Genomic DNA, 57,671 nt, shown 5'->3' with positions numbered 1-57,671 from the left:
CGCCGCCTTCGCTCGTGGGGCCATTCCCGACATCCTCACAAAGGACTGCGGCGCCTTGGCCCGACCCGACGACGTTGAGGACTTGGCGCGCGCGATCGTGGAGGCCATCAGTCTTTCACGGTCGGCCTGTCGCGCCAGGGCGGAAGCGGCCTGCGACATGGGGCGCATGGTCGACGCCTACGAGCAGCTCTATGTCGAGCTTGTCGAGATGCACCACGCCTCGGCCGTGCGCGCCAATGACGCCGTTGAGGACCGCTTGATCGCATGACGTCGTCTTTGCGTTTTTGCGTTTGCGTGCCCGCCCGAAACGAAAAGCAGCGTCTTCCCGTCCTGCTGGCGGCGCTTGCGGCCCAGGATTATCGCGGGCCCATACCCGTCGCCGTCTGCATCAATAACTCCACCGATGGTTCGGTCGAGGTCGTGCAGGAGGCGGCTGACCGCTGGCGGGAGCGGCTGGACGTCCGCGTCGAGGTGGAATGGTTCGCGCCCCATCGCGCCCACGCCGGCGCCGCGCGGCGCGCGGCCATGGGCGCCGGTCTTGCGCGTTTGGGATCGGCGCCGGGCGGGGTTCTCATCTCGACGGACGCCGACGCCCGCCCGCCGCGGACCTGGTTATCGGCCAATCTCGCCGCCCTCTCCACGGGCGCGGACATGGTCGGCGGACGGCTGGTGATCGACGAGGCTGAAGACCTCCCGCGATCGATGGTCGCCTTGCAGCAGGTATGGGACGCCTATTGGGCCGCCGTCCGCGCCATCGAGGACGATCTTGACCCGTCGCCACACGATCCGTCGCCACGCCATGGCGACCATACCGGCGCTAGCCTCGCCATCACCGCCGAGGCCTATCGGCAAGCTGGTGGCGTGCCGGAGCTGCCGACGGGGGAGGATAGGGGGCTTGTGATCGCGGCCCAGGCCAAGGGCGCACGGCTTGTCCATCCCCTCTCGGTCTGGACGCGGGTCTCGCCCCGCCTTACGGGGCGCGCCGCCGGCGGCATGGCTGAGCACATGGCGCGCCTCTTCGTCCAGGCGCGCGACGGCGATCCGATCCTGGCGCCGGACTTCCGACACTGGCGGCGGAGGGCGGTCTGGCGACGCGCGCAACGCGCCCGCGCCGGCGGCGATCAGGGGTTGTCCCTTCTCGAGGCCCAGTTGGAGCCGATGCCGCTCGATCTGAATCTGCGGTCCTGGGCCGACTGCGCCGACCTAGGCCAGCGTCATGCAGGCGCCGCATGAGCGATTTGATCGGCTATTACGTGCATCATCAGGGCGACGGGCATCGCCAGCGGGCGCTCGAGATCGCATCCGCTGCGCCGGAGCGGTTCGTCCTGCTCGGCACCGGATTGACGGGGCGCACACCGGGCGTCGCCAGCGTCGATCTGGACGATGATCGACCTGATGCGGACGACGCCTTCTCGGGCCGAGACGATGCGCTGGCGAGACCTGACGCCCTCCATTATGCGCCCTATCACCACCCAGGCGTCCGGGCGCGGGCGGCCCGTTTCGCCGACTGGATCGCCCGAACGTCGCCGGCGCTGGTCGTGATCGATGTTTCGGTGGAGATGGCGATGTTGGCGAGGCTCTGCTCCACGCCCGTCGTCTATGTCCGGCTGTCGGGCGATCGGTCGGACCCCGCCCACCTCGACGCCTTTCGGGGCGCGGCGGCTCTGCTCGCGCCTTTCCACGAGACCCTGGACAGCCTCGCGCCGGACTGGGTTCGACAAAAGACGCATTATGTCGCGCCCCGTGACGCCTCCCGTCGCCGCCGAGGCTCAGGCGTTCTGGTCGTCCATGGCCGCGGAGGGCGGCCGCTGGACGGGGCGCGGCTGGTCGAGGCCGCCGCCATGACGCCCGACCGGCTCTGGACGGGCATCGGCCCCATCACCTCTCCGCCTGTCCTTCCGCCGAACCTCCAGCTTCGCGGCTGGATCGAAAGCGTGGCCGAGGAGATGGACAAGGTCGAGATCGTGGTGGGCGCGGCGGGCGATGGTCTGGTGAATGCGGTGATCGCGGCCGACAAGCCGTTCATCTGCCTGCCTGAGCCGCGCGCCTATGGCGAGCAGATGACCAAGGCCGCCGCCCTGGCGCGCGCCGGGGCGGCGGTCGTGCTCGACCACTGGCCGGAGGCGTCCCGATGGCCGGCGATCCTCGAGGGCAGTCTGGCCCTGCGCGCGTCCGACCGCCAGGCCGTCACTGGCGAGGGGTTGAAGGCGGCAGGCGAATGGCTGCTCGGCCTTGCATCGAAAATGCGAGGCCGCGCGTGAGCCACCTGACCAAGGCCGCCGGGAAGGCGCCGCTGATCGACCTTGAACGTCGGCTTGCCGATCTTGGCGCGCGTTACGACGCTTCGCCGCACTATCCCATCGAGAGCATGACCCTGCTCGCGCGTCAGGGCTGGGGCCGACGTTTCGCGCCGGTGGAAAGCGGCGGGACGGTCTACGACGGACCGGCCGGCAGGGCGCTCGCCCTGATGGACGCCTTACGATGCGTCGGGCGGGCCGATCTCAGCGTAGGGCGACTATTCGAAGGCCATGTGAACGCCCTGGCGCTGTTCGATTGGTATGGCGATACGCGCCAGAAGGCCTGGCTCGGCGCCGTTCTGGCTCAGGGCGGTTGGTTCGGCGTCTGGGCGACGGAGCCGCCGCCCGGCGTTCGTCTCATCGGCGATCGTCTGCACGGCGCCAAGATGTTCGCAACGGGCGCGGGCGGTTTGCGCCATGCCGTCGTCACCGCCCAACCCGAGCAGGGCGCTCGTCAACTGATCATCGTGCCGGCTGACGAGGCGGAGCGCGCCGACCTGAGCGGCTGGCGCGTGCGCGGCATGCGCGCGACGACCAGCGGGCGCTATGATCTGACAGGGTTGGAGATCGAGCCCGAACAGCGGCTGGGGCGTGCGGGCGATTATGATCGCGAGCCGCGCTTCACGGCCGGTGCATGGCGCTTCACGGCGGTGCAGCTGGGAGGAATCGAAGGCCTGGTCCTGGCTCTGCGCGAGGCCCTGTCCGAGGCTGCGCGGGGCGATCCGATCCAGCGCGCGCGGTTCGCCGATGCGGTCGTGGCCGCGCGAACGGCTTGGCTTTGGGTGCGCGAAGCCGCAATGCGGGCGGCGTCCGAAGCGCCGGACGCCGAGGATTTCGCACGCGCCACGCGGGGCGTCGTGGAACGCAGCGCCCTGGATGTCATGGAGTTGGCGGCGCGGGCGGTGGGGACGCGCAGCGCCTTCGACGGGGAGCGGATCGACAAGATCAGCCGTGATCTGAGCCTCTATCTGAGGCAGGCAGGACCGGACTATGCGAAGGACCAGGCGGGGCGGACCTGGCTGGACCGTGATCTCTGGGGCGAGGGCGACGCCCTATGGTGAGCGCAAAGACCGGTCGGTTGGCGACCCTGGCGCTGGAACGCTCGCCTTGGCGATCCGCGCGTTGGCTGGTCATCGCGCCGCACGCCGACGATGAGACGCTGGGCGCTGGCGCTCTGATCCATCAAGTCGCCGAGACTGGACGCCTGGCGGGGGTCGTGGTCCTCACCGACGGCGCTGGCTCGCACGATCACCCCGACGCGGCCTCGCGCGCACGGTTGGTCCGGCTTCGACGCCTGGAGGCGGGGCGCGCCGTCCGACGCCTGGCGGGGTCGGCGGCCGCGTCGCCGGTCTTTCTGGATTGGATGGACGCCCATCCTGCCCCGCCCGGCAGTCCGATGTTCGAGGCCGCTGCGCGTCGCCTCGCCACGCTGTGCCGTGATCGGCGCGTGGATGCGATCGCCGTCACAGGGCCGGACGACCCGCATTGTGATCATCAGGCGGCGGCCGGGCTCACGCGCCACGCGGCGGGGATGGCCCGTCGGCCTGTGGCGGTGTTCGACTATGCGGTATGGGGGGCGGCTTCGTCCGGGGCGAAGGTGCGGATCACGACGCGACCTTTGAGCGCCGGCCTCAGGGCCTATGCCTTGTCGGCCCATCAAAGCCAGCTGACGCCGAAGTTCGGCAGAGGGTTCCGCCTCGACCGGGCTGGGCGTCTGCGCGCCGCCTCCGACACCCTGTATCGGCGCGACGCCTATGGCTGAACGCTCGCTCCCCCCGGCCTATTTCGAGGATATCTTCGCCGGCGACGCCGATCCATGGGATCTGGCCTCCAGCCCCTATGAGGCGGCCAAGTTCGACCGCACGATCGCCGCGCTGTCTTCGCGGCGGGCCGCTTGCGCCCTGGAGGTGGGCTGCGCGGGCGGCGTCCTGACTGAACGGCTCAGCGTGATCTGCGATCATCTGGTGGCGATCGATGTCAGCCCGACCGCGCTTTCGCGGGCGCGACAGCGTCTGTCGGAACGGCCGAATGTCCGGTTCGAGACCGCCGCCTTTCCCCGCGATTGCCCGGTTCTTGAAGGTCTGGATCTCGTCGTCCTGTCCGAGGTGGCCTACTACTGGAGCGACGCCGACCTCGACCTGGCGGCGCGCCGCATCGCCCAGGTCCTAGTTGGGGGCGGGCGCCTCCTTCTCGTCCACTGGACCGGCGACACGGACTATCCCCAAACCGCCGATGCGGCCGTCGAGCGGCTCTGGATTGGATTGTCTGACATGATGACGGTGGATGTCGCCGAGCGACATCCGAACTATCGGCTGGATCTCTGGAGCCGCCAATGACGACGCTGTCCGCCCTGACGCTCGTGCGCAACCGGCAGGCGCACCTGGACCGGCTGGTCGAGGGGCTGAGCCTGAGCGCGTCGCCGCCCGACGAACTGATCGTGATCGACATGAGCGACGCGCCCGTGACCCTGCCGCTGCTGGACTTCCCGGTCTCGGTCAAACGCCTGCCCGGCGGGGTCTTGCCCCTGGCCGCCGCGCGCAATCTCGCCGCCGCCTCGGCCGCAGGCGACGTCCTCCTGTTCCTGGATGTGGATTGCATCGTGTCGTCGGCGGTCTGCGGCCGGATGAAGGCCTTGCTCGCCGATCACGACGCCGTCGTCTGTCCGGAGGTGCTCTATCTTCCCGCCGACGCCATCCCGCCCGGGCCGCTCTCGACCACGGAGCTGAAGACGGCCGGGCGTCCCCACCCTGTGCGGCCTTTCCCGCAGGATGGCGAACGACTGGAGTGCAATCCCGGCCTGTTCTGGTCGCTGGCCTTCGCGCTCCGTCGCTCGACCTTTCATAGGATTGGCGGCTTCGACGAGGCCTATGTCGGCTACGGGGCCGAGGACACCGACCTGGGCTTTCGCATCGCGCGAGACGGCCTGCCGCTCCTCTTCGCCGGCGGCGCGCCGGTCTTCCACCAGCATCACGAGGGCTATGATCCGCCTCTGCAGCACTTCCAGGCCCTGATCGCCAACGCCAACCGCTTTCACGCTAAGTGGTCGATCTGGCCGATGGACGGCTGGCTACGCGCGATGGCGGAACGTGGCCTGATCGATTGGTCATCGGACCGATTGACGATCCGTCGCGCGCCTACCCCGCACGAGATCGCCGCCGCGCGCAAAGGTCCTGCGGATCCCTTCTGATGCGCCTCGGGCGCGCGCGGTCGCGATTGCTGGGACGGGCGTACGGAAGCGGGCGCAACCCCGGCCGATCCTTGGTGTTGAGCCAGGATGATCGCCTCACCCGACATCCCCGACATGACCGCCACGGGCCAACAGGTTCTGGTCGAGGGGCCAGTGCCTCGCCCCGACGATCGGAAGGATTGGAAGATGCCGGCGTCGGCCGTTGCAGCCGCACTGGCGCAAAGGGAGACGACGCCGTTGCAGCCTGTCGTCTTTGTCGCAACGAGCGAACGTCGTGCTGACGAGATCGCGGCCGCGCTCGCCGTCATGGTCGGTGACGCCGAAGTTCTGGTCCTGCCGCCTTGGGATTGCCTGCCCTATGACCGCGCAGCGCCCTCGCGTGAGAGCATGGGCCGGCGAATGGCGGTCTTGGCGGCCTTGGCCGAAACGGGCGACCGTCGGACCTTTCTGATCACCTCTCCGGACGCGGTGGCGCAACGCACCCCGCCGCGTGAACGGATCGACGCCCGCCTGCGTGTGAAGGCCGACGAGACGCTGGATCGCGCGGCGTTCGAGACCTTCCTGCGCGATGCGGGCTACGCGGCGGACGAGCGCGTGGATGAGCCCGGCGAATATGCGGTGCTGGGCGCGGTGATCGATGTCTTCCCGCCCGCCTCGGCCCAACCCTATCGCCTGACCCTCGATGAGGCGGACCGGATCATCGAGATCCACGCCTTCGATCCCGTGTCGCAGCGTCGAGAGGCGGAGACCGCGACGCTCTGTCTGACGCCAGCCTCCGAATGGGGGCCAGGCGCGGGTGCGCGCGACGACCACGACGATCCCGATGCGAGGGCGTCGCGGGACGGGGCGCGCGCGACGACGGTGTTCGATTTCCTCGCCGACCCGGCGATCCTGACCGACATCGGTCTGGATGATCGGTTCGCACGCCTAGGCGCGCAGGTGATCGAGGCCTATGACACCCGCCTGCGGTTCAGCGACGGCGCGCCGCCTCTCCAACCCGACCGTGTCTATTTGTCGGACGCCGAGATTGGTCGGGCCTTGAAAGGTGCGACGACCTTGGCCGTCGAGACCTTCGCGTCGGCGCCCGTCTTCGCCTTGGAGCGAGCGCCAGGGCGGGCGCTGAAACGCTTTATCGCCGACCGGTGTGACGCGGGCGATCGCGTGGTCCTGACGGGATTAGCGCACGAGCACCGAAGTCTCGCGCGGTTGCTTCGCCGCCAGGGCGTCGAGGCGCCCGTGGCCCTGGAGGACTGGGACGCGATCGCGTCGCTCGCGCCGGGGCGGATCGGCCTTGTTGTCGCTGACCTGGACACCGGCTTTCAACAGCGGGAAGCCGGTCTCGTCGTCGTGACCCCGTCGGACATCTTCGGCGGCCGGATCGCGCGCGGATCTTCCGGTTCCGTCGACGCTTTCGGGGACACTGAACTTCGGCTGGGCGATGTGGTCATTCATGAAGACCACGGCCTTGGCGTGCTGAAGGCGCTGGAATGCGTCACCGCCGACGGGATGGAGCGCGACGTCTTGCGCATCGAGTATCACGGCGGGGGCGCAGTCCTCGCGCCGATCGAGGAGTTCGGCAAGATTTGGCGTTACGGCTCGGAGCCGGACGCGGTGTCGCTGGATCGGCTGAACACCGAAGGCTGGCTCAAGCGTCGCGCCAAGGTTAGCGCCCAGATCGACGAGGCCGCGGCGGCCCTGTCCGCCCGGGCCGAGGCGCGCGCGGCCTTGAGGACGGAGCCCATCGCGCCGCCACGTCAAGCGCTCGCGCGCTTCGCCGCCGGCTTCGCCTTTCCCGAAACGCCAGATCAGGCGCAGGCGATCGAGGCGGTTCTGGCCGATCTCGGCTCGGGCAAGCCCATGAACCGGCTTGTCTGTGGCGACGTCGGTTTCGGCAAGACCGAAGTCGCCTTGCGCGCTGCGGCGGCCGTGGCCCTTGCCGGAAAGCAGGTCATGGTGGTCGCGCCGACGACGGTGCTGGCGCGTCAGCATTTCGAGGTCTTCAGGAAGCGTTTTAAGGACCAGGACATCCAGATCGGACATCTGTCGCGGGCTGCGGACGCTGCAGAGGCGAAGGCGGTCAAGACGGGGCTGGCGGACGGGTCCATGCGGATCGTGGTCGGCACCCAGGCCTTGGCGTCGGATGCGCTGGAGGTCCAGGAACTCGGGCTGGTCATCATCGACGAGGAGCACCGTTTCGGCGCCCAGATGAAGGCGGACCTGGCGCGAAAGGCGCCGCATCTGCTGTCGATGTCGGCCACGCCGATCCCGAGGACCCTGCAGGGCGCCCTGGTCGGAATCCAGGACGTCAGCCTTATCGCCAGCCCGCCCGCCCGCCGTCGCCCGATCCGAACCTTCATGACCCCGTTCGACGCGGGCGCGGTGCGCCTGTCGCTGATGCGGGAGAAGGCGCGCGGCGGACAGAGTTTCGTCGTCGTGCCGAGAATTGACGACATCGAACCCCTGGCGCAACGTCTGAGAACCCTGACGCCCGAACTATCGGTGGTGTCGGCGCACGGCGACCTGGGGGCCGCTGAAATCGACAATGTCATGAGCCGCTTCTCCGACGGGGAGGGGGACGTGCTTCTGGCGACGAACATCATCGAAACCGGCCTCGACGTGCCACGCGCCAATACGATGCTGATCTGGCGGCCGGACCGCTTCGGCCTGGCCCAGCTTCATCAGCTTCGTGGCCGTGTCGGACGAGGGCGGCGACAGGGTTTCACCTATCTGCTTTCGGATCCCGATGCGCCGATGGCGCCGACGACGGAAGCCCGTCTGCAGACCTTGGAAGCCCTCGATCGGTTAGGGGCCGGGTTTGCGATCAGCGGACGCGATCTGGACCTGCGCGGCGGCGGCGATCTGGTGGGCGAAGAACAGGCTGGACACGTCAGGCTGATCGGCTCGGCCCTCTATCAGTCTGTTCTGGCGCGCGCGCTCGCTGCGGCGAAAGGCGACCGCGGCCCCGATCAGGCGGCTCCCAGCCTGAACGTCGGCGCGACCGGGGGCTTCCCAGCGGACTACATCCCCGACGCGACCGTTCGCATCAATCTGTACGCCCGACTGGCGCGCGCAGGAACGGCCGAGGACGTCGACGCCTTGCGAGACGAGGCGGAGGATCGGTTCGGCCCGCTTCCAGACCCTGCGGAGGATCTGTTCGCCTCCCGCCGCCTCGCGGCGCTGGCCCGAGACGCCGGCGTCACCGAGATCGTGTCGGGTCCGAAGGCGACGGCGTTGCGGATTGCTGAAGCGCGCCGACGCGATATGGAGACGGCCTTTCCCGCGCGCGATGACCGGCGCTGGTCCGACGGCCGTCTCATCGTGGAGGCCGCCAACGACCGACCCCATGATGCGGTTTTCATTGAACGGCTTCTGACCGAACTCGCGGCGGCCTGAGGACCAGACGCCTTGCATCCGATTTTGACGTCCGAGGTCGGTTTTGTCGGGAGCCATTGCGACGCTGGCGCGCTGATCGACCGCACCCGATTGCGGTGGTCAGGAGAATGTCCATGAGCCCCAAAGGTCGGATCAAGGAAGCCGCGGGCTTTCTGAGAGAAGAACTGGACGAACAGGGCGACAGCGCCGAAGCGCAGCGCAAGGTCCCGGCAGGTCGCGATCTGCGAAATGAGGCTCGTATCGAGGACGGCAAGGCGCCGAAAACGAGCGAGCCAGGCGCCGGTCATCGCAAAAACTAACCGCACGAACCGCCCGCCGATCCACGGCGCGCGGTGTCGTGTCTTCGCTCTCGAAAAGCCGTCTCAATGCGCCCAGACCCTCGCACCACTATCGTATTCCTCCATTCGTTGGGTGCAAGCCGTCGCGAATGGGACGACGTCATCGGCCGGCTCTCCGATGAAATGCAGACGGTCGCGATGGATATTCCGGGGTTCGGCGACCGAGCAGCGGAAGGCTATTGCGATGTGCAGGTCGTGCTCGACGATCTTTGCCGCCGTCTGACCGATCTCGATCTCGCGCGCTGGGTCATCGTCGGCCACAGCATGGGCGGCAAGTTCGCGACCCTGATTGCGGCGCGCGCGCGCGACGGGGCGGCAGGTTTAAGCGGGCTGCTTGGCGTGGCGCTTGTCGCCGGTTCGCCGCCGTCCTCGGAGCCGATGGACGAGGATCGGCGCGCCGACATGCTGACTTGGTTCGACGATCCAACAGAACTGGAGGGCAGGGGGCGCCGGTTCATCGAGGCCAATACCGCCAAGGGCCTGCCGCAAAACGCCTTTCAACAGGCGCTCACAGATTTTCGCCGGACGTCGGCCGACGCCTGGCGGGGATGGCTGGCCTACGGATCGCGCGAGGATTGGTCCGCCCAGGCCGGCGTCATTCCTTTGCCTGCCCTCATCATCGCCGGCGCGGAGGACGGGGATCTGGGCGAGGCGGCGCAGCGCCGGTGCAATGCGCTGCATTTCGGTTGGCCCCAAGTGGTGGTCGTGCCGAAGGCGGCGCACCTGATCCCCCAGGAACAGCCGGAGCGTCTCGCCGACCTGATCCGAGACTTCACCGAGATGGCCGGCGCGACCGCGCAATCCGGCCCTGACCCTGATGGCCGTGGCCCTGCGCACGGCCGATCACTTCCTTGAACGTCAACAAACAGGAGAGTTTTAATGGACCTCGGGATCAAGGGGCGTGTCGCCCTGATTTCCGGCGCCGATTCCGGCATGGGCAAGGAGACGGCGCGGCTGCTGCTGGAAGCCGGCGTGCGGGTCGCGCTGACCGACAAGCCGGACGGGACGCTGGACGAGGCCGTCCGAGAGCTTTCCGCCTTGGGCGAGTGCATCGGCGTGACCGGCGACGTGACCAAGGCTGACGATGTCGAACGGCTTTGGGCGGAGGTCAGAGACCGCCTGGGCGATCCAGACATCTATGTGAACGCAGCAGGCGTGACGGGCGCGACCGGCGACTTCCTGGACGTTGATGACGCCGGTTGGCAGGAGACGCTCGACATCAATCTGATGGGCGCGGTGCGGATGTGCCGCCAGGCCATTCCGGCGATGCGTCGCGCGGGCTGGGGACGTATCGTCCTGTTCGCCTCGGAGGATGCGGTTCAGCCCTACGTCGATGAACTGGCCTATTGCGCCTCGAAGGCCGGCATTCTCAGCCTGGCGAAGGGGCTGTCTAAGGCCTACGGCTGCGACAATGTGCTGGTGAACACGGTCTCGCCCGCCTTCATCGCCACGCCGATGACCGACGCCATGATGGAGAAGCGCGCCAAGGAACGGGGCGAAACCTTCGAGGAGGCGATCAAGAGCTTCTTGAAGGAAGAACGCCCCGGCATGACGCTGGATCGCAGAGGCCGGCCGGAAGAGGTTGCGGCGGCCGTTGCGTTCCTGTGTTCGGAGCGGGCCAGCTTCATCAATGGCGCCGGCATTCGAGTGGATTCAGGCTCCGTCGCCACCGTCGCCAGCTAGACGCCGCAGAGACAGCGATTGGCGGCGGGGGCCCCGCCGCCAATGGTTTTTGTCAGGCGACGCCCTTGCCGCCGGTGACGCCGAACACTTCACCGGTGATGTAGCTGCCTTCCTGCGAGGCCAACAGCACATAGACGGGGGCGATCTCGACGGGCTGGCCGGGACGGCCCAGCGGCACCTGTTCGCCGAACTTCATCACCGCCTCCTGCGGCTGCCCGCCGGACGACTGCAGCGGCGTCCAGAACGGACCGGGTGCCACCACATTGGCCCGTACGCCCTTTTCGATCAGCTGGGCGGCGAGCGCCTTGGTGTAGGCGACGATCCCCGCCTTGGTCGTGGCGTAGTCCAGCAGGATGGCCGAGGGCTCATAGGCCTGGATCGAGGCGGTGGTTATGACCGAGGCGCCCGCCGGCAGGTGGGGCGCGGCCGCCTGGGCGATCCAGTGCATGGCGTAGAGGTTGGTCTTCAACGTCTTGTCGAAGTCCTCCGACGTCACCTGCGAGATATCTTCGCGGTATTGCTGACGCCCGGCGTTGATGACCAGAATGTCCAGACCGCCCAGCTCCGATACGGCCTGTTCGACCATTTTCCGGCACCAGGCTTCGTCGGTGATGTCGCCTGGCAGATCGATGGCTTTGCGGCCCTCGGCCTCGATCAGGGCGATCACCTCGGCGGCGTCCTTCTTCTCCGAGGGCAGATAGGACAGCGCGACGTCGGCGCCCTCACGGGCGTAGGCGATGGCCGCCGCCCGGCCGATGCCGCTGTCGGCCCCGGTGATCAGCGCCTTGCGGCCCTTCAGCTTGCCGGCGCCCTGATAGCTGGTTTCGCCGTGATCCGGCTTGGGGTCCATCTCCCGCGCCTCTCCGGGGACGGGCTGAGGCTGGCGGGGGAACGGCGGCTTCGGATATTGCTCGCGCGGGTCCTGCAGGGTCAGGCGATCAGTCATGGAACGTCTCCGTTTCGGGCTGGGGGGAAGAAGTCTGCGCCTGCCCGATGGCGGTCAGGGCGGTCAGATGGGCGAGGTGGCTGAGCCCCTGCGGCATGTTGCCGAGGTAGGCGCCGGTATGCGGGTCGATCATTTCGGTGAGCATGCCCCAACGACCGCCCAGGGCCTGGCGTAGGCCGTCGATGCGCGCCCGCGCCTTGTCCGGCTCGCCCAGGGTCGCCCAAGCTTCGGCGATCCAGAAGGAGCAGGCGATGAAACACCCTTCCTCGTCCTGCATGCCGGTGTAGCGATAGTGGAACACGCCGGCGCCGAGATGGCGGTCTAGCGCCTTAAGGGTCGCGCGAAGCCGGTCCGCGCCGTCGAAGCGGAACCGGACGGCCAGGGCGACGGCGGCGTCCAGCTTCTCGCTGCCGGGATACATGACGAAGGCCTGGAGCTTTTCGGACCAGCAGTGCGTCTCGACCCAGTCGAAGATCCGGTCGCGCTCCCGCCGCCAGCGGTCCCTGCAGGTCGTCGGCAGTTGTCCGCCGTCGGCCAGTTCGACCGCGCGGGCCAGGGCCTGCCAGCAGCTGATCTTGGACATGGTGTAGTGCTGGGTCTCTTCTAATTCCCACATGCCGGCGTCCGGCTGACGCCAGGCGTCCGCGCACTGGTCCGCCAGTTCGGACAACTGTTGGGCGCTGGCGCTGTCCAGAATGTTGCCGCAGCCGACGAAGCGGGACGCCGTCTCGAATATGTCGCCGAACACGCCGTGCTGAGCCTGATCGGCGGCCCGATTGCCCGTGACGACCGGACGCGAGCCCTGATACCCCGGCATGTCCCAGCCGGTCTCCGGCGGCACGAGTGCGCCGTCCAGGCTGTAGCAGACCTTGGCGCCATGGTTCTTCAGCTGCATCAGCAGCCAACTGAAGGCGGCCTTGGCCTCGGCCTGGGCGCCGGCCGCGAGGAAGGCCTCAATCGTGTAGCCCGCATCGCGCAGCCAGGCGTAGCGGTAGTCCCAGTTCTTGTCGCCGCCCAGACGCTCGGGCAGGGAGGTGGTGGCGGCCGCGGCGATGGCGCCCGACGGGGAATAGAGCAGCAGCTTCAACGCCAGGGCGCTGCGGACGAAGTCGTCGCGATACAGGCCGGGGCAGTTCAATCGCGCCGCCCAGTCCCGCCACTCCTGATCAGACAGATCTATGCGGGCGTCGATCTCTTCGATGGAGGGAACGACCAGCGGCTCGTCCCGTCCGGCGACGATGGCCACCGTGCGACGCTCGCCCGCGCCGACGACGATCGTTCCGACAATGCCCTCGTCGGACCAGTCGCACGAGATGCGTGGATCATGCACGAACAGACCAAGCACCCGCTCGACATGGAAGACCGTGTGTTCGCCGATCTTGGAGTGATAGGGATTGGCCGTATCGCCCCGCCGCCCCAGACGCATGTCCAGAGCGAACGTCACCTGACCTTCCAGGCCGTCGATGCGCCGGGCCAGTTCGCACCACGGCAACCGCCCGGCCGTGCCGCTGTTGAGGCTTTCGGTCAGGCGGGCGCGGCCGGCGGCCGTGGTGAATTCCGTTTCCAGCACATTGCTGTCAGACCGATAGCGGCGGGTCGCCGTGAAGGCTTGGGTGGGTGTGATGGAAAACCGCCCGCCGTCAGGATCGAGCAGGCGGTCGAACAGGGGCGGGGCGTCGATCGCCGGCACGCACCACCAATCGATGCCGCCGTCCAGGGCTGACAAGGCCACTGTGCGACCCTCGCCCAAGACGCCGTAATTCTCCAGGGCGGCGTATCCATCGGGCCGTAGCGAGTCTGAGGAACGCGCGGGATGGGGCGTGAAGGGCGTCGCGATCATCGCTTCGAAGACCCGATCGCAAAGCCCGTCGTCAGCGCAAGGCCCGTAAACACGCCGAGCGCCGCGATCTTTAGCGCAGCCGTCTGGCGACTGGATATGAAGCCGATCCACGGCATGATGACCCGTACGGCATCAGGGCCATCAATCGCCGCCGGTCCTTCTTCGGGTTGATCGAGATTGCCCAGGCGAGGAAGTTGGGGCCCGCCCTGCTGCGCGGCGACCATGTCTGCCGCCTTGTGGTCCGCCAGCGCCGGCGCCAGTCGTTGCGCAAGGGCCATCAGCCATGTCGAGCGGCCGACGTAGATCTTGCGGCTCGGGTTCTGCACCGCGGACCAGACCGCGTCCGCGCAGAGGCGGGGATCGAACAGGGGATCGGGGATGATCTGCGCCCGGTCCGTGCGATTACGCGACCACAGCGGCTGGGGCGTGTTGACCGCGGGCAGATAGACAGTGGTCAATGTGACGTTCGAGGAGGCGGCGATCAGTTCGGCCCGGATGGCCTCGGTAAATCCATCGACAGCCGCCTTGGCCCCGCAATAGGCAGCCTGCAGCGGGGCAGGGCGCAACGCCAGGCCTGACGAGATCTGGATTATCGCCCCGTGGTCCTTCGGCCGCATGGCCCGGAGCGCCGCCCGCGTTCCGTAGACCTGCGAAAGATAGGTCGTCTCGGCGACGCGGCGGTAATCAGCGTCGGTCAGATCCTCATCGCGCCCGATGACCGTGGACATGGCGTTGTTGACCCAGACGTCGATGCCGCCAAAGGCTTGCGTCACATCGCGGCCGACCTGCTCGACGAACTCTGGGTTGGAAACATCACCTGCAATGCCAGTGGCGCGGCCGTCCGAGCGTTTCAGCCGTTCGACGGCTTGCGACAGACGCTTGGCCTGTCTGGCGACGACGACGACCTGCCAGCCTGCTTCAGCGAACCGTTCCGCGATCGCCAGACCTATGCCGGCGCTGGCCCCTGTGACGACGATGACCGGCATCGCGATCCCTCTGATCTAACCGTGACTGAAGATTGCGGTCCGGGCCGCATGGGAGGGTCTGACAACGACACGCATCGGGGAAGGTTGCCGTGCGAAAAACCGGGGCCGTCCTGGACGATCCCGAGAACGATGTCGCTCTTGTTGCTGGGCAGGCCGAACATCCGGGATGCGTTCGAGGCCAAAGGCGCAACCGACATTCCATCATGAGAACCGCGGCCACTGTTCGAGCCTGAAGGCCGACGCCTTGCAGTTCGACCTCCAGCAGCGACAGAATGTTGAAGGCGGCGGCCGCCCAGCCGCGCCCCAGCCCTGATAGACCAAGGTCACGACGCATTGGCGCAGGCGTCGCCGGCCAAGACGCCATAGTTTTAGGGATGACTGATCCAGCGTACTGGCGGCCCGCAAGCGACGCCCGCCCTCCCTGGGCCGATCACCCTGACCGGCGTCAAGGGGATGAAGCATAGCTGGAAATGTGCGGCGCGCCACGCCTCGCGCGCTCGGACTGCGGGGCCGCATGGTCCTTGCGAACGGTCTTCACCCGAAAAAAATAGCGCCCCCGTCGAAACGGGGGCGCAGTCAGCGGGGAGAACTTAGAAGGACTTGGTCAGTGTGACGCCGAAGGTTCTCGGCATGCCGGGAATGCGGACGACCGTGTCCACATTGGTGTCGGCGCTCGTCCAGTAGTATTTGTCGAACAGATTCCTGACATAAGCCCCCACGCGCCAGCTGTCGTTCAGGGCGTAGAGCGACAGATTGGCGTTCACGAGGGTGTAGGCGTCGATGTGGAACTCCGGCTCCGCTTCGATGGAGCCTTCGGCGTCCGACAGATAGGCGGCGCTGAGGGTGGCGCTGACGCCCAGGGTCTCGCTGACCGGATGATCCCAGTTCACCAGGCCGTTCACCTGCCATTCTGGCGTGTAGGGGAAGCGGGCGCCGGCGAAGTCGGTGGAGACGCCCGCCCGATCAAAGCCGGTGAATTCGGTGATTTCGGTGCGGGTGTAGGAGGCGCCGATCTTCAGCAGCAGGGACGGCGCAGGCCGCCATGACGCATCGGCTTCGGCGCCATAAACCTCGGACTTGGGCACGTTCAGGATGCGGGTCAGGGTGGTGAAGACCCGGTCGGGGATTTCGCCGAAAAGCTGCTTGTCCTTGTAGTCGTAGAAATAGCCGCTGGTGTTGAACTGCAGGCGGCCGCTGTCCAGCGTCGCCTTCAGCCCGACCTCATAGGCCAGGACCTCTTCCTGACGGGCGGCTTCCAGCTGGGCTTCGTTGTTGGCGGCCAGCACAGGGAAGGCCCCCGACTTGTAGCCGCGGCTGATCGAGGCATACAGAAGCGTGTCGGCGTTGGGCGCGAAGCTGAGGTTCAGTCGGCCCGCCAGACTGTCCTCGTCCAGCGATCGTTCCACGATGGGGACGTTGTCGGTGAAGTTGGTGTTGAAGGTCAGGCATTCGTTCGGCTGGACGTTGGGCGTTGCGCGCACGACGAAGGCGACCCCGGTGTTCCATACCGGCAGGACCTGACCGTCGATGTCGCGGGTGCAGCCCCGGTAAGACAGGCTGTCGTCCGAATACCGCAGGCCGCCCGACAGGGTGAACTTTTCGGCCAGCTTCCAGTCGATGTTGGCGAAGACCGAGGTGGATTGGCTGTCCTGCGCCGTATTGTTCAGGAAGTTGCGCATGCCCGAGGCGATCTGGGCCGGCGTGTACTGGTTCTGGACCACCCGATTGGCGCCGAGGAAGCGCAGCAGCCTGACCGTCGATGACTGGCCGTAATAGGCGAACTGGTCATCGACGATCTTGTCCTTGGAATAGTAGGCGCCGAGGATCCAGTCGACCGGTCCCGCATCCCCCATCAGACGCAGTTCCTGCGAGAAGGAGGTGATCGTGCCGTTCGACCCATAGGCCAGGGTCTCGAACGGCGTCCCGTCCAGGTCGTTGAAGTCGCGCCGACGTAGATCGTTATAGGCGGTGAGGGACACCAGGCTGATGGAATCGGACAGGGCCAGTTCGCCGCGCAGCGCCGCCGACCAGAAGCGCGAATCCGTGGCGAACGGAGGCTTGCCGGCCTCGGGCGCATCCCAGTCCGCGTTCTTTGAGCCGGGGTTGGCGATGATCGCCTTGGACAGTCCGGGGACCGCAAACGCGGCCTGGTCGGGCAGGAACTGGATGGCCTGGGGCGCGACGGTGTCGGACTGGTCGCGCCAGTAGTTGGCGGTGAAGTCCAGGCTGAGCCGGTCGTTGGGGTTGGCGGTCAGGGTCAGACGCGCCGCCGTCCGGTCCTTTTCACCCAGGCGGTCGCCGGGGCGAGAAACGCTTTCCTGCCAGCCTTCGCCCGAGTTTTCGGCGCGCACCGCGATGCGCAGCCCCACCGTGTCCGACAGCGGACCGCTGACATAGGCTTCGACATTGCGCGTCTTATAGTTGCCGATCTCGGCGGTGGCCGAGGCGGCGAACGACTGACCTGGCTTCTGGGTGATGAAGTTGACCAGACCACCCGTGGTGTTGCGACCGTACAGCAGACCCTGAGGACCCTTCAGCACCTCCACCCGGGCCACGTCGAAGATCGGACCGTTGGCCATATAGGGATAGGCGTAGGAGACTTCGTCCACATAGATGCCGACCGGGGAGGTCGACGACAGGTTCGGCGTGTTGAAGCCGATGCCGCGCACCGTGAAGATCGGCGTGTTGGCGCTGGACTTGCTGTAGTTCAGGGCCGGGATGATCTGAACCAGATTGGAGGTGTCGCTGACGCCCGCCTGGGTCAGGGCCTCGCCCGAAACCGCCTGGATCGTCAGCGGCACGTCATTGACCGTTTCAGAGCGTTTGCGCGCCGTCACGACGATGTCGTCCACGGACGATACTGTCTCGGGCTGCGACTGTTCGGTCTGTGCGGTCTGCGCCAGCGCGGCCGTCCCCAAGGCCGGGACAGAGCAAGATGCGATCAGCATCGCGGTAAAATTTCGACCGATTGGTCCCCTCATTGCAATCCTCCCATTGCGTTATCAGAAAACGGTCTGTGCCGTTTGCAGTGACGCTAGGAGATGCGGGCGACGGGCGACCTGTACGAAAGTTGGGGGCGGGGTGCGGCGTCTTGGCAGGACAGGGCGACCGAAGCCGCCCTGCATCAGCCTCAGAGTGCGCGGGCGATCACCATCCTTTGAATGTCCGACGTGCCCTCGTAGATCTGGCACACCCGGACATCGCGATAGATCTTGGCCAGGCCGTACTCCTCCAGATAGCCATAGCCGCCCAGGGTCTGAATCGCGCCGGACACCACGACCTCGGCCAGCTCGGACGCCACCAGCTTGGCCATGGACGCCTCTGTCAGGCACGGCAGGCCGGCGTCCTTGAGAGACGCCGCGTGAAGGACCAGTTGCTGGGCCGCCTCCAGCCGCGCCGCCAGATCGGCCAGGCGGAAACCGACAGCCTGATGTTCGAGGATGGCCTTGCCGAAGGCGACCCTTTCCTTGGCGTAGGCGACCGCGATCTCCAGAGCCGCGCGCGCCATGCCCACGCTCTGGGCCGCGATGCCGATGCGGCCGGTTTCGAGATTGGCCAGGGCGATGCGATAGCCGTCCCCCTCCGCGCCCAGGCGCAGCGAATCGCTGATTCGCATATCGTCGAACGACAGGGCGCAGGTGTCCGACGCCTTCTGGCCCATCTTGTGCTCGGGCTTGGCGACGGTCAGGCCGGGGGTGTCGGCGGGAACAAGGAAGGCGGACAGGCCGCGCTTGCCCGCCGTCGGGTCGGTGACGGCGAAGACGATGGTCAGTCCGCCGATGCGGCCCGAGGTGATGAACTGTTTGGTTCCGTCGATGCGCCAGTCGTCGCCATCGCGCACCGCGCGGGTCTTCAGGGCCGAGGCGTCGGACCCCGCGCCGGGCTCGGTCAGGGCGAAGGCGCCGATGATTTCGCCCGCGCACAGCCGGGGCAGGAAGGCGGCCTTCTGTGCGTCCGTACCGTTGCGCAACAGGGCCGCCACCACCGGCGCGTTGTGGACGGAGACCACGGTCGACACGCCGCCGTCGGCCGCCGCCAACTCCATCAGGGCCAGGGCGTAGGACACATAGTCCGCCTCGGCGCCGCCATGTTCGGCGGGCGCTGTCATGCCCATCAGGCCCAGGTCGGCCAGGTCCTTGAACAGATCGGGCGGATAGGCGCCCGCAGCCTCCCAGGCCGCGGCGTGGGGGGCGATCCGCTCGCGCGCCATGTCGCGCACGGCGTCGCGGATCATCGTCTGGGTTTCGGACAGGATCATGGTTCAGCGTCCCTTCCAGGCGGGTGCGCGCTTCTCGGCGAAGGCCCTTGGCCCCTCCAGCGCGTCCTCAGAGGCCAGCATCTTCAGCGTCGCGGGGGCGGTCCAGACCTCGGCCAGGCTCTGGTCCAGCGGTTGGTCCAGCCCGGCGAGTACGGCGGCCTTGGTGGCGCGAACGGACATCGGGCTGCATTTCAGGATGTCGTCGGCCCAGCGGCGCGCCGCGCCCAGGACATCGGCCTCGACGACCTCATTGACGAAACCCAGGGCGAAGCCTTCGCGCGCCGAGACGGGACGGCCCGTCAGCATCAGGCCCATGGCGCGTTTCAGCCCGATCTCGCGCGGCAGGCGTTGAAGCCCGCCGGCCAGGGCCGCCAGTCCGACCTTGGGTTCGGGCAGGGCGAAGGCGGCGCCCTCGACGGCGACGACGATATCGCACGCCAGGGCCAGTTCGAAACCGCCGCCGAAGGCGAAGCCGTTGACGGCCGCGATCACCGGCTTGTCCAGACTTGTGCGGCTGGTCAGCCCGCCGAATCCGCGCCTCGGCAGGGTCAGGGCGGCGCCCTCGGCCTGGACCTTCAGATCCTGTCCCGCGCAAAAGGCCTTGTCGCCCGCGCCGGTCAGGATGGCGACCCATTGATCCGGGTCCGAGGCGAAGTCGTCGAAGACGTCGCCCAGCGCCTCGTGCGCCGGACCGTTCAGCGCATTTCGCGCCTCGGGTCGATTGATCGTGATGATCGTCAACGGTCCGTCCCGCTCGACGACGGCGTAGGCTTGGCTCATGGGTCTTGTGCTCTTGTGAAAAGAAAGGCGGTCGAGAGGCTCGACCGCCGTGCAGGATAGGGATGTCGGACGGTCAGGCCGCGACGGGTGCGCGCCGCAGGGTGACGGTCTTGGGGTTGGTGTATTCCAGCAGGCCGCCCAGGCCGTTCTCCTGACCGACGCCGGACTGTTTGTGGCCGGCGAAGGCGGCGAAGGGCGACAGGGCCAGGCCTTCGTTGATCCAGACGCTGCCAGCCTCCAGGCGCGAAGCCACGCGCATGGCCCGATCCTCGTCCTTGGTCCAGACGGTCGCGGCCAGGCCGAACTCACTGGCGTTGGCCAGGGCGATGACGTCGTTCTCGTCGCTGAAGCGCATCAGCGGCAGGACGGGGCCGAACTGCTCCTCCTGGACGATCCGGCTGGATTCCGGCGGATTGTCGATCAGGGTGACCGGCACGAACAGGCCGTCGCCGGGCGGCGGGGCGGCCCCCTCGATCACCGTGTGGCCCGAGGCGCGGCTGTCTGCGATCAGGTCGCGCACGCGGTCGTACTGCGGGCGGTTCTGAACGGGACCGAAGGCCACGCCCTGCTGCGACCCGTCGCCGATCGGCAGGGTCCGGGCCATTTCCGCCATGACGTCGCGCACGGCGTCATAGACCTCTTCGTGAACATAGGCGCGTTTGGTGGCCACGCAGATCTGACCGGCGTTGGTGAAGGCGGACCAGAACAGCTTCTCGGCCGTGTCGCGCACATCCACATCGGGGAAGACGATGGCGGCGTCGTTGCCGCCCAGCTCCAGCGTCAGACGCTTCAACGTCGGCGCCGCGCTCTGCATCACCTTGCGTCCCGTCGCGGTGGATCCGGTGAAGCTGATCTTGCCGAACGCCTCGTGCGAGGTCATCAGCGGTCCCAGGTGATCGCCGCCCGTGATCAGGTTCAGCACGCCGGCCGGCAGGACCGAGCGCAGCAGCTGGCCGATCTTCAGCACCGTCATGGGGGTGAAGGGCGAGGGCTTCAAGACCATGGTGTTGCCCGCCAGCAGGGCGGGGCCGATCTTCCACATCGACAGCAGGACGGGGAAGTTCCACGGTGAAATCGCCCCCACGACGCCGATGGGCACATGGTGGGTTTCGATACGGTGTTCCGGCGTGTCCTCCACCACCGTGACCGGATCGCCGTAGCTTGATGTGGCCAGACACCATTGTCCGGCGGCGTTGATCTCGAACGCGGCCTGGTCGATCGGCTTGCCGTGCTCGTGGGTCAGCATCCGCGCCAGTTCGTCGGCGTTGTCCAGCAGGGTCTGGCCGATGGCGGCGACGGCGGCCTGGCGTTCTGCCCAGGGCGTCGCCGCCCATTTCGGGAAGGCGGCCTGGGCGGCGGCGATGGCCGTCTCCAGCTCCGCCTCGCCGGCGTCGGGGGTTTCGCCGACTGGCGAGCCGTCTGCGGGGTTGAGGATCTGCAGTCGATTCTCGGCGTCCAGATCGACGCCGCCAACGGTCATGGGAAGATAGTCAGTCATGAACAAGCTCCAGGAACGCGGTCAGTCGAGAATGAGCACAGCCTTCACGCAACGTCCGTCATGGGCGTCGGCGATGGCCTGGTTGATGTCGGCGAAGGGATAGCGTCGCACGATCTTCTCCAGCGGCAGCCGGCCGGACTGGGTCCACTCCACCAGTTGCGGCAGGAAGACGTCGGGATCGCTGTCGCCCTCGATCACACCCTTGACGGTGAAGCCATAGGTGATGGCGCCGACGATCGGCACGGGCAGGACCGCATCCAGCGATCCCGGAACGCCGATCAGCGCCAGGGCGCCCTTGGGGGCCAGCATGCCAAGGGCGCCTTCCAGCGCCTTCACCACACCGCTGGTGTCCACGATGTTGTCGACGCCGCGCGGCGAGATCGCGCGCACCGCCTCGGTGATGTCGCCAGCGGCCGGGTCGATCACATGGTGGGCGCCCAGCTCCGCGCCCAGGGCGCGCCGTTCGGGGCGCGGCTCGATCAGGATGATGGGGTCGCACCCGGCCAGAACGCCGCCCAGCACCGCGCTGAGGCCCACCGCCCCGCCGCCCAGGACGACCAAGGCGCTGCCCTTGCGCGCCTCCAGCGAACGCAGCACCGCCCCGACCCCGGTCTGAACGCCGCAGCCCAGGGGCGCCAGCAGCGACAGGTCCGCGTCGGACGGCGCCTTCACCACATTGCGCTCATGCGCCACCGCCAGGCTGGCGAAGGAGGATTGGCCGAAGAAGACGCCCGAAACCGCCTGGCCGTCCTTGCTGAGCGGCGACGTGCCGTCGGGCCGGGCGCAGGCGAAGTTCAGACCCGTGAAACTGTCGCAGTAAGCCGGCGCCTCGGCTTCGCAGTTGGCGCAGTGACCGCAGGAATCGAAGGTCAGCAGAACCTTGTCGCCCGGCGCGACCTTGGTGATCTTCTCGCCGATGGCGACGACCTCGCCCGCGCCTTCATGGCCCAGCACCAGGGGGAAGTTCGTGCCCATGGCGCCGCTGGCGAAGACCAGGTCGGTGTGACAGATGCCGACGGCCTGGATGCGGACGAGAATCTCGTCCGGTCGCGGCTGGGCGACATCCAGCTCCTCCAGCACGAAGGGGGTGTTCGGTTCCTTAAGAACCGCGGCGACGGCTTTCACAGGGGGTCTCCTCGCGTTTCTGTTTGACCCGAGTGTTGCGCCCTTTCCCTCCGCATGCCCCCCATCCAAAGTCTGGGGGTTGGAATGGGCGCTAAGCGGCTTCGCCCTGGCGTTCAGTCGCGGTCGAACACCGGGGCGCGACGCCCGACGAAGGCGGCGACGCCCTCCAGGGCGTCAGGCTCGCCCCCGCAGGCCGAGATGGCGCGCGCCTCGGCTTCCAGCTGGCTTTCGAGAGCGGCGGCGAAACTGTCGGCCAGCAGCATTCTGGACCGCCCGATGGCCAGGGTCGGGGCCGCCGACAGTTGTTCCGCCATGGCCTGGGTTTCAGCGGCCAGATCCGCGCTCGGGCAGACGAACGTCGCCAGGCCCTGGTCCAGGGCCTCGGACGCCGAGAGTTTGCGGTTCAGCAGGATGAAGGCCTGGGCGCGCCTGAGACCCATCAGCCTGGGCAACAGGAAGGTCGCTCCGCCGTCCGGCGACAGGCCCACGCCGGGATAGGCCACAGAGAAACTGGCGGCGTCGGACGCCAGCACGATGTCGCCGATCAGGGCCAGGCTGAGACCGGCGCCGGCGGCCGCGCCGTTGACGGCGGTGATGACCGGCTTGGGCATCCGCGCCAGGCGCGCCACGGCCATGTGCAACGGCGCCGTCAGGTCGCGCAACAGGCGGGGCAGGTCCGAGCCGGCCGACGAAAATCCCGCGACATCGCCGCCCGCACAGAACATCCGCCCTGCGCCGGTCAGTATGACGACCCGGATCGCCGGATCGGCCTCGCACCGATGAACGGCGTCGAGCAGGGCGCGGCAGCTGTCGGTGTCCAGGGCGTTGCCGACCTCGGGCCGGTTCAGGACGATCCGCGCCGTCTTGCCCTCGATGGTCAGATCGATCGCCATGTTCGCCTCTCTTCGTCGCCGCGTTTGAACGTGGCGCCAGCCATAGGCGGCGGGTGGGGCGGCGACCCCGAACTTCCGGTGGGGGTGCGATCCGGCCCCAGGGGCTAGTTTGCCGTCAAAATGATGGAGGCGCCTGTGAAAGATCCTGCCAAATATCTGATCTCGCCATTCGTGGTGTGCGTAAGCATCGCTGGGCTGTTGGCCGGCGGGGCCTGGGTTTGGGCCGGTACCGCCCTGGTGCTCTCCCTGCTGGTCATAGATATCGCGCTGCCGCGTGATTTCAGCCGTCGCGATCCACGCTATCCGGCGCTCTACGACACGGTGATCATCTTCACGGTGCTGCTCGGCTTCGTCCAGATCGCGGTCCTGGCCTGGCAGGTCGGCCGCGCCGGATGGACGACGGGGACCATCGTCAGCGCCAGTCTGAACGCCGGTCTGATCGGCTTCGTGCCGATCACCGCCGCCATCCACGAACTGTTCCACCGCCGGTCGCCCTGGCAGCGGGTGTTCGGCCGCTGGAGCCAGATGCTGATCCTGGATCCCCTGCGCGAGCGGACCCATGTGGTGACCCATCACCTGCATGTCGCCACGCCGAACGACCCAGACACGGCGCGTCGCGGCGACAATCTGTACGCCTTCCTGCCGCGCTCCCTGGCGCATCAGATGCTGGACGCCTGGAAGCTGGACCGGATGGTCTGCACCAAGCGCGGCGTCGGAATGATTTCCCGGCACGGCATGGTCTTTCGCGCGGTCCTGGCCGTTTCGGCCTTCCTGATCGCCGCGGCCGTCATCGGCGGCGGGTGGGTCGCGCCCCTGTGCGTGGCGGGGGCCTGTCTGATCCCGCGCGTCAGCCTGGAGATCTTCAACTACGTGGGCCACTACGGTCTGGTGACCGAGCATCCGGGCCGGTTCGCGCCGCGTCACACGTGGAACCACCTCAGCCCCCTGGTGCGGGTGCTCAGCTTCGAGATCACCAACCACGCCGGCCATCACGTCGACAGCTACAAGCCCTTCTATCTGCTGGAGCCGGACCGCACAGGGCCGCAGCAGCCGCACTTCCTGGTCTGCGTGCTGCTGGCCTTCGTGCCGCCGGCCTGGTTCGCTGTGATCCGGCCCCGTCTTCAGGACTGGGACGAGCGGTTCGCCACCGACAAGGAGCGCGCCCTGGCCCATGCCGAGAATGTCCGCGCCGGATGGGTAGACAAGCCGGCGACCGCGACCATCGTCGCCGCGCGCTGATCAGGTTAGCCGACGATGTTCAATCTGTTCCGCCCCGCGCCGCCGCGCACGATCACCGTGTCGCCGGCGGGCCGCCAGTTTTCGGCCAGAAAAGGCGGGGTTCTTCTGGAAGAGGCGCTGCTGGCCGGCGTGCCTCTGCCGCATAACTGCACAGTGGGCACCTGCGGCGCCTGCAAATGCCGCCTGACCGAGGGCAAGATCGTCGAGCTGACGGACTTCGCCCTGTCGCCCCTGACGGGGGAAGAGTTGCGGGCCGGCTATATCCTGGCCTGTCAGAGCTCGGTTCGAACCGACGTCACCATCGAGGTCGATCTGGGCTCTCAGGCGGACTTCGCCAAGGTGTCCGGCCGGGTGGCGGGCCAGACCCGCCTGACCTCGGACATCATGGGGCTGCGGATCGTGCTGGATGAGCCGATGACCTATCGGCCGGGTCAGTACGCCCATGTCGGTCTGGAGGGCGTGCCGGTGGCGCGGTCCTTCTCGTTCGCCACGCCGTGCCGGCCGCAGGTCGGGCAGGAGGTGGAGTTCATGATCCGCCTGGCGCCTGGGGGGCAGTTCACCGAGGCGTTGTTCGCCAGGGACTTCACGGGCGAGAAGGCGACGGTAGAGGGGCCGCTGGGCGGATTCGGCCTGTCGGAAGACGAAGCGCCGATGCTGTGCGTCGCGGGGGGAACGGGCCTGGCTCCGATCCTGGCCGTTCTGCAGCACGCGCTCGACAGCGGCCAGACGCGCGATGTGCATTTCTTCCTGGCGGTGCGGTCTCAGGCGGATCTGTTCGGACTGGAGCGGATCCAGGCCCTGGCGGAGCGCTGGCCTGCGAATTGGCGGTTCGCGCCGATCCTGTCGGCCGAGGCCGAGGATAGCGATTGGAGCGGGATGCGTGGATTCGCCGCGTCGGCGCTTGAGCAGTTCAAGGGTTTCGGCGGCGCGGCGGGGCACGCCTATCTCTGTGGTCCGCCGATCATGGTCGACAGTTGCGCCGACAGTCTGGCGGCCCAGGGTTGGGCCTCCGACCGGATTCTGGCTGATCGCTTTCTCGATATGTCCAGTGGAACCCAGGCGCGGCTCAAAGATATCGCCGAGGCCAAACCTTAAGTATGGGGCCAGGCCTCGGCGGGCCGCGTACCACCCTCTCAAGATCGCGATAATTGCGACGATGGAGGGAAACCATGAAGACCAAAACGAAGACTTCGATTCTGGCGTTGAGCGTCGCCCTGGCGGGCGGATTCGGCGCCGGGGGGGCCATGGCCCAGACGGCGTCGCCGACCCCGCCCGCCGAGCCGCAGGCGGCCACGGTCGACGATATCGTGGTGACGGCGAACCGTCGCAGCCAGAACCTTCAGGACGTGCCCATGGCCATCAACGCCATCGGCGGCGAGGCCCTGGAGAACAAGGGGATCGTCGACACCGCCTCGCTTTCGGCCATCGTGCCGAACCTTCAGGTGAGTTCGCCGTACGGCAAGACCCAGCCGAACTTCAGCCTGCGCGGCGTTTCGGTCGCCAATGAGTTCAACGCCAACCAGGCGTCGCCCAACGGCGTCTATCTGGACGAGGTCTATCTCAGCGCCCGGTTCGCCCAGGGCATGAACCTGTTCGATCTGGAGCGGGTCGAGGTGGTCAAGGGACCGCAGGGTACGCTTTACGGCCGCAATACCGTCGGCGGCGCCATCAACATCATCACCCGAAAGGCCGAATTCGCGCCTTTGAACGGCTTCGTCGAGGGCGGATACGGCAACTTCAACCGCTGGTCCCTGACGGGCGCGGCGGGCGGGACCCTGGTCGAGGACCGACTAGCCTTCCGTATCGCCGGAACGGTCGAAAAGGGTGACGGCCAGTTGAAGAACCTCTTCCCCGGAAATCCCGACGAACGCTCCATCGACAACTACGCAATTCGCGGTTCGCTGCTGTGGAAGCCGACGGACGACCTGTCATTCCTGGTGCGGGCCTATGCCGGCGAAAGCAATCCGACCGGCGAGCCGCCCTTCGTGATCGGTTCGGGTCCCGGCGGCGTGAACCCCATCACCGGCTATTCGCGGCCCAAGGACATGGGCTTCTACGAGACCGCGACCAACTATGTCGGTCATAATCGCGCTCAGGCCAGCGGCGTTTCGGTAACCGGCAAGCTGGCGCTCGGCGCCTGGGACCTGATCTCCATCACCGCCTACGACAAGGGTGAACTGCGCGTCGATCAGGACGCCGACGGCGGTCCTGTCGATGAGTTCAACATCAACTGGTATTCGGACTACGAACAGTTCAGCCAGGACATCCGTATTGCGTCCGATCCCAGCCGCCCGGTGCGCGGCATCATCGGCGCCTATTACGGCTGGGATCAGAACAAGACCTTCAACACCTACGACTTCTTCGGCTTCCTGGAAGGGGTGCCGGGCCTGCCGGCGTTCGATCCGCCCAACATCTTCGCCCCTCCGCCCTATCCGGGCCTGTTCGGCGGCGTGCCGGGCGTCTTCAGCGGGTTCAACGTGGATCACCGCTTCACCCAGACGCGCAAGTCGGCGGCCATTTATGGCGACGGCAACTGGGACATCACCGACCGGCTGACCCTGACGGCGGGCCTGCGTTATACGCGCGACGATCTGGAACTGACCGATGTCAGCTCGACCGCCCGCAACTATGCCGGCGTGCCGCAGTTCAACTTCATTCCCTTCCTGGCGCCGCCCGGCTCCAAATGCCCCGATACGCCGGGCTGCCCGTCGCTTGAGACCAACTCCAGCAGCGTGACGGGCCGACTGATCCTCAATTACGATGTGGCCGAAGACGTGTTGGCCTATGTCAGCTACAGCCGCGGCTATCGCTCCGGCGCCATCAACGGCACCGCCTATGCGTCGCCGGCGCAACTGACCTTCGTCGAGCCGGAAGAGGTCACGGCCTATGAGATCGGCCTGAAGAGCCGCTTCCTGGATCGGCGACTGCGCATGAACGGGGCGGTCTTCTTCTACGACTACAAGAATCAGCAGTTGCAGGAGATCGTCGGCATCGTTCCCTTCCTGCGCAATGCGCCGGAAGGCCAGGTGCTGGGCGTGGATTTCGACGCCACCTTCGCCGCCACCAACGCCCTGACCTTCAATCTGGGCTTCGGCTACCTGGACAGCGAGTACAAGAAGCTGGTGCTGGCGGGCGTGGATCTGAGCGGCAACGTCTTCTCGAACGCGCCCGAGATGACGCTGAACGCCGATGCGGAAATCCGTCTGTTCGACAATGGCGAAAGCGCCTTCATCGTTCGGCCGAACGTGGTCTACACCGGCCACACCTGGCTTTCGCCGTTCAACGACAAGAACGGCAACGCCAATCTTCAGCAGGACGGCTATTGGGTCGCCAACCTCCAGGCCAGCTATGAGCGCGGACCGCTGTCGATCGGCGCCTATGTGAAGAACATCTTCGAGGAGGAATATTTCTCCTACGGGTTGGACCTTCGCAACTCGATCGGCGTGGACTTCCTGGTGCGCGGCGAACGGCGCACCTACGGCCTGAACGCCAGATACCGGTTCTGATGCGTGACGACGGGGGGAGGCGCGCGAACCGCGCCTCCCTCAAGCGGCCCCGCAGGCGTCCGCGTCTCTTGACCTTACGAGAGGCGGATGCTGGCATGACGCGCAATGGCGATCCCGGAAAAACGGGGTCGAACGCCCGCAACAAACGCGGACGAAGATTCGGCGGGGGAGCGCTGCATGACCGACAAGTTGAACGGGCGTCAGGATCCGCTTGATGTACGCGCCGCCTTGCCCGCCCATGTCCGTCCGCCCCGGGCCCATCCCAATCAGATCGCCCGCCCAACGCTGACCGAGCGGGTGCGCACGGCGGCCCTGACCAAGCGCCTGACCCTGATCTGCGCCCCGTCGGGTTATGGCAAGACGACGCTGATGAGCGAGGCGTTTCGGGCGCTGGGCGACGCGGGCTCCGCCTGCCTATGGTTGAGTGTGACCGAGGCCGATCGCGACGCGGCCTGGTTGTCGCGGATGCTGACCGCCCAGTTGGCCCGCCTGTTTTCGCTCGAGGCCCTGCCTGGCGAGGATTTCGCCTCCCTGGCCTATCGCGCCACCGTCGGCATGGGGCCGCAGGCCGGCCCCGCCGCCGCCCCGGTCGTGGTCCTGATCGACAACTGGAACTTCATCGAGGCGCCCTCGACCAACCGGTTCTTCGACCAACTGCTGATCGAGACGGATGAGCTGGTCAATTTCGTCGTTTCGTCGCGCGGCGTGCCGGAGTTCATGTTCGAGACTTGGCGCATGGCGGGCGCCTTCACCGGACTGGGCGCGCGCGACCTGGCCTTCACCAACGACGAGGCGGCCCAGATTCTGGCGCCGGATGGCGGGCGCGACCTGTCCCTGTCCCTCTTCGGCCTGGTCGAGATGACCGAAGGCTGGCCGGCGGCGGTCCAGCTTCTGCGCCTGGCCCTGGATCAGACGGACGGCGCCGCCGCGCGGGGCATGGACCTGTCGGGGCCGAAATCCGATGTGGCCCGTTATCTCAGCAAGGCCTTCTTCAATCACCTGCCGACGCCGCGTCAGGCGTTTCTTCGCGACATCGCCCTGTTGGAGGAGATGACGGCGGAGATGATCGACGACGTATTCGGGCGCCAGGAGACGCAGCAGCGGTTCCAGGACCTGCCCAAGGACGACTATTTCATCACCGAGACGGTCGAAGGTTCAGGCCGCTATCGGTTTCACTCGCTATTTCGCGACTTCCTGTTGTCGCAGCGACAGGCCGGCGCCGACGAAGCGGCCCGCGACGTCTATGCGCGCGCCAGCGCCTGGCATCTGAAGCGGGGCGAGCACGAACAGGCCATCGGCTACGCCCTGAAGGCCGGGGGCGACGATGTCCTGGCCATGATCGAGGATTATGGCGACAGCCGTCTGGCGCTGGACGGCAAGGTGTTCCTGTTCACCCAGTGGATCGACACCCTGGTCGAGCGGGGGACCGAGCTCAGCGACGGCGTCAAGCACTGGTGGCTGTGGAGCCTGGTGTTCAGCGGGCGCTGGCGCGACGCCCTGGCGGTGCAGAACCGATTGGACGACGCGGCCCATCCGGTGATCGCCGCCACCCTGTCGGCCTTCAGCGACGATCAGCCGACTCTGCGGCGGACGGTGGACCGCTGGTTGGCCGATGGCGCGCCCGGTTCGGCGTTCAACCAATGCGTCATGTACTGCGCCGCCGCCGTCGCCGAACTGGCTCAGGGGTCGTTCGACAGCGCGCAGCAGTCGATGCACCGCGCCCGCTTCGCCATCGACAAGACCGACTTCTCCTATGGCCGCGTCTGGGTCCTGGCGCTGACGGCCTTCACCAGTTTGCTGAAGGGCAAGGTCAACGAGGGCGGGCTGAAGGCCCGGGAGGCGATCCGAACCGTCGAGGCCCTGATGGGGCCGCACGCCCCCATCGCCCGCGTCGCCCGCCTGGTCGCCGCATCGGTCGAGTGGTACGCCTGCGACGACGAGGGCGCGATTTCGGACCTGGAGAAGGCGGAACAGTCCGATGACGAACACGGCCTGCCCCTGATCGTCGTCTGCGCGGCCTCCGTCGCGCGCGCCCTGGGCCTGAACTGGAAAGAGCGCCGGCTGGAGAACCATCTGCGATCTCCGGCGATCAATCTGATCCGCGAGGCCTACAGGCTGGAGGCGGTGACCCAGAAGGACGTGGACTTGGCGGTGTTGGAAGACGCGGTGGCGGTGTTCGATGCCCGCATGGACGCGGCCAAGAGCGCCGACCCGCATTTCCTGGCGCATGGCTGGCAGTTGCGCGACCTGAATATCGGCATCCAGGCCCGCCTTCAGATCCGCCGCGGCAATCTGGAGCAGGCGCTGAACCTGCTGGTGCCGGGGATCACCGACGCCCAGCGCAAGGGCAGGGGGCTGGCGGACATGCAACTGACCCTGCTGCGCGCATCGGCCCTGTACCGGATGGGCAAACAGGCCACCGCGCTCAGGCTGGTGATCCAATGCGCCGAGACGGCCGTGCGCGACGGGCTGTACCGACCGTTCCTGCGCGAACGCCGCTTCATCGAGCCGATGTTCAAACAGTTGGCCGAAGCCGGAGAACGCACGCCTCTGGGCAATGATCCCCGCGCGTGGCGGCGATTCTGCGACCTGCTGGGGCTGGAGGTCCGGGCCGAGGCGCGCCTGGTTCAGACGGCCGAGGCGCACGACGCCGGGTTCCAGATCACCGAGCGCGAGCGCGAAATGCTGGAGTTTCTGGACGGCGGCCTGAGCAATCAGGAGATCGGCGTGCGTCTGGGCATCGCGGTGCCGACCGTCAAATGGCACCTGCATAACCTGTTCTCCAAGATCGAGGTCCGCAATCGGGCCAGCGCAGTGCGGCTGGCGCGCGACCTTCACCTGATCTGACCCCGCCCGATCCCCGTCGAATCCCGGTCGGCGCCCGCCATACTTTCGTCGGGGGCGCGGTGCGTCGCCCGGTCCTAGGCCTCTGGTTCAGAGAGGCGTCCGGGCTGACCCTCGCAACACCGGAAGGATCGGATCATGGCTGAGGCCTACATCGTTGAGGCGGTTCGCACCGCAGGCGGCAAGCGCGCGGGACGGCTTGCGGGCTGGCACCCCGTTGATCTGGGCGCGGAGGTTCTGAATGCGGTCGTCGACCGCAGCGGGCTGGACCCGGCAGGGGTGGATGACGTCATCATGGGCTGTGTGATGCAGGTCGGCGAACAGGCCTTCGCCTTCGGCCGTAACGCCGTCCTGTCCTCGCGCCTGGCCAATTCGACGCCCGCCGTGACCATCGACCGTCAGTGCGGCTCGTCGCAGCAGGCGGTGTCCTTCGCGGCCCAGGCGGTGATGTCGGGCGTCCAGGACGTGGTCATCGCCGCCGGTTCCGAAAGCATGACGCGCGTGCCGATGTTCTCCAACTTCACCCTGCACGAGAAGGCCGGGATCGGTGAAGGGCCTTTGAGCGCAAAGCTGAAGGCCGAATGGGGCGTTCAGAACTTCAGCCAGTTCCTGGGCGCGGAAATGCTGGCCAAGAAGCACGGACTGGACCGCGACACCCTGGATCGCTTCGCCCTGGAAAGCCACCGTCGCGCCATTGAGGCCACCGAGGCGGGCGCCTTCGACAAGGAGATCGTCGAACTGACCGTCGAAACGCCCGAAGGGCCGCAGGTCCACCGCCGGGATGAAGGCATCCGCTACGACGCCACCCTGGAGTCGATCGGCTCGGTCAAGCTGCTGCAGGACGGCGGCGTGATCTCGGCCGCGAACGCCAGCCAGATCTGCGACGGCGCCGCCGCCGTCCTGGTGGTCAGCGAACGCGCGCTCAAGACCCACGGCCTGACGCCGATCGCGCGCATCCACAACATGACCGTCACGGCGGGCGATCCGTTGATCATGCTGGAAGAACCGATCTTCGCCACGCGCCGGGCGCTGGAGCGCACCGGATTTTCGCTGGACGACATCGACCTTTACGAGGTGAACGAAGCCTTCGCCAGCGTGCCGGTCGCCTGGGCGAACACCCTGGGCGCGGACCCGGAGCGGATGAACGTCAACGGCGGCGCCATCGCCCTGGGCCACCCGCTGGGCGCCTCGGGCGCCAAGCTGACCGCAACCCTGGTCCATGCCCTCAGGGCGCGGGGCAAACGCTATGGCCTGCTGACGATGTGCGAGGCGGGCGGCGTCTCCAACGCGACCATCATCGAGGCGCTCTAGCCGTCACAAAGGCGCGCGGCGGGCGATCTGACGCAGGCGGCCCGCCGCGCGACCCCGACCTTGGTATGGGGTGCGGCCCCATCCGATCGGCAAAGGTTCGGGTTCAACGACAGGCAGCGGCGGGCCGATCTCCGGCCCGAACGCCGCCGATGTGGAGGACAAGTGAATGGCGCTCTCGCCCTTCGAGCAATTCGACACGATCGATGCGGCCTTCGCCGCCCAGGTTCAGGCCAACCCGCAAAGCCCTGCGGTCCTGTTCGAGGACGAGGTCCATAGTTTTTCGGATCTGGCACAGCAGCGGGATCGGCTGGCGGCCTTCCTGCTGAGCCAGGACGTCAAGCCGGGCGACCGGATCGTCTGGTGGGGCAAAAACCACGTCGACTATGTGGCGCTGGTGCTGGCCGCGGCGCGCATCGGGGCGGTTCTGGTCGTGGTGAACTGGCGACTGGCCCTCCGTGAGGTCGAGGCCATTCTCGATGACAGCGAGCCGCGCCTGGTCGTCGTGTCGGAAGAGTTCGCCGCGCCGCTGGCGGAAGGCGGCCGAAAGGGTTGGGTCGCGGGCGAGGGCGCCGATGGCGTGCTGCCGTCCCTGCGTTCGGCCGCCCAGGACGCCGCCGAGATCGCCCCGGTCGGCGACGCCGCCGCGCCCTTCCTGCAACTCTACACCAGCGGCACGACCGGGGTGCCCAAGGGCGTGCCCCAGACGCACCTGAACCATATGGCGGCTTACCGCGCCTGGGCCGACAGCGGCATCGGCCAGTGGGCGCCGGGCGACGTCTGCCTGATCGCTCTTCCGATCTTCCACGCCATCGGCGCAAACTTCACCCTGTTCACCCTGCTGCAGGGCGGGGCCGTCTATCTGCTGCGCGAGTTCTCGCCGGACGGCGCGCTCAAGGCGCTGGACCAGGGCGGGGTGACGCGCATGCCTCTGGTGCCGACCCTGATCGACATGCTGAGCCGCGACGAGCGGGTGCGGGCGCTGGACCACGCGCGGCTGCAGTCGATCATCTATGGCGGATCGGAGATATCCTTGGCCACCCTTCAGCGCGGCATGACGGTGTTCAGCTGCCAGTTCACCCAGGTCTATGCGGCGACCGAGACCACGGCGGCGGCCGTCAGCCTGTCGCCGGACGATCATCTGGGCGAAAACCCGCCCCTTCGGGCTGCCGGGCGCGTGCAGAAGGGCCTGGAGCTGAAGGTGTTCAACGAGCGTGGCGAGGAAGCCGCCACGGGCGAGGTGGGCGAAATCGCCCTTCGCGGCGCCTCCATCATGGGCGGCTATTGGCGTCGCCCCGCCGAGACGGCCAAGGTTCTCCGCGACGGCTGGTACATGACCGGCGACGCCGGCTTCGTGGACGAGACGGGCCTGGTCACCGTGGTCGACCGCACCCGCGACATGATGATCAGCGGCGGCGAGAACGTCTATCCGTCCGAGGTCGAGGCGGCGCTTCTGGAGCACCCGGACATTCAGGAGACGGCCGTGTTCGGCGTGCCCGACGCCCGCTGGGGCAGCCGGATCGCGGCGGCGGCCGTTCTGCGTCCCGGGGTGAACCCCGCGACCGTGGACCTGGCGACTGTCCGCACCTTCCTGGAAAGCCGGATCGCCCGATACAAGCATCCCCGCCAGCTGATGATCCTGGACCAGCTGCCGCGCACCCCGACCGGCAAGGTCGTGCGCGGCGTCCTGATCGAGGCCGCCGAACGCGAGGCGGCGCCCGCCTCGGTCTAGTCGCGCCCGAACGAGGCGGCTGCGCCGCGTCGCCAGACTTCCCTTCGATTCCCGCCATCGGGCGTCGTCCCCGTTCGCATTCCAGCTGGAGAACACCATGATCACCGAAGCCATCCCGGCCATCGTCACCGGCGGCGCATCCGGCCTGGGCGCCGCGACGGCGCGAGCCCTCGCCGAGGGCGGCGCCAAGGTGACGATCTTCGATCTGAACGCCGAAGCCGGCCGGGCCCTGGCCGACAGCATCGGCGGCGCCTTTCTTCAGGTGAACGTCACCGACGCCGAGGCGGTCGCCGGCGCCCTGGAAGAGGCGGAGGGTCTGCATGGCAAGGCGCGCATCCTGGTCAACTGCGCCGGCATCGGCCCGCCCAACAAGGTGATCGGCAAGGATGGCCAGCCCCTGGCCCTGGAACTGTTTCAGAAGATCATCGCCATCAATCTGATCGGCACCTTCAATGTGATGTCCAAGTTCGCCGCCCGTCTGCATGACGCCGATCCGGTGGGCGAGGAGCGCGGCGTGGTCATCAACACCGCCAGCGTCGCCGCTTTCGACGGTCAGATCGGCCAGGCGGCCTATGCGGCGTCCAAGGCGGGCATCGTCGGCATGGCCCTGCCGGTCGCGCGCGAGTTCGCCCGTTACGGCATTCGCGTGATGACCATCGCCCCAGGCATCTTCTGGACGCCCCTGCTGGAAAGCCTGCCAAAGGAGGCGCAGGATTCGCTGGGCAAGCAGGTCCCCTTCCCCAGCCGTCTGGGACAGCCGGAAGAGTTCGCCCATCTGGTGTCGTCGATCGTGGCCAACCCCATGCTGAACGGCGAAGTGATCCGTCTGGACGGCGCCATCCGCATGGGCGCGAAATAGCCGTCTGCCCCGTCCGCGGAGCGCGCAGCACGAGGCCGGAAACCATGCCGACAGACGCGATCAGCGCCCGCATCATCGCGGCGTTTCAGGACAAGGCGACGGGGGCGCTGGACAGTCTGTTGGCCGAGGACGTGGAGTTGCGTCCCCCGACCTATGGAAAATCCTGGAGGGGCAGGGGGCTTGTGGCCCCGCTTCTCGGGTTCGCGGCCGCGTCGTTCGATCGCCTGAGCTACACCGATGTCGTGGCGGACGGCGACATCCTGATCCTGCGCTTCGAAGCCGAGGTGGAGGGGCAGACCATGTCGGGCGTCGACTGGGTGCGGCTGAACGATCAGGGCCTGATCTCGGTCTTCGAAATCTTCTCTCGCCCGCCCAAGGTCGCCTTGCTGTTCCTTGAGAGAATGACCGCCAGGATCAAGGAGCATCCAGACATCGCCGCCATGATGCGCGGCCCAGCGCCAGGAGACGCGACATGAAGCCGTCGTTCGAGAACAAGGTCGCCTTCATCGCCGGCGCCTCCGGGGGGATCAACCTGGCCATCGCCGAGGCCTATGGCCGGGCCGGGGCGCGGGTGGTCATCCTCAGCCGCAATCCCGAACGGATCGAGGCGGCGGCCGAAGGTCTGCGCGCGCTTGGCGTCGACGCGACGGCCTATGCCGGGGATGTCCGCGACCATCAGCGGCTGGAGGCGATCTACGCCGAGGTCGCCGAAACCCATGGCCCCATCGACGTCCTGGTGTCCGGCGCCGCCGGGAACTTCCTGGCGCCGGCGGCCAAGCTGTCGGCCAATGGGTTCAAGACGGTGGTCGACATCGACCTCCTGGGCACCTTCAACGTCTTCCACGCGGCCTTCGCCCATCTGCGGAAGCCGGGCGCGGCCCTGATCGCCATCACTGCGGGCCAGGCCGTCAATCCGATGCCCTTCCAGGTGCATGCCTGCGCGGCCAAGGCCGGCGTCAACATGGTGGTCAAATGCCTGGCGCTGGAATGGGGACCGGCCGGCGTGCGGGTCAACGCCATTTCGCCCGGACCCATCAAGGATACCGAAGGCATGGCCCGTCTGACCGCCGATCCGGCGTCGGAGGCCGCCTTGAAGGCGCGTCTGGCCCTGCGCGATTACGGAACTCGGCAGGACATCGCCCAGGCGGCCCTCTATCTGGCTAGCGAAGCGGCCGCTTACGTGACGGGAACCATCCTGAACGTCGACGGCGGCAACGACCTGGGCGACGCCAGCGCCGATGCGTTGAACTGAGCAGCATACATCCCTCTTTCTTGCATTTGATAACTATTCGCATTACCAGCGAGGCGGATTTGAGGATTCGTCATGCGCCGTCGCCTATTGCTCGCCACCGTTTTCGCCTTTGCGCCCGTTTCGGCCCTTGCCCAGGCGCAGCAGCCTGCGGCGCTTGAGGATGTGGTGGTCACGGCCTCGACGCGGGCGCAGCGGGTGGTGGAGGCGCCGGCCTCGATTTCAGTGGTGACGGCGGAGACCTTGGCCAATCGACCGAACGCGGACCTGACCGATGCGCTGCGGGACGTGGAGGGCGTGTCGATCAGCGGCGGGTCGAACAATCAGGACGTCTTCATTCGGGGCCTGCCCGGCAGCTACACCTTGGTCCTGGTGGACGGCAAGCGCCAGTCCACGCGCGACAGCCGGGTCAACGGCAACGCCGGCTTCGAACAGAGCTTCACCCCGCCATCGGGCGCCATCGAGCGGATCGAAGTGGTGCGCGGTCCGATGTCGTCGCTGTATGGATCCGACGCCCTCGGCGGCGTGATCAACATCATCACCAAGAAGGTGCCCGAGCGCTGGGGCGGCTCCATCGGCGGCGACTATGTGGCCCAGGAGAAGGGCGCTTCGGGCGATTGGCGTCAGGCGCAGGGCTATCTGGCCGGGCCGCTGGTGGACGGCGTGCTGGGCGCGCAGATATGGGGCCGCACCTATAGGCGCGACGAGGATCGCATCCTGGGCGGCGTCAACGGCGGGGAGGACTGGAACCTGACCGGCCGCCTGGCCTGGACGCCGAATGCGGATCATGAGGTGCTGCTTCAGGTGGATCGCACCGATGTCCGGCGCGAGAACACGGCCGGCGCGACCCTGGCGGCCACGGCCGCGTCCAACTACAACACCAATGAGCGGACGGCCGCGTCGCTGGGGTGGAACGGCCGGTGGGACTGGGGAACCAGCGCCCTGTCTATGCTGCGCGAACAGACCCAGCGAAAGACATTCACCCAACGCAGCGGTTCGTTCACCCAGGACGCGCGCGCGCCCGAACTGACCAACACCGTCTATGACGCCCTGTTAAACATCCCGCTGGAGGGGACCCGTCTGGGCGACCACCAACTGGTCGTGGGCGGTCAGTCTATCGAGAAAAAGCTGGTCGATCTGAACCCCGGCGTCAGCGCGACCCAGCCGGGAACCTTCACCGTGTGGCAGCGCGCTCTGTTCGTCGAGGACGAATGGCGGTTGAACGACCGACTGGCCCTGACCGTTGGCCTGCGCTTCGACGACCACGAACGCTATGGCTCCCACTGGAGCCCGCGTCTGTATGGGGTCTGGACCCCGGCCGAGGCCTGGACGATCAAGGGCGGCGTCTCCACCGGCTTCCGCGCGCCCGAACTGCGCCAGGTGGCGACCGGCTATGCCTACACCACGGGCGGGGCCAGCTGTTCGGTTGGTCCGAACGGGACGTGCGGCGTCATCCTGGGCGATCCGAACATCGAGCCCGAGACCAGCACCAACTATGAGATCAGCGTGCTGTGGAGCCCGTCCACCACACTGTCGGCCAGCGCGACGGTGTTCCGCACCGCCTTCAAGGACAAGATCGACAGCGCCCTAGTCTATAACGCCAATGGGACCATCGCCCGTTGGAGCGAGAACCCGAACTATCGCCTCTACTACTGGTACAATCTTCAGGACGCCGATCTGCAGGGCGTGGAGCTGTCGGGGCGCTGGCGGCCCATCGACCGGCTGGGTCTGAAGGCGGGCTATACCTATACCGACTCCGAGCAGAATTCGGGGACCTACCAGGGTCTGCCGCTGTCGCGCACGCCCGAGCATATGGCCAATATCCGCGCCGACTATGACGCCAATGAGCGGCTGAACCTGTGGGGCGCGGTCAACTATCATGGCGCGGAGCTGAACGCCGGCCTCCGCGTGGGGGCGAACGGTCAGCCCATCCTGAACGGCGCGACCCAGGTCGGCCGTCGCTATCCCAGCTACACCACCGTCGACGTCGGGGCGAACTGGCGCGTGACCCCGGCCGTCAGCCTGAAGGCGGGCGTCTATAATCTGGGCGACGAGGCGATCAATGTCGCCGACTACGACTTCCAGGGCGACGGGCGTCGCGGCTGGATCGGCGTGAACTACAGCTTCTGATGCGCCGCGCCCTGCTCATCGCCGTCTGCGGTCTTGCGGTCCTGGCGGCCGCGCCCGCTCGAGCCCAGCCGGCCGCGGCGGCGCGCGTGGACCGGACCATCGCCGATGTCGGCTCGGCCTACTATGGGTTCGAAAGGCTGTCGGTGACGTCCGAGGACGGGGCGCGGGTCTATCGCGTCTGGATCGCCACGCCGAAAAAGACAGCGCCCCCCGGCGGCTATCCGGTCGCCTGGCTGTTGGACGGCGACGCCGCCCTGGCCCAAATCGACGAGGGGCTGCTGGCGCGGCTGGACGCCGGCGATCCGCCTGTCATCGTCACCATCGGCTATGAGGGCGATCGCCAGTTCGACGTCCTGGCGCGCGCCTTTGACTATACGCCCCCGCTCTCTGACGGCCCGGCGGTCGATCCGGCGGGGCGGCCGGGCGGCGGGGCCGACGCCTTCCTGACCCTGTTGAAGGATCGGATCGCGCCGGAGGTGGCCCGTCGTGTCGCGGTCGATCCGGCGCGCAGCCTGATCTGGGGCCATTCCTACGGCGGGCTGTGCGTGCTGCATGCGGCCCTGACGCGGCCGGACGCCTATCATACATTCGTCGCGGCCAGCCCGTCCTTGTGGTGGGGCTATGGCGCGGTGTTGAACGACGCCCCGCCCTTCCTGGCGCGGTCTTTGCGGCCCGACCTGGTCCTGACCCTGCTGGTGGGCGAGGACGAGGTGCGGGGACGCGGCTCGCGACCGCACACCCATCCGATGTGGACCTCGGTTCCCGCAGGCGCGACGCATGACCTGGCGGCCCAACTGGCGGGGGCGGGGGTCGATGTTCGGTTCGGCGAGTTGCCGGGCCAGGGCCACGGCGGAATGCTGGCCGCCTCGTTGATCCCGACCCTTCTGTCCCTGGCCGGCGTCGCCCCGGCGCCCGGAGAGCCCCTGTGATGACCGACCCGACGCCTTGCATTCCGTCTCGCCGTTCGGCCCTGCTGGCGCTGGGCGGCTTATCCCTGCTTGCGGCCTGCGGTTCGCGCGAGACGGCGGCGACGACATCCGGGCTGAAGGACCTGCGCGACCGGCCGGTCCGCCCCCTGACGCCGGGCCAGAAGATCAGCATCGACGACGGCCGCTATCTGATCGCCCTGGCGCTGATCCATCCCGATCCCGTGTCTCTGCTGGCGGCCTGGAGCGGCGACGTCAACCGGATCAGCCCGGATATGTACAAGGCCTATGTCGATAAGTTCCCGGCCCTGGCGACCCTGCCCAAGATTCCCCGCTCGGGCGAGCCGTTCAATCTGGAGGCCGTGCTGGCGGCGCAGCCGGCGACGGCGGTGGTGTCGATCGATTCCGGCCCAAGCGACGAACAGGTGGGCCAGCTGCAGGCGGCGGGCGTGCCGGCGGCCTTCATCGACTTCTTCAACCACCCGTTCGAGAACCAGGCCCGCAGCCTGGCCCTGTTGGGCGCCCTGATCGGGCGCGGCGAACAGGCCGCCGCTTTCAACGCCTTCAAGAAGGCTCGGCTGGATGCGATCTCGGCCAAGGTGGCGACCGTGCCGATGGACCAGCGGCCGACGGTCTTTCTGGAACCGCACGCCATGATCACGCCCGACTGCTGCAACTCGCCGGGGCGGGGCAATGTCGGCGACTACATCGCCTTCGTCGGGGGGCGCAACATCGGGGCCGACGTCCTGACCGCGCCGACGGGCAAGCTGAATCTGGAATATGTGATCCAGCGCGACCCCGACGTCTACATCGCCACCGGCGGCCCGCACCTGGCCAAGGCCGGCGGCTTCGTCGTCGGGCCGGACTTCAACGCAGAACAGTCGCAGGCGGGCCTGCGTCGCGTGACCGGCCGCCCCGGAATATCGACGCTGAAGGCGGTGCGTCAGGGCCGGGCGCACGGCCTGTCGCACCAACTGATCAACTCGCCCATCGACATCGTGGCCACCGAGATCCTGGCCAAATGGATTCAGCCCGAACTGTTCGCCGACCTCAACCCGCGCGCCACCCTGGACCAGATCAATCAGCAGTTTCTGGCCGTGCCCTATCGCGGCGACTACTGGGCCGACCTGACGCCCGCCTGACCTATCCCCCCGAAGACCGAAGAAGGACTATGCCGATGACCTCCATTCGTTTCGCCGCCGCTGCGGCCGCCGCCCTGCTGGCGACCGTCGCCGCTCCGGCGCTGGCCAACACGACCGCCCCGACCCCACCCGCCGCCAGCGCCGGCGCGCCCGCCATCGTCAAGTCGGTGAAGGTCGAGCCGGGCGGTCTATATGAGATCGTCTTCAACCCGACCGACAGCAACATCCTGATCGCCGCCGTCGGTCCGCGCGGCGAGACGCGCGGCGCCATCGCCCGCCTGAACGCCGATCTGACGCCGGGCCAGTCCATCGACGTCTCGGCCAATCCGCTCTACGGCCTGGGCTTCAACAGCCGCACCCAGACGCTTTACGGCACGGCGACGCGCTCCGGCTCGGTCGGGGTCGTCGATGTCCGAACCGGCCGCCTGGTCGCCACCATCAAGGACGGCGACGACGAGTCCGCCCACGTCCGCGAGGTCATCGTCGATGAGACGCGCAACAAGGCCTATGTCACCATCGTCGGCGGCGAAGCGAACGACGCCAGCCGCCCGAACCAGATCTGGGTGATCGACGGCGCGACCAACGCCATCGAGCGCAAGATCGCAGCCCCGGTCGGCGGACTGACGGGCGCGGCGCTGGACTCGCAAAACAACCGCCTGTTCGTGACGGGCATGAGCTCCAACGACGTCGGCGTCATCGACCTGGCGACGGGCCGGTCGGTCGGAACTTGGCCGACCGGCAGCGAAAAGCCGACCAATGTCGCCTTCGACGCGGCGGGCGGTCGTCTGTTCGTCGCCAGCCAGGGCACCGGCGATCTGACCGTCATGAACGCCGCGGACGGCGCCGTGATCAAGAAGGTTCCGACGGGGGAGGGCGCGCTCAGCGTCGCCTACAATCCCCGCAACGATCAGGTCTATGTCGCCAACCGCCAGGCGGGCACCGTGACGGTGGTGGGCGGCGGTGACTACGCCGTGCTGGCCAATCTCCAGACCGGCACCTTCCCCCAGACCATCGCCATCGATCCGGCGACCAACGCCGTCTATGTGACCAACAAGGCGCGGGGCCTGCCCCGCAACGCCCCGGCCGGCACACCGGTCCCTGTCGATCCGGCGGGCGACACCGTCACCCTGATCCGGCCCTGACGATGAGCGGGCCGGCGGTCTCGCCTTCGCTGGATTGGAACGGCGACAACGGGCGGCGGTGGGTCGAGAACCAGGACCGGCTGGACCGGATGCTGGCGGCCTATGGCGCGGCCCTGGCGCGCGCCGCCGCCCCGGTCGTGGGCGACCATGTGCTGGATGTCGGCTGCGGCGCCGGGGCGACCACCTTCGACATGGCCGCCCGCGTCGGCCCCTCCGGTCGGGTCGTGGGGATGGACATCTCGGCGGCCCTGATCGGGCGCGCCCTGGACCTGGCCGCATCGCAAAGTGGCGAGGCGGTGGAGTTTCGCCTGGCCGACGCCGCCCGGGCCGAGTTCACGCCCGACTTCGACCGGATCGTCTCGCGCTTCGGCGTGATGTTCTTCGACGATCCGGTCGCGGCCTTCGCCAATCTGCGCCGCGCGCTGAAGCCGGCTGGGCGGCTGGCCTTCGTCTGCTGGCGCGGCGCGGCCGAGAACGACTGGACCCGCCTGCCGATGGCGGCGATACGCGACCTCGTGTCGGCGCCGGCCCCGGCCGATCCCGAGGCGCCCGGACCCTTCGCCTTCGGCGACCGCGACCGGATCGCACGCATTCTTCTCGACGCCGGCTATGCCGACATCGATATCCGGCCGTTCGACAGTCCGGTCCATTTCGGCGTGGGCGACACGGCCGACGCCGCACTGGACGATGCGGTCGATCATGCGATCCGCGTCGGGCCGCTGGAGCGGGCGTTGAGGGGCGTATCGGGCCCGGTGCGCGCTCAGGCCATGGCGGCGGTGCGTCTGGCCTTCGCCGGCAAGCTCCGTCTCGATGGCGTCTGGATCGACGGCGCCGCCTGGATCGTCAGCGCACGTCGCGGTTAAAGCACCTCGTCCACCATCACTTGGATCTGACCCCGCGCGCAGGGTTCCACCCGGGCGCGCACCTGCCAGACATCGGCCAGGACGGCGGGAGTCACGGCCTCGGCCGGCGCGCCCTCTATCTGCACCCGGCCGTTCGCCAGCACCACGATCCGATCGGAAACGCGCGCGGCGGCCTGCAGGTCATGCAGCACAATCACCACCACCGCCCCGTTCTCGCGCGCATAGTCGCGGGCCAGGCGAAACACCTCCAACTGATGCCGCAGGTCCAGGGCGCTGGTCGGTTCGTCCAGCAGCAGGACGCGCGGCTGGCGGACCATGGCCTGGGCCAGGCCCGCGATCTGGCGCTGGCCGCCCGACAGCCGGTCCAGACGCTTTAGCGCCAGATCGACCGCCCCGACCCGCTCCAGCGCCGCCAGGGCGCGGACCTCGGCCTGGGCCGAACCGGAGGCGGAGGGCGACGCTTCCAGCGCCGCGATCACGGTCTCCAGCACCGTCAGGGCCACGTCCTGCGGCAGGGTCTGGGGCATATAGGCGACATGGCGCGCCCGCTCGGCGATGGACATCCGATTCAGGTCCAGCCCGTCCAGCATGACCCGTCCCGCCGCCGGCGTCAGGCCCGCGACGGCGCGCATCAGGGTGGTCTTGCCCGCCCCGTTCGGACCGATCAGCGACACGACCTGACCCGCCGCCAGCGGCTGCAGCGCCACGTCCGACAGGATTGTCCTCTCGCCATAGCGGGCGGTCAGATGCTCGACGATAAGGCTCATCCCCGCGCCCCGCTGCGGAAAATCAGGATAAGGAAGGCGGGCGGTCTGTTCGTGCTGGAGACGCTTCGAGCCGACCCCGCCCTGTTCGCCCGCTGGATCGCCGTCAGCCCGTCCCTGTGGTGGTCGACGCCCTCGCCAATGATCGCCACGCCCGACCTGCTGATCGGCTGCGGCGAGGCCGAGACGGGGCGCGACATGCGCGACCGCATCGCCGGCTGGGTGGCCGCGAAACCCGATGGCGCGGTCTTCAAACAGGCTCCGAACGCCGACCACGGTTCGGCGCCGTTCGCCCTGATCCCTGACATCCTGCGTCACGCCAGCGGCGCGCCGGCGTAAGGGGCGTCAGGCTTCGCGACGCCAGGCTGTGACGAAGCACCGGGCGTTGCGGTTGACGTGCTCGGCGTCCTGGCCCGGCTTGAACACGGCCGAGCCGATGCCGAAGCCCGAGGCGCCGGCGGCGCGCCAGCTGTCCATGCTGTCGGGATCGACCCCGCCGACCGCATAGACGCGCGTATCGGCCGGCAGGATGGCGCGGACGGCTTTCAGCCCCTTGGGGCCCGCGATTTCGGCGGGGAACAGCTTCAGCGCATCGGCTCCGGCGTCCAGCGCCACGAAGGCTTCGGACGGGGTGAAGAAGCCGGGCAGGGACAAAAGGCCCAGCGCCTTGGTCTGGCGGATCACCTCGGCGTTGGTGTTGGGCGAAATGATCAGCTGGCCGCCCGCCTCCGCCACCTGTCGCGCGGCCTCGACGCTCAGCACCGTGCCGGCGCCGACCAGGGCGCGGCCGTCCAAGGCGGCGCGCAGACGGCGAATGCTCTCCAGGGGTTCGGGCGAGTTCAGCGGCACTTCCAGACAGGTGAAGCCTGCGGCGACGATGGCTTGGCCCACCTCCACCGCCTCGTCCGGCGTCAGCCCGCGCAGAATGGCGATCAGCGGCAGGGCGTCCAGGCTTTCGATGGCGACAGGGATCATCGGGATGCGGCCTCGTGAATGCGCCACAGACCTCGGGCCGTGGCGGCGGCTCCGTCCGCCGTGCGGACATCTTGAAAACCGCCCATGGCGAGGGCGGCGGCGTAGCGATGACACAGGGCCTCGGCCCCGATCAGGACGACCGGGCGGTCGTTCATGGCGGATTGAGCGGCGACCTCGGCCCCGATCAGCAGGCCGGAAAGATAGTCCGCCGCCGCCCCGGCCGTCAGCCGCCCAGCCAGGCCGTCGATCCGGACCGAGAACAGGACGGCGGTGATCGCCGGATCGGCGAAGGCGCGCCCGACCCCGGCGGCGAAGGCGTCGTCGTCTACGCCCGGCTCGCCCATGTCGGCGCCCAGGATCGTGCCCTTGCGGATCGCCCCGAACAGTTCGCCCGTCATGAAGGTTCGGAAACCGACGATGCGGCCGGCCTGGGTCTCAATCCATTTGCTGTGCGTGCCCGGCGCGACGACCACCGCGTCTGAGGGTGCGTCCAGGCCCATGACCTGCGTCTCCTCGCCCCGCATCACATCGTGCAGCCGCCCGTCGCGATAGGCGGCGACGCCGGGGATCAGGGCGACGAAGGCGGCGTCGTCGGGCCGCTCCACCGCACGCGCCAGTTCCTGGATACCGGCGGGGCAGGGCGCATAGGCCATCTCGCGCCACCTGCCCCGGGCGCCCGCCATGCCGCCGACAATCACCGGCAGGCCGTTGCTCAGCCAGTCGCCGGCGACCTCTTCCAGCACCGGGCGGAACTGATCGCGGCTCAGGCCGCCGGCGCCGCGCGGATCGGATCGGCTGTCCAGCACTGCGCCGCCTTCGGCGATCCGCATGACGCGCAGATTGCTGGTGCCCCAATCGACGCCGATCAGGCGCGGCCCGCTCACCTCACCACCAGATCGTGTAGACGACGATCAGGAAGGCCACGACGCCCACGGCCGCCAGGTTGAAGCCCAGCGAGGTGCGATAGCTGATCTGGTCCAGCTTGATCTTCATCGCGTCGGGCTTGGCCGGGACCAGCAGGGACACGACGACCGCCGCGATCAGGGAGACGACGAAGACAACGCCGACCCGGTTCATGAAGGGGAAGATGAACTGCCCCGTCTCCTGCAGCCACCAGAAGATGGCCGACAACGCGACCGAGCCGACGGCGGCGGTCAGGGCGCCGGCTTCGGACGCCCGCTTCCAGAACAGGCCCAGCATGAAGATGACCACGATGCCGGGGGTGAAGAAGCCGGTGAACTCCTGGATGAACTGGAACGCCTGATCGAAACCGCCCAGCAGCGGACGGGCGGTCAGGATGCCGATGATGACGGCGGCGACGGCGGCGATGCGACCGACCGTGACCAACTGATGCTCGGGCGTGTCCTTCCGAATCTTGGCGTAGAGATCCAGGGTGAAGATGGTGGAGATCGAGTTCACCTTGGACGCCAGCGAGGCGATGATGGCGGCGATCAGGGCCGCGAAGACCAGACCCTTCAGACCCACCGGCAGAAGGTTCATCATGGTCGGATAGGCCTGGTCCGGCGCGGCCAGATTGGGGGCCAGGATCAGGGCGGCCATGCCCGGCAGCACCACGATCACCGGCATCAGCAGCTTCAGATAGGCGGCGAAGGCGATGCCTTTCTGCGCTTCCGGCAGCGACTTGGCGGCCAGGGCGCGCTGGATGATGTACTGGTTGAAGCCCCAGTAGCTGATGTTCATGACCCACAGGCCGCCCAGCAGAACGGCGATGCCCGGCAGTTCCTGATAGTGCGGATTGTCCTTGGACAGGATCATGTCGAACTTGTCAGGGAACTCGGTCAGCAGGGTGTGGAAGCCCGCCACGGCGCCGCCCGCGCCGCCGATGGTCGACAGGGCGATGAAGCCGATGATCAGACCGCCGCAGACCAGCAGAGCCACCTGCACGATGTCGGTCAGGGCCACGGCCTTCAGCCCGCCCCACAGTTGATAGGCCAGGGCGAAGACGCCGATGGCGATGATGGCGTAGTCCTGGTTGAAGCCCGTGACGGTGTGCACCGCGATGGCGCCCAGCCACAGGATCGAGGTCACGTTGACGAAAACGTAGAGCAGCAGCCAGAACACCGCCATCACGTTGCGGATCGTCGGTCCGTACCGCTGCTGCAGGAACTGCGGCATGGTGACGATCTCGTTGCGCAGGAAGATCGGCAGGAAGAACTTGCCCACGATCAGCAGGGTCAGCGCCGCCATCCATTCATATGACGCGATGCCCAGGCCGATCACATAGCCCGATCCGCTCATGCCGATGATCTGTTCGGCCGATATGTTGGCGGCGATCAGGGACGCGCCGATGGCCCACCACGGCAGGCTCTTGGACGCCATGAAATAGTCGGTTGATGTCTTCTGCTCGCCGCTCTTGCTTCGCGACACCCACTGGGCCAGGCCGAAGATGAAGACGGCGTAGATGGCCAGGATCGCCAGATCGATGCCCGCGAGCGACATGGTGCGTATTCCCCCTGCGCCCTGAAATCGAGCGTTCGAACGCAGCCTATGTCAGGCCTGACATTCCCGCAACGGGATTTTATATATGCGCCGCAGTTTCATCTGCGGTAATCTAGCGGGCTTGGCGCTGGATTTCAGGCTCGACATGGGCGAGCGTGCGCCGCAACCGTTTGCGACAGGATCACCATGACGGATCTGCCTCCCGACGACGAGAGAAAATACCGGGCCCCTGCGCTGGAAAAGGGGCTGGACGTGCTGGAACTGTTGTCGGCTCAGGGGCAGGCTATGACCCCGTCGCAGATGTCGGTCACGCTGGGCCGGTCGGTCAGCGAACTGTTCCGCATGATCCAGGTGCTGGAGTTTCGCGGCTATATCGAACAGTCCTCGGACGGTTACAGCCTGACCAACCGCTTGTTCACGCTGGGCATGACTCAGGCGCCGATTAAGTCGTTGGCCGATGTCGCCCTGCCGGCGATGCGGGACCTGGCCGCTGAAACCCTGCAGTCCTGCCATCTGGTGGTGCCTTCGGGCGACCAGATCGTGGTGATCGCCCGCATCGAGAGCCCTGGCGACCTGGGGTATTCGGTGCGGATCGGTTATCGCCGCAGCATCCTGCACGCCACCTCCGGCCTGATGTTCTATTCGCGCGCCAACGATCAGGCGCGCGCGCATCTGAAGGCCCGCCTTGTCGCCCAACACGGGCCAGAGGCTGTCGAAGCCTTCATCGAACGCGCGATGGCCATGACTCAGGGCGATCATGTCGAGCGCGCCAGCGACTTCGTGAAGGGCGTGACCGATCTGGTGGCGCCGATCATGGGGGCGGACGGCGTGATCGCCACCCTGATCACTCCCTTCATCGAGCAGGCGCCGATGCTTTGCACCAAGGATGAAGCGGCCTCCCGGTTGGTGGGCGCCGCCTCGGCGATTTCTTCTCAGATGAGCGCGGTTTCGCAGGCGTGATCAAACGCCGTTGACACCATCGTCGACGCCCGTCATTTTCGCTGACAGTAACGACTTTCATTTGTGAAATGTCGCGCGTCGGCCTTGTTGGCGGGCGTTGGGAGGCGCGAGAACGCTGATGGCCGCCATCTATTCGGACCTGAAAGACAAGGTGGTCATCGTCACGGGCGGCGCCGGCGGCATCGGCGCGGCGATCGTTCGCGCGTTTCACGCCCAGGGGGCGAGGGTCGGCTTTCTCGACATCGACACGGCGCGCGGCGAGGCCATGGCGGCCGAGCTCGGCGCCGGCGCCCGGTTCGCAGCCTGTGACCTGACCGACATTTCCGCGCTGAAGGCGGCCATCCAGACGGTCCGCGACGCCTTCGGCCCCATCGACATCCTGATCAACAACGCCGCCCACGACGAGCGTCACGAGACGCTGGACGTCACCGAGGACTATTGGGACGGCCGCATGGCCGTGAACCTGAAGCACCAGTTCTTCGCCGCCCAGGCCGTGCTGCCGGACATGAAGGCGACGGGGAAGGGCGCCATCGTCAATCTGGGCTCGACCTCCTGGGTCATCGGCCAGGGCGGCATGGCGGCCTATACGGCGTGCAAGTCCGCGGTGATCGGGCTGACCCGCTCGCTGGCGCGCGACTTCGGCGGTTTCGGCGTGCGGGTGAACGCCGTCGCACCCGGCTGGATCATGACCGAGCGCCAGCTGGAGCTGTGGGTCACGCCGGAGACCGAGAAAGACATCTACGCCAACCAGTGCCTGAAGCGCCGGCTCGTGCCCGACGACATCGCCCGCGTCGTCGTCTTCATGAGCTCTGACGAGGCGGGGGCGATCACCAATCAACACTATGTCGTCGACGGCGGCTGGACCTGAATGACCGACACCTCAAAGCCCAAGAAGCCGCTCCGCAGCCGCGCCTGGTTCGACAACCCCGAGAACCCGGACATGACGGCGCTGTATTTGGAGCGCTATCTGAACTACGGCCTGACGCGCAGGGAGCTGCAGTCCGGCAAGCCGATCATCGGCATCGCCCAGACCGGCTCGGACCTGTCGCCGTGCAACCGCCATCACCTGGTCCTGGCCGAGCGGGTGCGCGAGGGCATCCGCGAGGCGGGCGGCATCGCCATGGAGTTTCCGGTTCACCCCATCCAGGAAACCGGCAAACGGCCAACGGCGGGCCTGGACCGCAACCTGGCCTATCTGGGGCTGGTGGAGAGCCTCTACGGCTATCCGCTGGACGGCGTCGTCCTGACCATCGGCTGCGACAAGACCACGCCCGCCTGCCTGATGGCCGCCGCCACCGTGGACATTCCCGCCATCGCCCTGTCGGTCGGCCCCATGCTGAACGGTTGGCACAAGGGCGAGCGCACCGGGTCCGGCACCATCATCTGGAAGGCGCGTCAGATGATGGCGGCCGGAGAGATCGACTATGACGGCTTCATCGAACTGGTGGCCTCGTCCGCCCCGTCGGTCGGCTATTGCAACACCATGGGTACGGCGACGACGATGAACTCGCTGGCCGAGGCCCTGGGCATGTCGCTGCCCGGTTCGGCCGCCATTCCGGCGCCCTATCGCGAGCGCGCCCAGTCGGCCTACGAAACGGGCCTGCGCATCGTGGAGATGGTGCGCGAGGATCTGAAGCCGTCCGACATCCTGACGAAGGACGCCTTCCACAACGCCATCGTTGTCAACTCCGCCATCGGCGGCTCCACCAACGCCCCGATCCATCTCACCGCCCTGGCCCGCCACGCCCACGTCGACGTGCCGCTGCAGGACTGGCAGACCGAGGGGCTGCACGTGCCGCTGCTGGTCAACCTCCAGCCCGCCGGCGAATATCTGGGCGAGGACTATTTCCACGCCGGCGGCGTGCCGGCGGTGGTGTCGGAACTGATGAAACAGGGACTGATCCGCGAAGACGCCCTGACCGTCACCGGCAAGACCATGGGCGAAAACTGCAAGGGCGCCGAGATCGTCCTGCCCGACGTCATCAAGACCTTCGACGCCCCGATCAAGACTGACGCCGGCTTCGTCGTCTTCAGCGGAAACCTGTTCAACTCGGCCATCATGAAGCTGAGCGTGATCTCGCCCGAGTTCCGCGAACGCTATCTGTCCAATCCCGAAGACCCGAACGCCTTCGAAGGCCCCGCCGTGGTGTTCGACGGGCCAGAGGATTACCACCACCGCATCGACGACGAGAGCCTGGGCGTCACAGAGCAGACCCTGCTCTTCATGCGCGGCGCTGGTCCCATCGGCTATCCGGGTGCGGCCGAGGTCGTGAACATGCGGCCGCCGGCCTATCTGATCAAAAAGGGCGTCAGCGCCCTGGCCTGTATCGGCGACGGGCGTCAGTCGGGCACCTCCGGCTCCCCTTCCATCCTGAACGCCTCGCCCGAAGCAGCGGCTGGGGGCAACATCGCCCTGTTGAAGACCGGCGACCGGGTGCGCATCGACCTGAACACGGGTCGCGCCGACATCCTGATCTCGGATCAGGAACTGGCCGAACGTCGCCAGGCGTTCGAGGCGGCGGGCGGCTACAGCTATCCCGCCTCCCAGACGCCCTGGCAGGAGATGCAGCGCGCCGTGGTCGGACAACTGGAGACCGGCGCTGTGCTGGAACCCGCCGTCAAATACCACCGCATCGTCGACACCCTGGGCCTGCCGCGCGACAACCACTAAACCGACGTCGACGTCTCGTGCTTCGACCGGCGCGAACGATGGAGTTTCCAAGCCAATGAGCAGCAGCATGCCCGAACTTGTCTGGGATCTCCAGGCGGAACTGGGCGAAGGCCCGGTCTGGGATGTCGAGCGCCAGGTGTTGTGGTTCGTCGATATCAAGGGCCGCAAGCTGCACCGCTATACGCCGACGACGGGCGAAAAGCGGTCCTGGGACACGCCTGACCAGACCGGATTCGCCCTGCCGGCCGAGGACGGGTCGCTGGTCTGCGGCGTGCGTGGCGGCCTGTATCGCTTCCATCCCGACGAAGGCGATTTCTCGCGCTTTCAGCCGGTGGAAGAGGACCGACCGCAGAACCGGCTGAACGACGGCTTCGTGGCGCCCGACGGCTCGCTGTGGTTCGGTTCGATGGACGACAGCGAACAGGTCGAGAGCGGGGCCCTCTATCGCTGGTTCCGGGGCGAGTTGACGCGCCACGACGACGGCTATGGCGTCACCAACGGCCCCTGCCTCAGCCCGGACGCCCGAACCCTCTATCACCACGACACGGTGAAGAAGACGATTTTGGCGTTCGATCATGAGGCGGGCGCCCTGTCTAACCGCCGCGTCTTCGCCATGACCGAGGACGGCTATGCCGACGGACCTAGCATGGACGCCGACGGGGTGCTGCATGTCGGCCTGTTCAACGGCTGGGGCGTGGCGCGTTTCGCGCCCGACGGCGCGCCTCTGGCCAAGATCGAAGCGCCGGTTCAGACGGTGACCAAGGCGGCCTTTGGCGGGCCTGACCTGCGCGACCTCTATATGACCACGGCCTGGCTGGGGAATGCGGACAAGCGCGCCGAACAACCGACCCTGGGCGGGCTTTATCACGTCCGGGTCGAGACGCCCGGCCTGGCGCTCCATCGGATACGCCTGTGATCGTCCTTCAGGCCGGGGACTGGCGCGCGACCGTGGCGCCGGAACGAGGCGGGGCGATGCTCAGTCTGGATTGGCTGGGCCGTCCGGTATTTCGGCCGACGCCGGACGCGGGCGAAGACATTCTGCAGACGGCCTGTTTTCCTCTGGTCCCCTACGCCAACCGGATCGCGGACGGCCGCTTTGCGTTCGGCGGCCGGTCCGTCCGGCTGACCCCGCTGGAGCGGTTCGCCCCGCACGCCCTGCATGGGGACGGGTGGCTTTCATCATGGACCGTGACGCGCCAGACGCCAGAAGCGGTCGAGATGGAGCTGGAGTGGCCGGGCGATCCTGAGGGCTGGCCCTGGCCGTGGCGCGCGCATCAGCATGTTTCGCTGGCGCCGGACGGGCTGACGATCACCCTGACCATCATCAATACGGGCGACGAGGCGATGCCGGCGGGCCTGGGCCTGCACCCCTATTTCCATCGATCCGCCGATGCGGTTCTGACGCTGAACGCCACCGGAGTCTGGGCGACCGACGACCGGGCGATACCGCATCGTCTGGTCCAGCCGGGCGCGGTCGCCGATTGGTCCGGGGGGCGGGCCTTGAAGGCCGCGTCCTTTGTGGATCATGCCTATGCGGGGTGGGACGGCGCCGCCGTCCTGAGCGGCGCCGACCGGCGCATCATCCTATCGTCCGAAGCCCCGGCGCGATGGGTGCAGGTTTACGCCCCGGTCGTGGCCGACTTCGTATGCGTGGAACCTGTCACCCACCGTCCCGACGCTCACAACGCCCCGAGGGACGAGGACCATGGCCTGACCGTTCTGGCGCCGGGACAGACCTTGTCGCTGGTCATGCAGGTTCGGGCCGAAGCGGTCTGACGCCACGCCCCAGGCCGATCATCCGGCCCGGGGCGACGTCTTCGATCAGCGGCGGACGCGGCTTTCCAAATCGCCGATGCGGCGGGTCAGATAGGCGGTGTCGTCCGAGGACGGGCTGGTGCGGCTGTAGGCGGCTTCCAGACGCGTCAGGTCGCCCAGTTCAACCCGGATGTCGGCCGCGTCGGCGCGGGTGACGGCGCCGGCGCGTTCGGCCGTCGTCACGCTGGCTTCCAGGTTCGCCAGGCGGGTGCGGGCGGGCAGGGCGGTGGTCGGCGTCTGGCCGGCCGGGCCGTCGCCGACGCGCAGGTCCAGCGCATCCAGGCGCGCGTCCAGATCGGCGCGCTCCGTCGCATTGATCGAGCCGTCGGCCTTATAGCGGTTCTCGACCTGGATAAGCGCCTGATAATCGGCCTTCAGGCGCGTGGCCTCGGTGCGCGTGATGCGGCGCGCCGTGACGGCGGCGTCGACCCGCGCGTCGAAGGCGGCGCGGCCTTCCGCGACTGTGCTGACGTCGCCATAGCCCGCCGCGCCCGAGTCCAGCGTCTGGGTCAGGGCGGTGTAGCGCGCGTTCAGATCGGCGCGTTCCTGGGCCGAAATGCCGTCGGCGGCGTAGCGATTCTCCAGATCGACCAGGGCGGTGTAGTCGGCCCTCAACCGCGTGGCGGCCGAGGCGGACACGGTTCCGGCGCGGACGCCAGCATCCACCCGGCCGGTGAACTGCGTCTGGCCGTCACGTAAGGGCCGACCGCCGCGCAGCCAGGCCTGGTCCATGGCCGATAAGCCCAGCCGGTCGCCGAACAGGGCGCCGACGACGGCCCCCAGTCGATCCTGATTGGTCGGGGTCTGGGCCGAGGCGGCGCCGGCCGTCAGCGTCAGGCCCAGGGCGGTGGCGCCGGCCAGCGCCAGACGGGTCGGAACGGTGCGGGGAGAGGTCATGATAGATAGCCTTCGTGTTCTGTTTCGAGCCGAAAGAACGACGGTCGGCGCGCTTGGTTGCCGCCGAACCGGCCGCCGCCGCTAGCATCGACCCGTCCACTTCCCTTATGAGAGGCCGTTGCCCCCGTGACCGGACCGTTCTGACGCCATGACCCAATCGCCGCCCCGCATCGGGGGCCAGGACGTCGAAAGCTGGGGCGATCCCGAGGATCCCATCGTGCTGCTGATCGGTCGGCCCGACGCCCTGTTCGGCGACTGGCGGCGGTCGGTGCGTGCGCTGACGGAGGCCGGCCGCCACGTCCTGATCGCCCCCGCCTTCGATAGGGCGGACGATCCGACGGGCCAGCTTCGGCGCCTCTTGACCGATTTGCCGTCCCGCCCCGCCCTGATCTGCGCCGAGGCCAGCTTGCCGTCCGTGATCCCGGCGCTGCAGGTCACCGGCGCGGCCCTGGCCAGTTGTCTGGTGATCTCGGCCTCCGATGCGCCGGTGCAGTCGCCACCGGACCCTGCGGCGCTCGACCTGCCCGTTCGGCTCATGGCCCGCGACGACGGCGCTGACACCAGCGAGGCGGAAGACGCCCTGATCGGCTTTCTGGAACGTCATGCCCCGCGCGAGGCGCTGCACTATCACGCCGGGTCCGACCCGCGCACCCTGCGGGACGCACTGGGCTGTTTCGCGACGGGGGTGACGGTGGTCACGACCTTGGACGAGGAGGGGCAGCCCATCGGCCTGACGGCCAACTCCTTCTCCTCGGTGTCGCTGGACCCGCCGCTGATCCTCTTCTGCCTGGCCCGGTCGTCCGCCAATGTGGAGCGGTTCCGCCAGGCGGCGCATTTCGCCATCAATGTCCTGCACATCGGCCAGCAACCGACGTCGGGCGCCTTCGCGCGCCCCGGCGACCGGTTCCAGGACGTGGCGTGGGAGGCCTGGGACACCGGCGCCCCCATTCTGTCGGGCGCCTTGGCCAGTTTCGAATGCGCCACCGACCAGATCGTAGAGGCGGGCGACCATCTGGTCTTCATCGGCCGCGTCACCCGCGCCCGGTTCGAACCGCGCCGCGACCCGCTGCTTTATTTCCGGGGCAAGTATCGCCGACTGCACTTCTCCTGATCCGGTCGGTTCGCTATCTGTCTTTCCAAGATTAAACAGGAAACCGCCATGTCGTCCGCCGATCCCGTCGTCATCGTCTCCTACGCCCGCACCCCGATGGGCGGTTTTCAGGGCGCGCTGTCGGACGCCAAGTCCACCGACCTGGGCGCCGCAGCGGTGAAGGCGGCGCTGGAGCGGGCCGGTCTGGACGCCGCCAAGGTCGAGCAGATCATCATGGGCTGCGTCCTGCCCGCCGGTCTGGGCCAGGCCCCGGCGCGCCAGGCGGGCATGGGCGCGGGCCTGCCCGTCTCGGCTGAGGCGACCACCATCAACAAGATGTGCGGTTCAGGGATGCAGGCGGCGATGATGGCGCATGACGCCCTGGCCGCCGGTTCCGCAGACGTCATCGTGGCGGGCGGCATGGAGTCCATGACCAACGCCCCCTATCTGATGCAGAAGCACCGCGGCGGCGCGCGCATCGGCCACGACGTCATTTCCGACAGCATGTATCTGGACGGGCTGGAGGACGCCTACACCCCCGGCAAGCTGATGGGTCAGTTCGCCGAGGACACGGCCAAGGTCTATCAGTTCACGCGCGAGCAGCAGGACGCCTACGCCATCGAAAGCGCCGGACGCGCCAAGCGGGCGCAGGATTCCGGCGATTTCAACGCCGAGATCGCGCCGGTCGAGGTCAAGACCCGCAAAGGTCCGATCACCGTCGACCGCGACGAACAGCCGACCAAGTCCGACCCGTCCAAGATCCCCAATCTGAAGCCCGCCTTCGGCAAGGACGGCACCATCACCGCCGCTTCCGCCGCCTCGATCTCGGACGGCGCCGCCGCCCTGGTCATGATGCGCCAGTCGACGGCCGAGGCCCTGGGCCTGACGCCCGTCGCCCGCGTGGTGAGCCAGGCGGCCCACGCCCACGAACCGCACCTGTTCACCACCGCCCCGGTCTTCGCCCTGCAGAAGGCGCTGAAGAAGGCGGGCTGGACCGCCGACGACGTCGATCTGTGGGAAGTCAACGAAGCCTTCGCCATCGTGCCGATGATCGCCATGCAGGAACTGGGCATCCCCCACGACAAGATCAACGTCAACGGCGGCGCCTGCGCCCTGGGCCACCCGCTCGGCGCATCGGGCGCCCGCGTCCTGACCACCCTCCTGTCCGCCCTGAAGGCCCACGGCAAGACCAAAGGCATGGCCGCCCTCTGCATCGGGGGCGGCGAAGCGACAGCGATGGGCGTGGAGTTGGTTTAAAGCGCCTCAGAAGTCCGCGGCTTTGGTCAGGTGTTCAAGCGGGACCTTGTAGAGATCCTTATCCATCGAAGTGCCTTTCTCAAGGGTTTGACGCACCTTCTCAGTTCGTCGACGGGCGGTGATCAACCAGTACCTGGCGTCCATCACTCGTGTCACGAGGTCGGTACTAGGCATTTCGAACAATGGGACATTGCAGAGCAGATCAATGCACTCGTCTAAGTCTTCTTCGGTGGCGCTGACATTCCCGAGGGCGAACGTCGCCTTAGCGTTCCGCGTCATTTTAGAATGCGCTCGCCTGACAGCTTCATAGGAGCGTGTTAGCACGGCGCGAACAGCGGTAATCTTTGCTTCGGCAGCATCTTTCTCTCGGGCGATATGCTCTCTGTTTTGTCGGGAGAAAATTGCAAATGCTGCCCAAACCGCAGCTATGCTTCCAACAGCTTGAACCCAATCCGTGGTAGTCGACCAATCGACAGTCATGCAGCGTTTTCCAGTTATCAATGCGGCGATGCAGATCGCACAGCTATTGTAAACTTGTGGTTGCGAAGGGTGAGGTTGTTTGGGGATAAGTTTTTCGCATGCCCTACGTCACAATTGGCCTTTTTGAAGCTAGATAATCCCTGCTTCGATGGAGAAACGCCCTAAGCCGCGAACGCCGCCCGGATCGGCTGCACCGTCTGATCGGGGCGTTTCACCGGCAGGTCGAAGCTGACCACGGTGCCGACGCCCGGCTGGCTTTCCATGCTCAGCTGACCGCCGTGCATTTCGATCAGGGACTTGGTCAGGGCAAGGCCCAGGCCGGTGCCTTGGGTGGTCTTGGAATGCTGGCCCTCGACCTGTTCGAACGGGCGCGCCAGGCGCACCAGGTCCTCGGGCGCGATGCCGATGCCGGTGTCGGCGCAGGCGACGCGGACGCGCCCCTCGCCCGCCGGTCCCTGGAACGGTTGCAGCGACACGACGATGGACCCGCCCTCGGGCGTGAACTTCACCGCGTTGGAGATCAGGTTCAGCATCACCTGTTTGACGCCGCGCTGATCGGCCTCGATGTCGGGCAGGTCGTCGGCCTCGACCGCGATCGTCAGCCCCGCGTCCTGCACCTTGCCGCGCATCAGGCGCACCGCGTCCTCGCACACCGCCTGCAACGACACGGCCTCATAGTGCAGGGTCATCTTGCCGGCCTCGATCTTGGCCATGTCCAAGACGTCGTTGATCAGGCTGAGCAGATGCTGGCCCGATTTCAGGATGTCGGCGGCGTAGCCCTTGTATTTCTCGTTCAGCGGCCCGAACAGCTCGCTGGCCATGATCTCCGAGAAACCGTTGATGGCGTTCAGCGGGGTCCGCAACTCGTGGCTCATGTTCGCCAGGAACTCGGACTTGGCCTGGTTGGCGGCCTCGGCCCGGGTCATGGCGACCTCGTATTTGCGGGCCAGCAGCGACAGCTTCTCCTGGCTGGATTCCAATTGATCGACCGTGGCGCGCAGGTCGTCGGCGGCGCGACGGCGCTCGGCCTCCTCGCGCTTGATGGCGGTGATGTCGGCGGCGGTGACGACCGAGCCGCCCTCGGAGGTGAAACGTTCCGACAGCTGCAGCCAGCGCCCGTCGTGCAGTTCGACCTCGCGCAGCCCCGCCCGGCCGCCGGCCGGCGGATGCTCGGCCTTGATGGCCAGGGCGGCGATGCGGTTCAACTCGTCCTTCAGCGCCCCGCGCCGCACGACGCCGCGCCCAAAGCCGAAGGCGTCCTCGAACGCCTGGTTCCACAGGATCAGCCGACCTTGACGGTCGAACAGGACGAAGGCCTCGGAAATGCTTTCCACCCCGTCGCGCAGGCGGCTCTCGGCGGCCTGGGCGGCGGCCCTGGCGCGACGGGCCTCGGTGATGTCCAGCGCCACGCCCAGAATGGCCGTAAAGCCTGTGTCGCCGCGCGGGCCGCGCGCCTGGCCTCGCGCGTCGATCCAGCGCGTGCGCCCGTCCGCGCCGGGTACGGGGAAGGTGATCTCGAACGCGCCATAGGCCGCCGCCTGGCGCAGGGCGTGGCGGAAATCCTCGTGGAAACGGGGATGGACGCGGGCGATCACCTCCTCCGCCTCGGCCGCGCCCCCGCGTGAGAAGCCCAAAAGGGTCGCCATATAGTCGGACAGGGACACCTCGTTCCTGGCCAGATCCCACTCCCACACGCCGCACCGCGCGGCCTCCACGGCGATGCGGAACCGCTTTTCGGTGGCGATCCGCTCGCGGTGCTGGCGATTGCGGCGCAGGCCGTAAAGGCCGAACAGACCTATGACCGCCAGACCCAGCAGCAGCGGCGCGCCGATCAGCCAGGCGTCGTCCATCATCCCCGCCGTCGCATCGTCTGACACCGCCACGACATAGGGGCCCTGCGCCCCCGCGCGCGCCGTCGCCGTCAGCCGGTTTTGGCCGCCGATGGACAGGGGGGCGGGCGCGGTCAGGGGCGCAAGCGTCGCGATGTCCGCGCCGATCAGGGCGCGGATCGGCTGGCCGATCTCGGCGGCGCGGGGCGACGCCAGAACCACGCCGGCGGGCGAGACGATCCGCACGCCCTTCGCCTCGGCCAGCGGCGCGGTGATGCGCGCCTCCAGACGACCGGCTGGGGTCAGGGC

49 protein-coding genes (2 of these 49 cut by a window edge) are annotated in these 57,671 nt (G+C 67.7%); 33 read left to right on the top strand and 16 right to left on the bottom strand.

Features of this window, described 5'->3' with window-relative positions:
• The 11 genes from KZX42_RS06750 to KZX42_RS06700 all read left to right on the top strand — a co-directional run.
• A protein-coding gene (locus KZX42_RS06750; RefSeq protein WP_292047323.1) for a glycosyltransferase crosses the window boundary here: on the top strand, positions 1-268 show its 3' end. It extends 839 nt beyond the left edge of the window; 268 of the gene's 1,107 nt are visible here — the last part of the coding sequence; its start codon lies beyond the left edge, outside the window; the stop codon is at positions 266-268.
• A 26-nt stretch (positions 269-294) separates the two neighbouring features.
• The gene (locus KZX42_RS06745; RefSeq protein ID WP_248118273.1) at positions 295-1,233 is read left to right on the top strand and encodes a glycosyltransferase; all 939 of its coding nucleotides are present in this window, start codon (positions 295-297) and stop codon (positions 1,231-1,233) included.
• Positions 1,230-2,261, top strand: coding sequence for a glycosyltransferase (locus KZX42_RS06740; RefSeq protein ID WP_248118271.1), 1,032 nt, complete (start codon positions 1,230-1,232; stop codon positions 2,259-2,261). Before KZX42_RS06745 ends, KZX42_RS06740 begins: the two co-directional genes overlap by 4 nt.
• Positions 2,258-3,358 (top strand): acyl-CoA dehydrogenase family protein, encoded by a 1,101-nt coding sequence (locus KZX42_RS06735; protein WP_248118269.1) that lies wholly within the window; start codon positions 2,258-2,260, stop codon positions 3,356-3,358. The genes KZX42_RS06740 and KZX42_RS06735 overlap by 4 nt, the downstream gene beginning before the upstream one ends.
• Positions 3,355-4,059: a PIG-L family deacetylase gene (locus KZX42_RS06730; RefSeq protein WP_248118267.1), complete on the top strand. Its 705-nt coding sequence runs from the start codon at positions 3,355-3,357 to the stop codon at positions 4,057-4,059. The genes KZX42_RS06735 and KZX42_RS06730 overlap by 4 nt, the downstream gene beginning before the upstream one ends.
• Positions 4,052-4,633: an SAM-dependent methyltransferase gene (locus KZX42_RS06725; protein WP_248118265.1), complete on the top strand. Its 582-nt coding sequence runs from the start codon at positions 4,052-4,054 to the stop codon at positions 4,631-4,633. The genes KZX42_RS06730 and KZX42_RS06725 overlap by 8 nt, the downstream gene beginning before the upstream one ends.
• Complete coding sequence (locus tag KZX42_RS06720; RefSeq protein WP_248118263.1) at positions 4,630-5,484, top strand: glycosyltransferase; 855 nt, start codon at positions 4,630-4,632, stop codon at positions 5,482-5,484. Before KZX42_RS06725 ends, KZX42_RS06720 begins: the two co-directional genes overlap by 4 nt.
• An 87-nt stretch (positions 5,485-5,571) precedes the next feature.
• Entirely contained in the window at positions 5,572-8,877 is a 3,306-nt protein-coding gene (locus KZX42_RS06715) for a DEAD/DEAH box helicase (RefSeq protein ID WP_248118261.1), read from the top strand.
• A gap of 107 nt (positions 8,878-8,984) precedes the next feature.
• Positions 8,985-9,176 carry a hypothetical protein gene (locus tag KZX42_RS06710; protein WP_248118258.1) on the top strand — a complete coding sequence of 64 codons (192 nt, stop codon included), beginning with the start codon at positions 8,985-8,987 and terminating at the stop codon, positions 9,174-9,176.
• A 66-nt stretch (positions 9,177-9,242) separates the two neighbouring features.
• On the top strand, positions 9,243-10,070 hold the full coding sequence (locus KZX42_RS06705; RefSeq protein WP_248118256.1) for an alpha/beta hydrolase: 828 nt from the start codon (positions 9,243-9,245) through the stop codon (positions 10,068-10,070).
• A 24-nt stretch (positions 10,071-10,094) separates the two neighbouring features.
• The gene (locus KZX42_RS06700; protein WP_248118254.1) at positions 10,095-10,898 is read left to right on the top strand and encodes an SDR family oxidoreductase; all 804 of its coding nucleotides are present in this window, start codon (positions 10,095-10,097) and stop codon (positions 10,896-10,898) included.
• A 52-nt stretch (positions 10,899-10,950) separates the two neighbouring features.
• On the opposite strand, the gene KZX42_RS06695 is transcribed toward KZX42_RS06700, so the two are convergent.
• The 9 genes from KZX42_RS06695 to KZX42_RS06655 all read right to left on the bottom strand — a co-directional run bounded on the left by KZX42_RS06695 (position 10,951) and on the right by KZX42_RS06655 (position 23,224).
• The gene (locus KZX42_RS06695) at positions 10,951-11,844 is read right to left on the bottom strand and encodes an SDR family oxidoreductase (RefSeq protein ID WP_248118252.1); all 894 of its coding nucleotides are present in this window, start codon (positions 11,842-11,844) and stop codon (positions 10,951-10,953) included.
• Positions 11,837-13,684 (bottom strand): glycoside hydrolase family 15 protein, encoded by a 1,848-nt coding sequence (locus KZX42_RS06690; RefSeq protein WP_248118250.1) that lies wholly within the window; start codon positions 13,682-13,684, stop codon positions 11,837-11,839. The genes KZX42_RS06695 and KZX42_RS06690 overlap by 8 nt, the downstream gene beginning before the upstream one ends.
• The gene (locus tag KZX42_RS06685) at positions 13,681-14,670 is read right to left on the bottom strand and encodes an SDR family oxidoreductase (RefSeq protein ID WP_248118248.1); all 990 of its coding nucleotides are present in this window, start codon (positions 14,668-14,670) and stop codon (positions 13,681-13,683) included. The genes KZX42_RS06690 and KZX42_RS06685 overlap by 4 nt, the downstream gene beginning before the upstream one ends.
• 590 nt (positions 14,671-15,260) lie before the next feature.
• A complete protein-coding gene (locus KZX42_RS06680) occupies positions 15,261-17,618 on the bottom strand; it encodes a TonB-dependent receptor (RefSeq protein ID WP_248118246.1) in 2,358 nt (785 codons plus the stop codon).
• 182 nt (positions 17,619-17,800) lie between these two features.
• Positions 17,801-18,928, bottom strand: coding sequence for an acyl-CoA dehydrogenase family protein (locus KZX42_RS06675; protein ID WP_248118244.1), 1,128 nt, complete (start codon positions 18,926-18,928; stop codon positions 17,801-17,803).
• 3 nt (positions 18,929-18,931) lie between these two features.
• On the bottom strand, positions 18,932-19,708 hold the full coding sequence (locus tag KZX42_RS06670; protein ID WP_248118241.1) for an enoyl-CoA hydratase-related protein: 777 nt from the start codon (positions 19,706-19,708) through the stop codon (positions 18,932-18,934).
• Positions 19,709-19,781: 73 nt separating this feature from the next.
• A complete protein-coding gene (locus KZX42_RS06665; protein ID WP_248118239.1) occupies positions 19,782-21,206 on the bottom strand; it encodes an aldehyde dehydrogenase family protein in 1,425 nt (474 codons plus the stop codon).
• A 21-nt stretch (positions 21,207-21,227) separates the two neighbouring features.
• Entirely contained in the window at positions 21,228-22,331 is a 1,104-nt protein-coding gene (locus KZX42_RS06660; protein ID WP_248118237.1) for an NAD(P)-dependent alcohol dehydrogenase, read from the bottom strand.
• A gap of 113 nt (positions 22,332-22,444) precedes the next feature.
• Positions 22,445-23,224: an enoyl-CoA hydratase-related protein gene (locus KZX42_RS06655; RefSeq protein ID WP_248118235.1), complete on the bottom strand. Its 780-nt coding sequence runs from the start codon at positions 23,222-23,224 to the stop codon at positions 22,445-22,447.
• Positions 23,225-23,359: 135 nt separating this feature from the next.
• On the opposite strand from KZX42_RS06655, the gene KZX42_RS06650 reads away from it, so the two are divergent.
• From KZX42_RS06650 to KZX42_RS06585, 14 genes are all read left to right on the top strand, one after another.
• Positions 23,360-24,463, top strand: coding sequence for a fatty acid desaturase (locus KZX42_RS06650; protein WP_248118233.1), 1,104 nt, complete (start codon positions 23,360-23,362; stop codon positions 24,461-24,463).
• Between the two features lie 15 nt (positions 24,464-24,478).
• The gene (locus KZX42_RS06645) at positions 24,479-25,558 is read left to right on the top strand and encodes a 2Fe-2S iron-sulfur cluster binding domain-containing protein (protein WP_248118231.1); all 1,080 of its coding nucleotides are present in this window, start codon (positions 24,479-24,481) and stop codon (positions 25,556-25,558) included.
• Positions 25,559-25,632: 74 nt separating this feature from the next.
• On the top strand, positions 25,633-27,969 hold the full coding sequence (locus KZX42_RS06640) for a TonB-dependent receptor (protein WP_248118229.1): 2,337 nt from the start codon (positions 25,633-25,635) through the stop codon (positions 27,967-27,969).
• Positions 27,970-28,146: 177 nt separating this feature from the next.
• Positions 28,147-30,816, top strand: coding sequence for a LuxR C-terminal-related transcriptional regulator (locus KZX42_RS06635; RefSeq protein ID WP_248118227.1), 2,670 nt, complete (start codon positions 28,147-28,149; stop codon positions 30,814-30,816).
• A 135-nt stretch (positions 30,817-30,951) separates the two neighbouring features.
• The gene (locus KZX42_RS06630; RefSeq protein WP_248118225.1) at positions 30,952-32,124 is read left to right on the top strand and encodes an acetyl-CoA C-acetyltransferase; all 1,173 of its coding nucleotides are present in this window, start codon (positions 30,952-30,954) and stop codon (positions 32,122-32,124) included.
• 166 nt (positions 32,125-32,290) lie between these two features.
• On the top strand, positions 32,291-33,853 hold the full coding sequence (locus KZX42_RS06625; RefSeq protein WP_248118223.1) for an AMP-binding protein: 1,563 nt from the start codon (positions 32,291-32,293) through the stop codon (positions 33,851-33,853).
• Between the two features lie 97 nt (positions 33,854-33,950).
• Positions 33,951-34,712 carry an SDR family NAD(P)-dependent oxidoreductase gene (locus KZX42_RS06620; RefSeq protein ID WP_248118221.1) on the top strand — a complete coding sequence of 254 codons (762 nt, stop codon included), beginning with the start codon at positions 33,951-33,953 and terminating at the stop codon, positions 34,710-34,712.
• Between the two features lie 44 nt (positions 34,713-34,756).
• Positions 34,757-35,188 carry a nuclear transport factor 2 family protein gene (locus KZX42_RS06615; RefSeq protein WP_248118219.1) on the top strand — a complete coding sequence of 144 codons (432 nt, stop codon included), beginning with the start codon at positions 34,757-34,759 and terminating at the stop codon, positions 35,186-35,188.
• Positions 35,185-35,964: an SDR family oxidoreductase gene (locus tag KZX42_RS06610; protein WP_248118216.1), complete on the top strand. Its 780-nt coding sequence runs from the start codon at positions 35,185-35,187 to the stop codon at positions 35,962-35,964. Before KZX42_RS06615 ends, KZX42_RS06610 begins: the two co-directional genes overlap by 4 nt.
• Positions 35,965-36,036: 72 nt before the next feature.
• Entirely contained in the window at positions 36,037-38,091 is a 2,055-nt protein-coding gene (locus tag KZX42_RS06605; protein WP_248118214.1) for a TonB-dependent receptor, read from the top strand.
• Complete coding sequence (locus KZX42_RS06600; protein WP_248118212.1) at positions 38,091-39,020, top strand: alpha/beta hydrolase-fold protein; 930 nt, start codon at positions 38,091-38,093, stop codon at positions 39,018-39,020. The genes KZX42_RS06605 and KZX42_RS06600 overlap by 1 nt, the downstream gene beginning before the upstream one ends.
• Positions 39,020-40,159 carry an ABC transporter substrate-binding protein gene (locus KZX42_RS06595; protein WP_248118211.1) on the top strand — a complete coding sequence of 380 codons (1,140 nt, stop codon included), beginning with the start codon at positions 39,020-39,022 and terminating at the stop codon, positions 40,157-40,159. The genes KZX42_RS06600 and KZX42_RS06595 overlap by 1 nt, the downstream gene beginning before the upstream one ends.
• A 35-nt stretch (positions 40,160-40,194) precedes the next feature.
• Complete coding sequence (locus KZX42_RS06590; protein ID WP_248118209.1) at positions 40,195-41,301, top strand: YncE family protein; 1,107 nt, start codon at positions 40,195-40,197, stop codon at positions 41,299-41,301.
• A 2-nt stretch (positions 41,302-41,303) separates the two neighbouring features.
• Entirely contained in the window at positions 41,304-42,164 is an 861-nt protein-coding gene (locus tag KZX42_RS06585; RefSeq protein WP_248118206.1) for a class I SAM-dependent methyltransferase, read from the top strand.
• Here the strand turns inward: KZX42_RS06585 and KZX42_RS06580 are convergent.
• The gene (locus KZX42_RS06580; protein WP_248118204.1) at positions 42,161-42,931 is read right to left on the bottom strand and encodes an ABC transporter ATP-binding protein; all 771 of its coding nucleotides are present in this window, start codon (positions 42,929-42,931) and stop codon (positions 42,161-42,163) included. The genes KZX42_RS06585 and KZX42_RS06580 overlap by 4 nt on opposite strands.
• On the opposite strand from KZX42_RS06580, the gene KZX42_RS06575 reads away from it, so the two are divergent.
• On the top strand, positions 42,911-43,267 hold the full coding sequence (locus tag KZX42_RS06575) for a hypothetical protein (protein WP_248118202.1): 357 nt from the start codon (positions 42,911-42,913) through the stop codon (positions 43,265-43,267). The two genes, KZX42_RS06580 and KZX42_RS06575, sit on opposite strands and share 21 nt — an antisense overlap.
• A gap of 6 nt (positions 43,268-43,273) precedes the next feature.
• Here the strand turns inward: KZX42_RS06575 and KZX42_RS06570 are convergent, their stop codons facing one another.
• From KZX42_RS06570 to KZX42_RS06560, 3 genes are read right to left on the bottom strand one after another with little or no spacing between them, the layout of a single operon-like run.
• Positions 43,274-43,903: a 2-dehydro-3-deoxy-6-phosphogalactonate aldolase gene (locus tag KZX42_RS06570; RefSeq protein WP_248118200.1), complete on the bottom strand. Its 630-nt coding sequence runs from the start codon at positions 43,901-43,903 to the stop codon at positions 43,274-43,276.
• Positions 43,900-44,787 (bottom strand): 2-dehydro-3-deoxygalactonokinase, encoded by an 888-nt coding sequence (locus KZX42_RS06565; protein ID WP_248118198.1) that lies wholly within the window; start codon positions 44,785-44,787, stop codon positions 43,900-43,902. The genes KZX42_RS06570 and KZX42_RS06565 overlap by 4 nt, the downstream gene beginning before the upstream one ends.
• A gap of 1 nt (position 44,788) precedes the next feature.
• Entirely contained in the window at positions 44,789-46,363 is a 1,575-nt protein-coding gene (locus KZX42_RS06560; protein WP_248118196.1) for a sodium/sugar symporter, read from the bottom strand.
• A 186-nt stretch (positions 46,364-46,549) separates the two neighbouring features.
• On the opposite strand from KZX42_RS06560, the gene KZX42_RS06555 reads away from it, so the two are divergent.
• From KZX42_RS06555 to KZX42_RS06535, 5 genes are all read left to right on the top strand, one after another.
• Positions 46,550-47,323: a helix-turn-helix domain-containing protein gene (locus KZX42_RS06555; RefSeq protein ID WP_248118195.1), complete on the top strand. Its 774-nt coding sequence runs from the start codon at positions 46,550-46,552 to the stop codon at positions 47,321-47,323.
• 118 nt (positions 47,324-47,441) lie between these two features.
• Positions 47,442-48,191 (top strand): SDR family oxidoreductase, encoded by a 750-nt coding sequence (locus KZX42_RS06550; protein WP_248118193.1) that lies wholly within the window; start codon positions 47,442-47,444, stop codon positions 48,189-48,191.
• Positions 48,192-49,994 carry an IlvD/Edd family dehydratase gene (locus KZX42_RS06545; protein WP_248118191.1) on the top strand — a complete coding sequence of 601 codons (1,803 nt, stop codon included), beginning with the start codon at positions 48,192-48,194 and terminating at the stop codon, positions 49,992-49,994.
• Between the two features lie 67 nt (positions 49,995-50,061).
• Entirely contained in the window at positions 50,062-50,910 is an 849-nt protein-coding gene (locus tag KZX42_RS06540; protein ID WP_248118189.1) for an SMP-30/gluconolactonase/LRE family protein, read from the top strand.
• A complete protein-coding gene (locus KZX42_RS06535; protein WP_248118187.1) occupies positions 50,907-51,770 on the top strand; it encodes an aldose 1-epimerase in 864 nt (287 codons plus the stop codon). The genes KZX42_RS06540 and KZX42_RS06535 overlap by 4 nt, the downstream gene beginning before the upstream one ends.
• A 45-nt stretch (positions 51,771-51,815) precedes the next feature.
• Here the strand turns inward: KZX42_RS06535 and KZX42_RS06530 are convergent, their stop codons facing one another.
• On the bottom strand, positions 51,816-52,706 hold the full coding sequence (locus KZX42_RS06530; protein ID WP_248118186.1) for a hypothetical protein: 891 nt from the start codon (positions 52,704-52,706) through the stop codon (positions 51,816-51,818).
• Positions 52,707-52,854: 148 nt separating this feature from the next.
• Here KZX42_RS06530 and KZX42_RS06525 point away from each other — a divergent pair, with 148 nt between their 5' ends.
• Positions 52,855-53,817: a flavin reductase family protein gene (locus tag KZX42_RS06525; RefSeq protein ID WP_248118184.1), complete on the top strand. Its 963-nt coding sequence runs from the start codon at positions 52,855-52,857 to the stop codon at positions 53,815-53,817.
• A 48-nt stretch (positions 53,818-53,865) separates the two neighbouring features.
• The gene (locus KZX42_RS06520) at positions 53,866-55,053 is read left to right on the top strand and encodes an acetyl-CoA C-acyltransferase (RefSeq protein ID WP_248118182.1); all 1,188 of its coding nucleotides are present in this window, start codon (positions 53,866-53,868) and stop codon (positions 55,051-55,053) included.
• 6 nt (positions 55,054-55,059) lie between these two features.
• Here the strand turns inward: KZX42_RS06520 and KZX42_RS06515 are convergent, their stop codons facing one another.
• Positions 55,060-55,533, bottom strand: a complete 474-nt coding sequence (locus KZX42_RS06515) for a hypothetical protein (RefSeq protein WP_248118180.1) — start codon at positions 55,531-55,533, stop codon at positions 55,060-55,062.
• A 161-nt stretch (positions 55,534-55,694) separates the two neighbouring features.
• A protein-coding gene (locus KZX42_RS06510; RefSeq protein ID WP_248118178.1) for an ATP-binding protein crosses the window boundary here: on the bottom strand, positions 55,695-57,671 show its 3' portion. The gene runs 402 nt beyond the window's last position; the window shows 1,977 of its 2,379 coding nt (coding positions 403-2,379); its start codon lies off the right edge, out of view; it ends in the stop codon at positions 55,695-55,697.

Source organism: Brevundimonas sp. EYE_349, from assembly GCF_023147505.1.
Classification (GTDB): Bacteria; Pseudomonadota; Alphaproteobacteria; order Caulobacterales; family Caulobacteraceae; genus Brevundimonas.
Note: the sequence above shows the minus strand (reverse complement) of the source record. Positions and strands in the feature narration are given on the sequence as shown.

Excerpts from the sequence above, each read along its gene's own strand:
- KZX42_RS06595 (WP_248118211.1), top strand. The coding sequence starts at position 39,020 with ATGACCGACCCGACGCCTTGCATTCCGTCTCGCCGTTCGGCCCTGCTG.
- KZX42_RS06550 (WP_248118193.1), top strand. The coding sequence starts at position 47,442 with ATGGCCGCCATCTATTCGGACCTGAAAGACAAGGTGGTCATCGTCACG.
- KZX42_RS06590 (WP_248118209.1), top strand. The coding sequence starts at position 40,195 with ATGACCTCCATTCGTTTCGCCGCCGCTGCGGCCGCCGCCCTGCTGGCG.
- KZX42_RS06640 (WP_248118229.1), top strand. The coding sequence starts at position 25,633 with ATGAAGACCAAAACGAAGACTTCGATTCTGGCGTTGAGCGTCGCCCTG.
- KZX42_RS06525 (WP_248118184.1), top strand. The coding sequence starts at position 52,855 with ATGACCCAATCGCCGCCCCGCATCGGGGGCCAGGACGTCGAAAGCTGG.
- KZX42_RS06630 (WP_248118225.1), top strand. The coding sequence starts at position 30,952 with ATGGCTGAGGCCTACATCGTTGAGGCGGTTCGCACCGCAGGCGGCAAG.
- KZX42_RS06625 (WP_248118223.1), top strand. The coding sequence starts at position 32,291 with ATGGCGCTCTCGCCCTTCGAGCAATTCGACACGATCGATGCGGCCTTC.
- KZX42_RS06560 (WP_248118196.1), bottom strand. The coding sequence starts at position 46,363 with ATGTCGCTCGCGGGCATCGATCTGGCGATCCTGGCCATCTACGCCGTC.
- KZX42_RS06685 (WP_248118248.1), bottom strand. The coding sequence starts at position 14,670 with ATGCCGGTCATCGTCGTCACAGGGGCCAGCGCCGGCATAGGTCTGGCG.
- KZX42_RS06670 (WP_248118241.1), bottom strand. The coding sequence starts at position 19,708 with ATGAGCCAAGCCTACGCCGTCGTCGAGCGGGACGGACCGTTGACGATC.
- KZX42_RS06620 (WP_248118221.1), top strand. The coding sequence starts at position 33,951 with ATGATCACCGAAGCCATCCCGGCCATCGTCACCGGCGGCGCATCCGGC.
- KZX42_RS06585 (WP_248118206.1), top strand. The coding sequence starts at position 41,304 with ATGAGCGGGCCGGCGGTCTCGCCTTCGCTGGATTGGAACGGCGACAAC.
- KZX42_RS06635 (WP_248118227.1), top strand. The coding sequence starts at position 28,147 with ATGACCGACAAGTTGAACGGGCGTCAGGATCCGCTTGATGTACGCGCC.
- KZX42_RS06665 (WP_248118239.1), bottom strand. The coding sequence starts at position 21,206 with ATGACTGACTATCTTCCCATGACCGTTGGCGGCGTCGATCTGGACGCC.
- KZX42_RS06675 (WP_248118244.1), bottom strand. The coding sequence starts at position 18,928 with ATGATCCTGTCCGAAACCCAGACGATGATCCGCGACGCCGTGCGCGAC.
- KZX42_RS06710 (WP_248118258.1), top strand. The coding sequence starts at position 8,985 with ATGTCCATGAGCCCCAAAGGTCGGATCAAGGAAGCCGCGGGCTTTCTG.
- KZX42_RS06695 (WP_248118252.1), bottom strand. The coding sequence starts at position 11,844 with ATGACTGATCGCCTGACCCTGCAGGACCCGCGCGAGCAATATCCGAAG.
- KZX42_RS06680 (WP_248118246.1), bottom strand. The coding sequence starts at position 17,618 with ATGCTGATCGCATCTTGCTCTGTCCCGGCCTTGGGGACGGCCGCGCTG.
- KZX42_RS06515 (WP_248118180.1), bottom strand. The coding sequence starts at position 55,533 with ATGACTGTCGATTGGTCGACTACCACGGATTGGGTTCAAGCTGTTGGA.
- KZX42_RS06605 (WP_248118214.1), top strand. The coding sequence starts at position 36,037 with ATGCGCCGTCGCCTATTGCTCGCCACCGTTTTCGCCTTTGCGCCCGTT.
- KZX42_RS06715 (WP_248118261.1), top strand. The coding sequence starts at position 5,572 with ATGATCGCCTCACCCGACATCCCCGACATGACCGCCACGGGCCAACAG.
- KZX42_RS06570 (WP_248118200.1), bottom strand. The coding sequence starts at position 43,903 with ATGATCCCTGTCGCCATCGAAAGCCTGGACGCCCTGCCGCTGATCGCC.
- KZX42_RS06740 (WP_248118271.1), top strand. The coding sequence starts at position 1,230 with ATGAGCGATTTGATCGGCTATTACGTGCATCATCAGGGCGACGGGCAT.
- KZX42_RS06700 (WP_248118254.1), top strand. The coding sequence starts at position 10,095 with ATGGACCTCGGGATCAAGGGGCGTGTCGCCCTGATTTCCGGCGCCGAT.
- KZX42_RS06655 (WP_248118235.1), bottom strand. The coding sequence starts at position 23,224 with ATGGCGATCGATCTGACCATCGAGGGCAAGACGGCGCGGATCGTCCTG.
- KZX42_RS06610 (WP_248118216.1), top strand. The coding sequence starts at position 35,185 with ATGAAGCCGTCGTTCGAGAACAAGGTCGCCTTCATCGCCGGCGCCTCC.
- KZX42_RS06720 (WP_248118263.1), top strand. The coding sequence starts at position 4,630 with ATGACGACGCTGTCCGCCCTGACGCTCGTGCGCAACCGGCAGGCGCAC.
- KZX42_RS06520 (WP_248118182.1), top strand. The coding sequence starts at position 53,866 with ATGTCGTCCGCCGATCCCGTCGTCATCGTCTCCTACGCCCGCACCCCG.
- KZX42_RS06555 (WP_248118195.1), top strand. The coding sequence starts at position 46,550 with ATGACGGATCTGCCTCCCGACGACGAGAGAAAATACCGGGCCCCTGCG.
- KZX42_RS06690 (WP_248118250.1), bottom strand. The coding sequence starts at position 13,684 with ATGATCGCGACGCCCTTCACGCCCCATCCCGCGCGTTCCTCAGACTCG.
- KZX42_RS06540 (WP_248118189.1), top strand. The coding sequence starts at position 50,062 with ATGCCCGAACTTGTCTGGGATCTCCAGGCGGAACTGGGCGAAGGCCCG.
- KZX42_RS06725 (WP_248118265.1), top strand. The coding sequence starts at position 4,052 with ATGGCTGAACGCTCGCTCCCCCCGGCCTATTTCGAGGATATCTTCGCC.
- KZX42_RS06645 (WP_248118231.1), top strand. The coding sequence starts at position 24,479 with ATGTTCAATCTGTTCCGCCCCGCGCCGCCGCGCACGATCACCGTGTCG.
- KZX42_RS06600 (WP_248118212.1), top strand. The coding sequence starts at position 38,091 with ATGCGCCGCGCCCTGCTCATCGCCGTCTGCGGTCTTGCGGTCCTGGCG.
- KZX42_RS06575 (WP_248118202.1), top strand. The coding sequence starts at position 42,911 with ATGCTCGACGATAAGGCTCATCCCCGCGCCCCGCTGCGGAAAATCAGG.
- KZX42_RS06705 (WP_248118256.1), top strand. The coding sequence starts at position 9,243 with ATGCGCCCAGACCCTCGCACCACTATCGTATTCCTCCATTCGTTGGGT.
- KZX42_RS06545 (WP_248118191.1), top strand. The coding sequence starts at position 48,192 with ATGACCGACACCTCAAAGCCCAAGAAGCCGCTCCGCAGCCGCGCCTGG.
- KZX42_RS06580 (WP_248118204.1), bottom strand. The coding sequence starts at position 42,931 with ATGAGCCTTATCGTCGAGCATCTGACCGCCCGCTATGGCGAGAGGACA.
- KZX42_RS06530 (WP_248118186.1), bottom strand. The coding sequence starts at position 52,706 with ATGACCTCTCCCCGCACCGTTCCGACCCGTCTGGCGCTGGCCGGCGCC.
- KZX42_RS06615 (WP_248118219.1), top strand. The coding sequence starts at position 34,757 with ATGCCGACAGACGCGATCAGCGCCCGCATCATCGCGGCGTTTCAGGAC.